Source organism: Amycolatopsis sp. NPDC059021, assembly GCF_042739895.1.
Lineage (GTDB): Bacteria > Actinomycetota > Actinomycetes > Mycobacteriales > Pseudonocardiaceae > Amycolatopsis.
This window is the reverse complement of record NZ_JBHYIQ010000022.1, coordinates 74,830-117,211: the sequence shown is the minus strand read 5'-3', so window position 1 is coordinate 117,211 and position 42,382 is coordinate 74,830. Positions and strand designations below refer to the sequence as shown.

General features: G+C 71.8%; 37 protein-coding genes. 26 read left to right on the top strand and 11 right to left on the bottom strand.

The window, feature by feature from the left end; all coding sequences use genetic code 11:
• Window positions 1-173 precede the first annotated feature (173 nt).
• On the top strand, window positions 174-2,282 hold the full coding sequence (locus ACFWX1_RS16130) for a primosomal protein N' (RefSeq protein ID WP_378387902.1): 2,109 nt from the start codon (window positions 174-176) through the stop codon (window positions 2,280-2,282).
• 158 nt (window positions 2,283-2,440) lie between these two features.
• Here the strand turns inward: ACFWX1_RS16130 and ACFWX1_RS16125 are convergent, their stop codons facing one another.
• Window positions 2,441-3,730 (bottom strand): hypothetical protein, encoded by a 1,290-nt coding sequence (locus ACFWX1_RS16125; protein ID WP_378387900.1) that lies wholly within the window; start codon window positions 3,728-3,730, stop codon window positions 2,441-2,443.
• Window positions 3,731-3,852: 122 nt separating this feature from the next.
• On the opposite strand from ACFWX1_RS16125, the gene ggt reads away from it, so the two are divergent.
• The 7 genes from ggt to ACFWX1_RS16090 all read left to right on the top strand — a co-directional run bounded on the left by ggt (window position 3,853) and on the right by ACFWX1_RS16090 (window position 10,678).
• Entirely contained in the window at window positions 3,853-5,682 is a 1,830-nt protein-coding gene (ggt, locus tag ACFWX1_RS16120) for a gamma-glutamyltransferase (RefSeq protein WP_378387899.1), read from the top strand.
• Between the two features lie 90 nt (window positions 5,683-5,772).
• On the top strand, window positions 5,773-6,699 hold the full coding sequence (gene fmt, locus ACFWX1_RS16115) for a methionyl-tRNA formyltransferase (protein WP_378387897.1): 927 nt from the start codon (window positions 5,773-5,775) through the stop codon (window positions 6,697-6,699).
• Window positions 6,696-8,120, top strand: coding sequence for an RsmB/NOP family class I SAM-dependent RNA methyltransferase (locus ACFWX1_RS16110; RefSeq protein ID WP_378387895.1), 1,425 nt, complete (start codon window positions 6,696-6,698; stop codon window positions 8,118-8,120). The genes fmt and ACFWX1_RS16110 overlap by 4 nt, the downstream gene beginning before the upstream one ends.
• The gene (locus ACFWX1_RS16105) at window positions 8,117-8,620 is read left to right on the top strand and encodes a flavoprotein (protein ID WP_378387893.1); all 504 of its coding nucleotides are present in this window, start codon (window positions 8,117-8,119) and stop codon (window positions 8,618-8,620) included. The genes ACFWX1_RS16110 and ACFWX1_RS16105 overlap by 4 nt, the downstream gene beginning before the upstream one ends.
• 56 nt (window positions 8,621-8,676) lie before the next feature.
• A complete protein-coding gene (locus ACFWX1_RS16100; protein WP_378387891.1) occupies window positions 8,677-9,543 on the top strand; it encodes an SDR family oxidoreductase in 867 nt (288 codons plus the stop codon).
• The gene (locus ACFWX1_RS16095) at window positions 9,540-10,082 is read left to right on the top strand and encodes a carboxymuconolactone decarboxylase family protein (RefSeq protein ID WP_378387890.1); all 543 of its coding nucleotides are present in this window, start codon (window positions 9,540-9,542) and stop codon (window positions 10,080-10,082) included. Before ACFWX1_RS16100 ends, ACFWX1_RS16095 begins: the two co-directional genes overlap by 4 nt.
• A complete protein-coding gene (locus ACFWX1_RS16090) occupies window positions 10,079-10,678 on the top strand; it encodes a TetR/AcrR family transcriptional regulator (RefSeq protein WP_378387888.1) in 600 nt (199 codons plus the stop codon). The genes ACFWX1_RS16095 and ACFWX1_RS16090 overlap by 4 nt, the downstream gene beginning before the upstream one ends.
• Window positions 10,679-10,682: 4 nt before the next feature.
• Here the strand turns inward: ACFWX1_RS16090 and ACFWX1_RS16085 are convergent, their stop codons facing one another.
• Window positions 10,683-11,432 (bottom strand): hypothetical protein, encoded by a 750-nt coding sequence (locus tag ACFWX1_RS16085; protein WP_378387886.1) that lies wholly within the window; start codon window positions 11,430-11,432, stop codon window positions 10,683-10,685.
• A gap of 204 nt (window positions 11,433-11,636) precedes the next feature.
• Here ACFWX1_RS16085 and ACFWX1_RS16080 point away from each other — a divergent pair, with 204 nt between their 5' ends.
• On the top strand, window positions 11,637-12,212 hold the full coding sequence (locus ACFWX1_RS16080) for a helix-turn-helix domain-containing protein (RefSeq protein ID WP_378387884.1): 576 nt from the start codon (window positions 11,637-11,639) through the stop codon (window positions 12,210-12,212).
• Here the strand turns inward: ACFWX1_RS16080 and ACFWX1_RS16075 are convergent.
• Window positions 12,202-13,491, bottom strand: coding sequence for a DUF222 domain-containing protein (locus ACFWX1_RS16075; RefSeq protein WP_378387882.1), 1,290 nt, complete (start codon window positions 13,489-13,491; stop codon window positions 12,202-12,204). The genes ACFWX1_RS16080 and ACFWX1_RS16075 overlap by 11 nt on opposite strands.
• 173 nt (window positions 13,492-13,664) lie before the next feature.
• Between ACFWX1_RS16075 and ACFWX1_RS16070 the strand changes: the two genes are divergently transcribed.
• Window positions 13,665-14,234 (top strand): hypothetical protein, encoded by a 570-nt coding sequence (locus tag ACFWX1_RS16070; RefSeq protein WP_378387880.1) that lies wholly within the window; start codon window positions 13,665-13,667, stop codon window positions 14,232-14,234.
• Between the two features lie 114 nt (window positions 14,235-14,348).
• Here the strand turns inward: ACFWX1_RS16070 and phoA are convergent, their stop codons facing one another.
• The 3 genes from phoA to ACFWX1_RS16055 form a co-directional block, all read right to left on the bottom strand.
• Entirely contained in the window at window positions 14,349-15,734 is a 1,386-nt protein-coding gene (gene phoA, locus ACFWX1_RS16065; protein ID WP_378387878.1) for an alkaline phosphatase, read from the bottom strand.
• A gap of 149 nt (window positions 15,735-15,883) precedes the next feature.
• The gene (locus tag ACFWX1_RS16060) at window positions 15,884-16,537 is read right to left on the bottom strand and encodes a response regulator (protein ID WP_378387876.1); all 654 of its coding nucleotides are present in this window, start codon (window positions 16,535-16,537) and stop codon (window positions 15,884-15,886) included.
• A complete protein-coding gene (locus ACFWX1_RS16055; protein WP_378387874.1) occupies window positions 16,534-17,754 on the bottom strand; it encodes a sensor histidine kinase in 1,221 nt (406 codons plus the stop codon). Before ACFWX1_RS16055 ends, ACFWX1_RS16060 begins: the two co-directional genes overlap by 4 nt.
• A gap of 161 nt (window positions 17,755-17,915) precedes the next feature.
• On the opposite strand from ACFWX1_RS16055, the gene rpe reads away from it, so the two are divergent.
• The 5 genes from rpe to ACFWX1_RS16030 all read left to right on the top strand — a co-directional run bounded on the left by rpe (window position 17,916) and on the right by ACFWX1_RS16030 (window position 21,619).
• The gene (gene rpe / locus ACFWX1_RS16050; RefSeq protein WP_378387918.1) at window positions 17,916-18,587 is read left to right on the top strand and encodes a ribulose-phosphate 3-epimerase; all 672 of its coding nucleotides are present in this window, start codon (window positions 17,916-17,918) and stop codon (window positions 18,585-18,587) included.
• 98 nt (window positions 18,588-18,685) lie between these two features.
• Complete coding sequence (locus ACFWX1_RS16045) at window positions 18,686-19,306, top strand: riboflavin synthase (RefSeq protein ID WP_378387916.1); 621 nt, start codon at window positions 18,686-18,688, stop codon at window positions 19,304-19,306.
• A 74-nt stretch (window positions 19,307-19,380) separates the two neighbouring features.
• A complete protein-coding gene (locus tag ACFWX1_RS16040) occupies window positions 19,381-20,631 on the top strand; it encodes a bifunctional 3,4-dihydroxy-2-butanone-4-phosphate synthase/GTP cyclohydrolase II (RefSeq protein WP_378387914.1) in 1,251 nt (416 codons plus the stop codon).
• Window positions 20,632-20,648: 17 nt separating this feature from the next.
• Window positions 20,649-21,155, top strand: coding sequence for a 6,7-dimethyl-8-ribityllumazine synthase (ribH, locus tag ACFWX1_RS16035; RefSeq protein ID WP_378387872.1), 507 nt, complete (start codon window positions 20,649-20,651; stop codon window positions 21,153-21,155).
• Window positions 21,156-21,223: 68 nt separating this feature from the next.
• Window positions 21,224-21,619, top strand: a complete 396-nt coding sequence (locus tag ACFWX1_RS16030; protein ID WP_378387912.1) for a PH domain-containing protein — start codon at window positions 21,224-21,226, stop codon at window positions 21,617-21,619.
• A 74-nt stretch (window positions 21,620-21,693) separates the two neighbouring features.
• Here the strand turns inward: ACFWX1_RS16030 and ACFWX1_RS16025 are convergent, their stop codons facing one another.
• Complete coding sequence (locus ACFWX1_RS16025; RefSeq protein ID WP_378387870.1) at window positions 21,694-22,473, bottom strand: exodeoxyribonuclease III; 780 nt, start codon at window positions 22,471-22,473, stop codon at window positions 21,694-21,696.
• 91 nt (window positions 22,474-22,564) lie between these two features.
• The gene (locus tag ACFWX1_RS16020) at window positions 22,565-23,290 is read right to left on the bottom strand and encodes a S1 family peptidase (protein WP_378387868.1); all 726 of its coding nucleotides are present in this window, start codon (window positions 23,288-23,290) and stop codon (window positions 22,565-22,567) included.
• Between the two features lie 196 nt (window positions 23,291-23,486).
• Here ACFWX1_RS16020 and uvrC point away from each other — a divergent pair, with 196 nt between their 5' ends.
• Genes uvrC through whiA form a run of 4 tightly spaced genes read left to right on the top strand, consistent with a single transcriptional unit; the run spans window position 23,487 to window position 28,371 of the window.
• Complete coding sequence (gene uvrC / locus ACFWX1_RS16015; protein WP_378387866.1) at window positions 23,487-25,478, top strand: excinuclease ABC subunit UvrC; 1,992 nt, start codon at window positions 23,487-23,489, stop codon at window positions 25,476-25,478.
• 52 nt (window positions 25,479-25,530) lie between these two features.
• Complete coding sequence (gene rapZ, locus ACFWX1_RS16010) at window positions 25,531-26,388, top strand: RNase adapter RapZ (RefSeq protein ID WP_378387910.1); 858 nt, start codon at window positions 25,531-25,533, stop codon at window positions 26,386-26,388.
• Entirely contained in the window at window positions 26,375-27,391 is a 1,017-nt protein-coding gene (gene yvcK, locus ACFWX1_RS16005) for a uridine diphosphate-N-acetylglucosamine-binding protein YvcK (protein WP_378387864.1), read from the top strand. The genes rapZ and yvcK overlap by 14 nt, the downstream gene beginning before the upstream one ends.
• Window positions 27,382-28,371: a DNA-binding protein WhiA gene (gene whiA, locus ACFWX1_RS16000; RefSeq protein ID WP_378324782.1), complete on the top strand. Its 990-nt coding sequence runs from the start codon at window positions 27,382-27,384 to the stop codon at window positions 28,369-28,371. The genes yvcK and whiA overlap by 10 nt, the downstream gene beginning before the upstream one ends.
• 16 nt (window positions 28,372-28,387) lie before the next feature.
• Here the strand turns inward: whiA and ACFWX1_RS15995 are convergent, their stop codons facing one another.
• Together ACFWX1_RS15995 and ACFWX1_RS15990 are read right to left on the bottom strand one after the other, a co-directional pair.
• Window positions 28,388-29,020 (bottom strand): response regulator, encoded by a 633-nt coding sequence (locus ACFWX1_RS15995; protein ID WP_378387862.1) that lies wholly within the window; start codon window positions 29,018-29,020, stop codon window positions 28,388-28,390.
• Complete coding sequence (locus ACFWX1_RS15990) at window positions 29,017-30,219, bottom strand: sensor histidine kinase (RefSeq protein ID WP_378387860.1); 1,203 nt, start codon at window positions 30,217-30,219, stop codon at window positions 29,017-29,019. Before ACFWX1_RS15990 ends, ACFWX1_RS15995 begins: the two co-directional genes overlap by 4 nt.
• Before the next feature lie 184 nt (window positions 30,220-30,403).
• Between ACFWX1_RS15990 and ACFWX1_RS15985 the strand changes: the two genes are divergently transcribed.
• Both ACFWX1_RS15985 and ACFWX1_RS15980 read left to right on the top strand, forming a co-directional pair.
• A complete protein-coding gene (locus tag ACFWX1_RS15985) occupies window positions 30,404-31,471 on the top strand; it encodes an ABC transporter permease (protein WP_378387908.1) in 1,068 nt (355 codons plus the stop codon).
• A 29-nt stretch (window positions 31,472-31,500) separates the two neighbouring features.
• Complete coding sequence (locus ACFWX1_RS15980; RefSeq protein ID WP_378387858.1) at window positions 31,501-32,241, top strand: ABC transporter ATP-binding protein; 741 nt, start codon at window positions 31,501-31,503, stop codon at window positions 32,239-32,241.
• Here ACFWX1_RS15980 and ACFWX1_RS15975 read toward each other — a convergent pair.
• Complete coding sequence (locus ACFWX1_RS15975; RefSeq protein ID WP_378387856.1) at window positions 32,165-32,497, bottom strand: helix-turn-helix domain-containing protein; 333 nt, start codon at window positions 32,495-32,497, stop codon at window positions 32,165-32,167. The genes ACFWX1_RS15980 and ACFWX1_RS15975 overlap by 77 nt on opposite strands.
• A gap of 264 nt (window positions 32,498-32,761) precedes the next feature.
• On the opposite strand from ACFWX1_RS15975, the gene ACFWX1_RS15970 reads away from it, so the two are divergent.
• From ACFWX1_RS15970 to ACFWX1_RS15950, 5 genes are all read left to right on the top strand, one after another.
• A complete protein-coding gene (locus ACFWX1_RS15970; protein ID WP_378387906.1) occupies window positions 32,762-35,776 on the top strand; it encodes a BTAD domain-containing putative transcriptional regulator in 3,015 nt (1,004 codons plus the stop codon).
• A gap of 232 nt (window positions 35,777-36,008) precedes the next feature.
• A complete protein-coding gene (locus ACFWX1_RS15965) occupies window positions 36,009-37,985 on the top strand; it encodes a phosphatase PAP2 family protein (protein ID WP_378387855.1) in 1,977 nt (658 codons plus the stop codon).
• 166 nt (window positions 37,986-38,151) lie between these two features.
• A complete protein-coding gene (locus ACFWX1_RS15960) occupies window positions 38,152-39,189 on the top strand; it encodes a glucosyl-3-phosphoglycerate synthase (RefSeq protein ID WP_378387853.1) in 1,038 nt (345 codons plus the stop codon).
• Window positions 39,190-39,310: 121 nt separating this feature from the next.
• Window positions 39,311-40,945, top strand: a complete 1,635-nt coding sequence (locus ACFWX1_RS15955) for a flavin-containing monooxygenase (protein WP_378387851.1) — start codon at window positions 39,311-39,313, stop codon at window positions 40,943-40,945.
• The coding region (locus ACFWX1_RS15950; protein ID WP_378387849.1) for an MFS transporter at window positions 40,942-42,382 on the top strand (1,441 nt) is incomplete at its 3' end. The genes ACFWX1_RS15955 and ACFWX1_RS15950, both read left to right, overlap by 4 nt.

Genomic DNA, 42,382 nt, shown 5'->3' with positions numbered 1-42,382 from the left:
GGCACCCCCCCCCCGGGGCGGCGGCCACACGGGCCGCCGCGGGGGCCTTTGCGCTCCCTCCCTAGCCGTCACGCCCACTTAACCAGCAATGAGCGCTGTGAAGGAGGCCTTCACGGCACTCTGGGTGACCACGGGCGCAGAGGGTGTCGGGGCGGTCTGGTAGAGATCACGGGGTGAGCTCCGAATCCGCCCCGCTGTGGGACCTCCCGGAGCCTTCGCGACCCGTGCCGGCGCCGAAGGCGAAACCGGCGCGCGCGAAAACGGCCGCGTCCGCCAAGCCCGGTGCGCCGCGCAAGGGCCAGCAGCAGCCCGCGCCCGAACTCCCGGTCGCCCGCGTCGTCGTCGACATCCCGCTCGCGCACCTCGACCGCCCCTTCGACTACCAGGTCCCAGAGAAGCTGCACGAGGCCGCCGTCCCCGGCTGCCGCGTCCGCGTGCGCTTCGCCGGGCAGCTCGTCGACGGCTATCTCCTCGAACGTTCCGACACCACCGAGTACGAGCGCAAGCTCGCCTTCCTGGAGCGGGTGACCTCCAGCGAGCCCGTGCTGCCCCCGGCACTGCACGCGGTGTGCCGGTCGGTGGCGGACCGCTACGGCGGCACGCTCAGTGACGTCCTGCGGCTCGCGCTCCCGCCCCGGCACGCCAAGGCCGAGGCGGAACCCCCGCGCGAGCCCGCGCCGAGGCCGGCGCCGCCGGAGCGCGAGGCGTGGGCGAAATACCAAGCGGGGCATGCCTTTCTGGACGCGCTGGCCGAGGGCCGCCCCGCCAACGCCGTCTGGCAGGCACTGCCCGGCGAGGACTGGCCGCGCCGTCTCGCCGAAGCCGCCGCGACCGTCGCCGCCCAGGGCCGGGGCGCCGTGCTCGTCGTCCCGGATCATCGCGATCTGACCCGCGTCCACGAGGCGTGCGCCGAACTCGTCGGGGCCGACGCGGTCGTCGCGCTGATCGCCGGGCTGGGCCCGGCCGAGCGCTACCGCCGCTGGCTCGCGGTGCTGCGGGGCGCGGTGCGGGTCGTGGTCGGCACGCGCGCGGCGATGTTCGCCCCGATCGCCGATCCCGGTCTGTTCGTGGTCTGGGACGACGGCGACGACCTGCACCTCGACCCGCACGCGCCGTACCCGCACGTGCGGGACGTGCTGATGGACCGCGCGCACGCCACCCGCTCGTCCCTGCTCGTCGGCGGCTTCGCGCGTACCGCGGAGGCGCAGTTCCTGGTCGAGTCGGGCTGGGCCCAGCCCGTGCTCGCCGCGCGTCCCGAACTGCGGGCCGCCGCGCCCCGGGTCACCCCGGTCGGCGAGGACTTCGACGTCGCGCGGGACGAGGCCGCGCGGGCCGCCCGGCTCCCGGCGGTGGCCTTCGAGGCCGCGCGTCAGGCGCTCGGCGGGGGAGTGCCGGTGCTCGTGCAGGTCCCGCGGCGCGGGTACGTCCCGGGGCTCGCTTGTGGACAGTGCAGGACGTCCGCGCGTTGCCGTCGCTGCGCGGGCCCGCTGACGTTGCCGGGCGGTTCGGTCGACGGCGCGCCCAAGCCGCCCGCGTGCCGGTGGTGTGGCGTCCCGGAAACGGCGTTCCGCTGTCCGGCCTGCGGGTCGGTGCGGCTGCGCGCGGTGATCGTCGGCGCGAAGCGGACCGCCGAGGAGCTGGGCCGGGCGTTCCCCGGCGTCCCGGTGCGGACGTCCGGCGCGACGGAGGTCCTGGCGAGCGTGCCGGGAAAGCCCGCGCTCGTGGTGTGCACCCCGGGCGCGGAACCGGTGGCCGAAGGCGGATACGGCGCGGCGTTGCTGCTCGACGGCTGGGCGTTGCTCGGCAGGCAGGATCTGCGCGCGGGGGAGGAAACCCTGCGCCGGTGGATGGCGGCGGCCGCGCTCGTCCGGCCCGCCGCCTCCGGCGGCCGGGTCGTCGTCGGGGCCGAGGCCGGGCTGACCGTGGTGCAGGCCTTGGTCCGCTGGGACCCGTCCTGGCACGCCGGCCTGGAACTGGCCGAACGCCGCGAACTCGGCTTCCCGCCCGCGATGCGGATGGCCAGCGTCGAGGGCAGCCCGGACGCCGTCGCCGAACTGCTCGACGACCTTCCGCTGCCCGAAACCGGCGAGCTGCTGGGCCCGGTCCCGATCGGCGAGTTCGACGCCGAGGGCAACGCCGCGCGCGAACGCGTCCTGATCCGCGTCACCCGCGCCGACGGCAAGGCCCTCGCCGCCGCCCTGCACGACGCCAGCGCCCGCCGCGACGCCCGCAAAGCCCCCGACCCCATCCGCATCCAACTGGACCCCCTCGCCCTGATCTGACGCCCGGCGAGTCCCACGTTCAGGACGCCGAGTTCCACATTGGGGAGCCCGAGTTCCTCATTCGGTCTCTCGGTGAGGTTTCGCGAATGGGGAACTCGGGCGCGTGAATGTGGAACTCGGGGCCTTGAGTGTGGGACTCGGGCGCGTGGGTGGGGGACTCAGCCTGCGGCGGCGGTGGCGAGGGTGACGACCTGGTCGGCGATGGCGTGGCGGCGGGATTCGAAGTCCTGGTCGGTCAGGGCCGTCGGGGCCGTGGGCTGGCCCAGGACGGGGGTGTGCAGGTGGCCGCCGGGGAGGTCGGGCAGGCCGAGGCCGACGCGGACGCGGTTGCTGCGGAACATGGACTCGTTCGAAAGGTACGTGCCGCCCCCGCCGGAGGCCGCGATTTCGCCGGGGCGCGGGGAATCGGTGCGGCACACCGGCGTCCCGGCGCCGGGATGGGAGCTGTCCGGCCACACGCAGAACTGCTGGTTGAACTTCACCGGGTACGCCCCGGGCGGCGCGGCCTGCATCCGCGCGTAGGGCAGCGTGGTCTCGATGAACTGGACGTCCGGCTGCGGCCAGCCGGCGGCGGGCGGCACCGGGCCGGTCGAGGACGCGCGGTTGTTGTCCGGTGAACCACCGCGCCAGTTACCCGCCCAGCGCTCGATGTCGAACTGCCCCGGCCGTCCCTGGCTCACGGTCATGATCACGTCGGGCCGCCGCGCGCGATCCCGCAGCGCCGAGCCGAAAGCGCTTTCGACGATGCCCTTGTCGAAGTAGCTCCAGACCACCGGGAATGTCACGGTGTGGACGAGCGCGGGACCGTCCGGCGTCTGCAGCACCTTTCCGTCCAGCTGCAACGCGGACGCGCCCGCCGGGTTCGAGATCCGCACCCCGGCGCCGTCGAGCTGGAACGGGTCGAAGCCGCTCACCAGCACCCGGCGGGTGAGCTTCCCGAGCGGGAACCGGACGTCGTCGAGCCCGCGCGAACCCTGGTCGAACGCGGTGAGCAGGCGTTCCCGGACGTCGGGGGCCAGCGGGAACCGAGGCGTCCACTGCCGCAGCGCCGCGCTCATCCGCAGCCGCGCCCAGTACAACGGCCGGTCGTCGTAGCGGTCGAGAGTCCCCAGCTCGGGGCGGCGGCCCTGCGCGCGATCGACGGCCGTGCGCCACAGCTGCCGCCCGGCGTCGGCCACGGTGCGTTCCGCGCGACGCGGTGACGTGCTGCCGCAGAGTTTCCTGGTGAAATCACCGGTGAGCGCGTCGAAACCGGCGAGGCGGATCAGCTCGGGTCCCACGGCGGGCCCTCCGCCCGGCAGTGTCGCGGTCAGCCGTTGCTCTTCGACGGTGAGCGGGACGCTCTTGTCGAAGCAGTCCGTCCCGGTCTCGGCGGTCGCGAGTCCGGGCAGCGCGAGCATCGGGGCGGCGACGAGTACGGGCAGCAAGGCACGCCAGGATCTGGGCACGAGTCCTCCAGTAGTGACCATTTCCCGTGACAGTCCCAGTTCGTGGACGCCGGCAGTAGCGACGTTGGTATTGCCGTTCCGGAGGCTTGTCCACCTCGCGCCGACGGGGCAGACTCGCGCGCATGCCCGCGCACAGAACCCGGACGCCGCGGCGCGTTTTCGCGCTCGCCGCCGTCACCGCACTGCTCACCACCACCGGTGCCGGAGTCGCCTCGGCGGCTCCCGAGGCACAGCCGACACCGAAGTCCCCGGTCGCGATGGGCTACGGCGGCGCCGTGTCCAGCATCGACGCGGACGCGACCGCGATCGGCACGAAGGTGCTGCGCGAGGGCGGCAACGCCGTCGACGCCGCGGTCGCCGTCGCCGCCGCACTCGGGGTCACCGACCCGTTCTCGGCCGGGATCGGCGGTGGCGGGTTCTTCGTGTACTACGACGCGAAGACCCACCGCGTGCACACCCTCGACGGCCGCGAGACGGCGCCGTCGGCAGCGGACGCCGATCTGTTCGTCGAGAACGGCAAGGCGATCCCGTTCGCCGACGCGGTCACCAGCGGGCTGAGCGTCGGTGTCCCCGGTACGCCCGCGACGTGGCAGCAGGCCCTGCGCAAGTGGGGGACCCGTTCGTTCGCGCAGTCGGTCAAGCCCGCGGAACAGTTGGCGCGCAAGGGTTTCTACGTCGACAAGACGTTCCACGACCAGGTCGCGAACAACGCCACCCGGTTCGCCGCCTTCCCGTCGACCCGCTCGCTGTACCTGCCCGGCGGCGCCCCGCCGGTGGTCGGCACGACGTTCCGGAACCCCGACCTCGCCGACACCTACGCGCAGCTGGCGAAGCAGGGCACGGACGCGCTGTATCACGGCCCGATCGGGGCCGACGTCGCCAAGACCGTCCAGCAGCCGCCCGTCGATCCGGCCTCGAAGCTGAACGTGCGTCCCGGCAAGCTCGGTACCGCGGATCTCGCCGCGTACCAGGCGATCGAGCGCGACCCGACGCACACGAAGTACGAGGGCCTCGACGTCTACGGCATGCCCGCGCCGTCCTCGGGCGGGCTGACCGTCGGCGAGGCGCTGAACATCCTGGAGAACTTCGACCTCAAGAAGGCGAGCAAGACCGATTACCTCCAGTACTTCCTGGAGTCGACGCGGTTCGCCTTCGCCGACCGCAACCGCTGGATCGGCGACCCCGCGACCATCGATGTCCCGGCGCGCGAGCTGCTGAGCCAGCGCTTCGCCGACTCGCGGGCCTGCCTGATCTCGAAGGACAAGGCCGCGACGAGCCCGGTCGCCCCGGCGGACCCGCGTCAGCCGGCGAAGTGCGCGTCAGGCACCACCGGCGCGCCCACGCCGTACGAGGGCGAGAACACCACGCATCTGACGGTCGCCGACCGGTGGGGCAACGTCGTCGCCTACACGCTGACCATCGAGCAAGAGGGCGGCAGCGGCATCGTCGTCCCCGGCCGCGGGTTCCTGCTCAACAACGAGCTGACCGACTTCTCGTTCACGCCGGTCACTCCCGGCGTCCCCGACCCGAACCTGCCCGGTGCGGGCAAGCGGCCGCGCTCCTCGATGGCGCCGACGATCGTGCTGCGGGACGGCAAGCCGTTCTTCGCGGCCGGTTCGCCGGGCGGTGCGTCGATCATCACCACGGTGCTGCAGGTGATCCTCGGCAGGCTCGACCGCGGGCTGTCGCTGGAGGACGCCATCGCCGCGCCGAGGGCGTCGCAGCGGAACTCGGCACAGGCACAGGTGGAGCAGGAGTTCCTCAACCAGCCCGAGACCGCGGAACTGAAGGCGCGAGGGCAGGGCTTCTCCGGCGCGCCCGCGGAGATCGGCGCCTCGACCGGTGTCGAACGGCTGCGGGACGGACGCTGGATCGCCGCGGCCGAACCGGTCCGGCGCGGCAGCGGCGCGGCCCAGGTCGTCTTCCCCTGGCGGTGGCCCGGCGAGCACTGAGCCTCGCTTGGGGCCACACAGCGCGCCGGGGGCGAGGGGGCCTTCTAGACTGTCCCCGATGGTCCAGATCGAATACCCGGTGGGGGTCTGATGCGCCTCGTCTTCGCCGGGACCCCCGAACCCGCCGTTCCGTCCCTGCGCGCGCTGATCAAGTCGGAACGGCACGAAGTCGTCGCCGTGGTGACCCGCCCGGACGCCCATGCCGGGCGCGGTCGCCGCGTCGTGCGCTCGCCGATCGGCGCGCTCGCCGACGAGCACGGCATCGAGGTGCTGACGCCGGAGCGCGCCGGCGATCCCGCGTTCCTGGCGCGCCTGGCCGAGCTGGCGCCGGACGCGTGCCCGGTGGTCGCCTACGGCGCGCTGCTGCCGCGGTCCGCGCTCGACATCCCGGCGCACGGCTGGGTCAACCTGCACTTCTCGCTGCTGCCCGCGTGGCGTGGCGCGGCGCCGGTGCAGGCCGCGATCCGCGCGGGCGACGAGATCACCGGCGCGTCCACCTTCCGGATAGTCAAGGAACTGGACGCCGGGCCGGTGTACGGGGTGGTCACCGAGCCGATCGGCGCCCACGACACCGCGGGCGAGCTGCTGGGCAGGCTCGCCGAGTCCGGCGCCCAGCTGCTGGTGTCCACTATGGACGGACTGGAGGACGGCACGGTGCGTGCCGTCGAGCAGCAGGGCGACGGCGTGAGCTACGCCCCGAAGGTCACCGTCGAGGACGCCCGCGTGTCGTTCGCCGACCCCGCTTCGGCGGTCGACCGGCAGGTGCGCGCGGTGACGCCGGAACCGGGAGCGTGGGCCGAGTTCCGGGGCGAGCGGCTCAAGCTCGGCCCGGTCACCGTCGCCGACGAGCCGGGGCCGCCGCCGGGTGAGCTGGTGGTGCAGCGGCGCCGGGTGCTCGTCGGCACGGCGACGAAACCCCTGCAACTCGGCGAGGTGCAGGCGCCGGGCAAGAAACGGATGGCCGCCACCGACTGGGCGCGCGGGACACGGATCGAAGAAGGAGAGCGCCTGCGGTGAGCGAGTACAGGCAACGGCGGCCGTCGCGGCCGCAGCGGGACCGTCCGGCTCCGCGCAAGGAAGGCCCGCGCCGCCCGCCGGAGGTGGATCCGGCCCGGCAGGTCGCCTTCGACGTGCTGCGCGCCGTCCGGGAGCGCGACGCCTACGCCAACCTCGTGCTGCCGGATCTGCTCCGGGAGCGGCGGATCACCGGCCGGGACGCGGCACTGGCCACCGAGCTGACCTACGGCGCCTCGCGGGCGCAGGGCCTGCTCGACGCCATCCTGGAAGCCTGCGCCGACCGCCCACTGTCCAAAGCGGACCCGCTGGTGGTGGACGCGCTGCGGCTGGGCACCTACCAGCTGCTGCGCACCCGCATCCCCGAGCACGCGGCCGTCGGATCCACTGTGGACCTCGCGCGCGCCGAAGTGGGTTCCTACGTCTCGGGTTTCGTGAACGCCGTGCTGCGCAAGGTGTCCGAAAAGGACGAAGCGGCCTGGCTGGACGAGCTGGCTCCCGACGAGGCCGCCGATCCGATCGGCGCCTACGCGATGCGGACCGCGCATCCGCGCTGGGTCGCGCGCTCGTTCGCCGAAGCCTTGGGGGACAAGGGCGCCGAGCTGAAGGCGGCGCTGGAGGCCGACGACGCGCGGCCCGAGGTCCACCTGGTCGCGCGACCGGGCGAGATCAGCGCGGACGAACTCGCCGCCGTCACCGGTGGCGACCCCGCGCCATACTCGCCCTACGGTGTGCGGCTGCCCGCCGGCGCCGGTGACCCGGCCGACGCGGAGCCGGTGCGGGAACGGCTGGCCGCGGTGCAGGACGAGGGCAGTCAGCTGTGTGCCGTCGCCGTGACGAAGGTACCGCTGACCGGATCGGACGAGCGCTGGCTCGACCTGTGTGCCGGGCCCGGCGGGAAGGCGGCCCTGCTGGGCGCGCTGGCGGGATTGAGCGGCGCGCGCGTCGACGCGGTCGAGAAGGCGCCACACCGCGCGCGGCTGATCGAGAAGACCACCGAAGGCTTGCCGGTCACGGTACACGTCGCCGATGGCAGGGAAAGCGGGCTCGAACCGGGCTACGACCGGGTACTCGTCGACGCTCCGTGCAGCGGGCTCGGTGCGCTGCGGCGGCGTCCCGAAGCACGCTGGCGGCGTCAGCCTGGCGACGTCGCGGATCTGACGAAGCTGCAGGGCGAACTCCTTGTCGCGGCACTGGACCTCGTGCGGCCCGGCGGGATCGTCACCTACGTCGTCTGCTCGCCGCACCTGGCCGAGACCGAGGGCGTCGTCGGCGAGATCGCGCGGCGCACCAAGAGCGAAGTGGTCGACGCGCGCGAGTTCTTCCCCGAAGTGCCGCAGCTCGGCAACGGGCCGTATGTGCAGTTGTGGCCGCACCGCCACGGCACGGACGCGATGTTCTGCGCCGTACTGCGCAAGCCGTGACGAACCTCGGGCTGATCGCGAGCTCGTGTGGCGGGCTGGACACCCGGCTCGCCACCGAGCTGGCGAAACCCGCCGCCGCGCGGGGCTGGCGGCTCGCGATCACCCTGACACCGACGGCCGCCCGCTGGCTCGACCACACCGGCGGCCTCGCGGATCTCGAGTCGTGCACCGATCTGCCGGTCCGCAGCGTCTCGCGGCTGCCCGGCGAGGCACGCCCGCATCCGGATCCCGAGGTCTTCCTCTTCGCGCCCGCCTCGGCGAATTCGGTGGCGAAACTGGCGCTGGGCATCGCGGACAACCAGGCGCTGACCGTGCTCGGCGACGTGCTGGGCACGCCCGGCATCACGATCGTGGTGGCCTACCAGATCCAGGACACCCGCGTGCACCATCCGGCGTGGCGGCGTCATCTGGACACCCTCGCCGAAGCGGGCGTCGTCCTGCATCGCCTCGATCCCCGGCGGCCGTGGACCGAGACCCTGGACCTGCTCCCGGCCCGCTGATTCCGGAGAACCCGTTACCGGAGGTTACGTTTACCTATTGACGAACACTGATGTTCGTGAAAAAGTTCCGCGTCGTGGACATCGCGGGCAAGCGGGTACTGATCACGGGCGCGGCGAGCGGCATCGGCCGGGCGATCGCGCGGCGCGCGGCGGCCGAGGGCGCGCGGCTCTACCTCACCGACCTCGACGCGGGGCTGTTGGCGGAGACGGCGCGGGAGATCCGCGCGGAGGGCGGAGTGGTCGCCTACGCCGGGGCCGCCGATGTCAGTGACCTGGCCGAGGTCCACAGGATCGGGCACGAGATCCACACGGACTGTGGGAGTCTCGACGTGGTCATGAACGTCGCGGGCATTTCCGCGTGGGGCACGGTGGAGCGGCTCGAACACCGGCACTGGCGCTCGATGGTCGACGTCAACCTGATGGGGCCGATCCACGTGATCGAGACGTTCCTGCCTCCGATGATCGCCGCCGGGCGGGGCGGGCACCTGGTCAACGTGTCCTCGGCCGCGGGGCTGATCGGGTTGCCGTGGCACGCGGCCTACAGCGCGAGCAAGTTCGGGCTGCGCGGGGTGTCGGAGGTGCTGCGGTTCGATCTGCGCGCGCACGGCATCGGGGTCAGCCTGGTCTGTCCCGGCGGGGTGCGCACTCCGCTGGCCGACACGCTGGAGGTCGCGGGCGTCGACACGACGGACGCGGCGTTCGCGCGGCTGCGGGACGGGTTCCGCAGGCACGCGGTCACGCCCGAGCGGGTGGCCGCGGTGACGGTGCGGGCGGTGCGGCGCGGCCGGTACCTGGTCTACACCTCGCGCGACATCCAGGTGATCCACCTGATTCAGCGCGTGTGCCCGCCGGTGTACGTTCTCCTGATGCGGCTGGCCAATCTCGTCATGCGGCGGATGCTGCGGCAGGCGGCCGCGTCGTGACCGCGCCGCGGATCGCGCCCGGCGGCCCGGCCGAGGTCGGGCGGTTCGCCTGGGGCCTCGCCTGGCTCAGCGGGCGCGTCGCCGGGACGACACCGCCGAACCTGTTCCTCACGATGGCGCGGCATCGGCGGCTGTTCCGGGGCTGGCTGCGGTTCGCCGCCCGGCTCATGCCCGGCGGCACCCTCCCGCGGCGGGAGACCGAATTGGTCATCCTGCGGGTCGCGCACGTGCGGGAGTGCCGCTACGAATTCGAGCACCACGTCCGGCTCGGCAGGCGTGCCGGGGTCACCGCCGAAGACGTCCGGCGGATCGGGGCGGGACCCGGCGAGCCGGGCTGGTCGCCCCGCGAGAAGGCGCTGCTGACCGCGGTGGACGTCCTGCTGGAACGGCGCGATCTGGACGAGGACACCTGGTCGGCGCTGCGCGGATATCTGGACGAGAAATCCGTGATCGAATTCGTGCTTCTGACCGGGCATTACGACATGCTGGCCACGTTCCTCACCACGCTGCGCGTCCGGCCGGACGGGGCGCGGCGATGACGGGACGGCTGCCGAGCGGGCGGCACCAGCTCACCAGGGACGAGGTCGTCGGCGCGCAGCGGGCCCGGATGCTGCGCGCCGCCGCGGAGGCGATGGCCGAGCGCGGTTACGCAGGCACCACGGTCGCCGACGTCATCAAGCGCGCCGGTGTTTCGCGGGAGACGTTCTACCAGCAGTTCACCAACAAGCAGGCGTGTTTCATCGCCGCGCTCGAAGCGGCGATCGGGCAGCTGGCCGCGTTCGGGGGCCCGCTGCCGTCCGGCACGCCGCTGGAGCGCTTCGACGGCTTCATCGGGACGTACCTCGGCACGCTGGCGGCCGAGCCCGCGCTCGCCCGGCTGTTCCTCATCGAAACCTATGCCGCCGGCCCCGAAGCGATGCGTCGCAGGCTGGAGTTGCAGCAGCATTTCGTCGACCTGATCGCGCTGACCTTCGACGCGCGATCGGCCGAGGAACGCTTTGCCTGCCAGGCACTCGTCGGGTCGATCGTCTCGCTGGTGACGGCCCGCTTCGTCGAAGACGACGTCGACGGACTCCACGCGCTGCGGGAGCCCATCGTCGCCCTTGCCCGGAGGCTACTCGAAGGTCCACAGTAGACGGTCAGTTGTCAACGTACTTGCCGAGGACGGCCCGGTAGTCGGCGGAGTCCGGCTCGGTGTGGATACTGGTGGTGCCGCGCTTGGTGAGGGTCATGGACGGGCAGCTGGGTTTCTCGCTGCCCCGCATCTTCTCGGTGCCGATCTTCTTGCCGGTCTTGGCTTCGTACAGCGTGACGTCGTACATGCCCTGGTAGAGCTTGAGGGAGTCGGAGGTGAACTGGCAGTCCTTGAGATACGGGCCGTCGTCGGGCTTGTCGAGGCAGGCGATGACCTGGACCTGGCGCGGGTTCAGCCGGATGTCGTCCCACTGCGGGGGCACGTCGGCGCCCATCGACGCGATGTTGGCGTAACCGGCGTCGTCGGTGACGAACACGCCGACGGGGTGCGGGCCGGTGCCGGTGTAGGCGTCGTTCTGCGGGAAGTACTTGCTCGAACAGCCCGTCTTGAGTTCCGAGACGCGGGCGGGGGTGTCGGCGGCCTTCGGGGCGAACAGGACCCAGTAGCCGCCGTAGCCGATCGCGGCCACCACGGCCACGGCGATCAGCCGCACGGCCAGCGTCCGGCCCTTGCTTTCCGTCGCTTGTCCTTGCCGTGCCCCGCGTTTGCCGCGCACCGCGGCGAAGACGAGGAACGCGATGGGGGAGGCCGCCACCAAGGCGAACAGGATGCCGATGGGCACATTGCCGTTCTGGAACGCGATCACGGAGAACAGCACGGCGAGCCCGACCAGGAGCACGAACAACTGAGCCATGCCCCGAAGCTAAGGCCGCAGTGATGACATCCCGATGACACGGACGTCCTGAGGCCACAGTGGACTCAGCTTCCGCCGCCAGCCACGGTACCTCGCCGGGGAAGAACAGGTGGTTGCCGGCGGGATGGACGCGGATGGTGACCTCCTGCCGGTCGGCGAGGCCGCCCGCCACCGGGCGAGATCGTCTTCCACGAACGTCCGGTGGTGGACACCTTGGAACTGCTGGCCCATCCGGTCCGGCTGCGGATCGTGCACGCCTTGCGGGGCGGCCGGATCCTCACCACGGCGCAACTGCGCGCCCTGCTGCCCGGCGTGTCCAAGGCGATGGTCTACCGGCATGGCGATCTGCTCGCCTCCGGCGGGATCCTGGAGGTGGCCGAGGAACGGCGGGTGCGGGGTGCGGTGGAACGCGGCTACCGGCTGCGGCAGCATCGCGCGGTCATCGGCGCCGACACGGTCAGGTCGTTGTCGGCCGTCGACCACCCGCGCGGGTTCGCCACCGCGATGGCCGCGCCGGTCGCCGAGTTCACCGCCTACCTGGATCGCGAACGCGCCGACCCGGCGGGCGATCTCGTCGGCTACCGGCAGCACGCCGTCTGGCTCAGCCGCACGGAACTCGAGGCGATGATCGGCGCACTGCGGGCCGTGATCGCGCCCCGGCCGGCGTACGAACCCGTTCCCGGTACGTGCTCAGCCCGATCCCCTTCCCGAACGAAGAACCGGCTGCAGACCCCGGCTCGGAAGACCGTTAGGCGGCCTTCCCGGCGGGTCAGGTTCTGAGGTGGATGGTGTTGCGTCGTGGTGTGCGGGTCGCGTCCAGCCAGGCGGGCGGGACGAATTCGGGTAGTCCGTCGGTGGTGATGCGGACTTCCCATTCGGAGTGGTGGATGAGCTTGTGGTGGACGGAACATAAGAGCACGAGATTGTCCACTTTGGTCTCACCATGGTGTGCCCAATACACCACATGGTGCGCCGTACAACGGTAGGCAGGCGCATCGCATCCCGGGAAGGCACAGCCTCCGTCGCGTCGGATCAGCGCCCGGCGGATGGCTGGGGTGGCGAGTCGCTGCGCGCGTCCCACGTCGAGGGGTTCGCTGTGTGAGCCCAGGACCATGGGGATGATTTTGGCGTCGCAGGCCAGGCGTCGTGCTTCGGCTGCGGTGATCTCCCCGAGTAGATCGAGGGTGGCCTGTCCGATTCCGGATCGCAGCTCTTCCAAGCTGACGGTCACGACGATGTGCGTGGCTTCTCCGGCTTGGGTGGGCAGGTCGGGATGTTCGGCCCACATCCGCACCAGCTCCGAGAACGCGCAACCACGCCGCTCCCACTGAGTCCGAGTGTCGCGCCCCTCTTCCTCAGTGGCGGGCCGTGGCTTCGCCAGCGGATCCAGCATCGCTTGCAGGCGCGCGGAAGTCTCATCGTCCACCCGGGCCTTGATCTGATGCCCGCCATCACGGTGCGGTGCGATCGAGAACTCCGGCTGGAACGGCTTGGGGTCGCGGGTTTTCGGCTCTTTCCCATCAGGGTCGAGTTGGGCGAGCAGGCGTCGTCCGGCGGCCCGGATTTCTCGGGGTCCGGCGGCGCGGGCCAGTTCGGCCAGGATCTTCTCCGCCTGCTCCCGGTCCTGCACCGACACGGTCTGGGGAAGCTTGTCCAGCACCCGCAGGATTTCGTCGGTCTGCGCGGCGCCGACCGCGCCCTCGGCAGCGGCCTGCGCGGTCGCGGGCGCAGCAGGCGGCTGCTCACCGGAAGTCAGGTCGCGGGTGCCGTTCAACGCCAGAGCCCGCGCCGCGCGAGCTTTCGCCTCGGCGTACGGGATGTTCAACGTCTCCTGCAACAGTCGCACAAGACTCCCGTATCCGGTGGTATCGCGGATTCCGCGGCGTTCCAACTCGGCCATGACCTCGCCCTGGACTGCGGCTTCACGCCGCTGCACCCACTCGGACTCCAGAAGCCTGTCCAGCAGGCAGCTGACATCCTCGCGCCACCACTCGGTGCGCGATGCCTGGGTGCTGCTGTCGACTGACATACCTCCACGATACGCCGCCTGATCGAACATGTGTGCTATCGATCGGGTGAACCTGAAAAACGCACTTTTCCTTGCGGTGTAAGGACTTCCTCCAACTTCGAGGCCGCGCCGGCCGCGTGCTCGGCAGTTTCGGTGCCCGCCCCGGTACGGTGATGCCTCGACCAATCGGCACGGGGAGAACGGTCAGGAAACGAGAGGCCAGGATGACGCGCAGACTTGTCTTGAGACGGCCCAGCGGGGCCGGTCGCCGCAGCCGGTTCGCGCTGGGACTGGGGGTTCTGGGGTCGATCGCGGTCATCTGCGGAACACGCTGGTGGCTGGGGACGAACGACTGGGCGGGCCTTGGCCAATGGGTCGGGGGCATGGGGGCGCTGGTTGCTGCTGGAACCGCCTTGTATATCGCGAACCGTGATGTGAAGCGGGAACTGGCCCGAGAAGCCGAGCGCGTGCGGGTGCACGCCTACTACGTCGAAGCCAGAATTCTCTTTCCTCAACAGTCGATGCAGGTCCCGCAGGTCGCGGTCGTGAACGCGGGAACCGAGCCCGTGCTGAACGTCCGGTTGATGACGTTGCATCGGGCCAGTCCGTCGGCGCCGTCGGCCGAGATCGGCGGAGGGGCCGAATGTCCTGTGCTTCTGCCTGATGAGCCGTGGACGATCCCGCTCACCGTATTCCCGGAGGAAGGGGACACGGTCGAGATCGTCTATGACGACTTGGCGGGCACACGGTGGCGCCGCAACGGAAAGCAAGCGCCGCTGCCCTCCGCAAACTAGCGCACCAAGCCCCACCCGGACGGAAAGACCGTTAAGGCCACCTTACGGGCGTCCGACGCCCGTAAGGTGGCCTTAACGGCATGGGACCGTCGCGAGTGGACGGTCGGACGGAGCTCAGTGCAGGCGCAGGGCCCGCTTCAGGGTGCCGAACAGATCCGTCTGGTTGGTCAGTCCGACGACGTTCGCCGCCTGCGGGCCGTAGCCCGCGATCCGCACCTGGGTGCCGGTGTGCTCCTGCGAGGAACCGGGCATCGCGGTGGCGTAGTTGAGGGTCATGTTCGCACCCTCGTTGGTGATCAGCGTGGCGGTCTGGCCGGGGCTGACGGTGCCGTTCTCGACGATCTGGCTGGTGTGGCCGTGGTCGGCGGTGACGATCACCAGGGTGTCCGGGTTACTGCGCGCGAAGGCGAGACCGGCCGCGACGGCGGCGTCGAAGTCGATCGTCTCACCGATCTGGCCGCACGGGTCGGCGGCGTGGTCCTGCTTGTCGATGCTCGCACCCTCGACCTGGAGGAAGAAACCCTTGCCACCGCGGCGGTCGTCGAGCAGCTGCAGTGCCTTGCGGGTCTGGTCGGCCAGCTTCGGCTGGGTCTTGGGCAGGGCCGGGTTCGGCGCGCAGCGGGTCGGCGGGGTGCCGCCCTGGCGGGCGACCGGGCCGGTCCAGTTGGTGGGCATGTTGCCCTCGGCGAACAGGCCGAGCACCGGCTTGCCCGCCTTGGCCGCGCCGAGGCCCTCGGCGCTGTCGACGACCTGGTAGCCCGCCGCCTTGGCCTGGTCCAGCACGGTCTTGCCCTGGAACGGGCCCGCCTTCACCTGCTGCTTGAAGTATTTCGCGCCGCCGCCGAGCAGGACGTCGGGGCGGGTCTGCACCAGCTGCTCGGCGATCGAACCGGCGCCGCCGTTCTCCTTGGCGTTGGCCGCACACTTCGCGGACGTCTCGTTCGGGCCCTTGCAGTCGCGGTTGACGACGTGCGAGCCGAGGACGGCCGGGGTGGCGTCCTGCACCTCGGCGGTTGTGACGTCGCCGGTGCGCAGTCCTGCCCGCTTGGCCAGCTCCAGGATCGTCGGCACCGGATTTCCGTACGCGTCGACGGAAATCGCGCCGTTGTAGGTCTTGGTGCCGGTGGCCCAGCCGGTGCCGGACGCGGCCGAGTCGGTGACGTAGTCGGGCTTCGAGGGGTTGTTCTTCTCGACGGCGTAGGTGGTGTAGTCGCCGGTGAGCGGGAACTCGTCCATCGCGAGCCGTCCGGCGGCACCGCGCTCGTAGTTGCGCGCCGAGGTGATCTCGGACTGGCCCATACCGTCGCCGATGAACAGGATGACGTTCTTCGCGAACCCGCCGCGGACGGCGGAACGGACATCCTGGGTGCGGTCGCCGGAACCCGCGGAACGGACTTCGGCGTCGGTGCCGGCGAAGGCGACCGGCGCGGCCGCGATCGTCACCGCGGCGAGTGCGCCCGCCGCCAGCCACTTCCGGCGGCCTGCGAACAGCGAAGGCATCGGTTCTCCTTGTGGGGACTCGTGGTTTTCGCCCGCTTGGTCGGGCATGGGTCATTAGTCCCCGTGCATGTGTGCGCTGTGCTGCCCCCAGACGAGCGGCGGGTGACCGCCGGGTGAACAGGTGGCTTCGGCCGGGTGACCCGCGACACCTACCGCGCAGCGCCCGGCGTCACGAGCCCGGATTCGTAGGCGACGACGACGGCCTGTGCCCGGTTGGCCGCGCCGAGTTTGGTGAAGATGTTGCCCACGTGGGTCTTCACCGTTTCGAGACTGATCACCAGTTTCGCTGCGATGTCCAGATTGGACAGACCGGCGGCGATCAGGCGCAGCACCTCGGCCTCGCGGCGGGTCAGCGACGAGGTGGCCCGCGTCGCTGGGGCGGGCGGCCGCGCGGTGAGCAGCCGCCGGATCGCGTCGGGGAACAGCAGCGATTCCCCGGCCGCGACGGTGCGGATGGCGTGCGCGATCTCCTCCTTGCGCGCCCTTTTCAGCAGGAACCCGTTCGCACCGGCGAGCAGCGCTTCGTGCACGTAGTCGTCGTTGTCGAACGTCGTGATCACCAGGATCTTCGGCGGCGCGGCCAGTGCGGCCAGCACCTCGCGGGTCGCGGTGATGCCGTCCGTGCCGGGCATCCGGACGTCCATCAGCACGACGTCGGGCTGAGTGGCCACCACCTGGTCCAGCACCTCCGAGCCATCGGCCGCCTCGCCGACCACCGTGATGTCCGGCTGCAGCTCCAGCAGCGCGCGCAGTCCGGCCCGCACCAGCGGCTCGTCGTCGACGACGAGTACGGAAAGCGTCATGAGCCGGGCCGGAGCGGGATATCCGCGGTCAGGCGCCACAGCTCGCCCTGCGGGCCCGCGTGGAGTTCGCCGCGCAGCGCCTCGACGCGCTCGGTGAGCCCGGTCAGCCCGCGGCGCCCGGACCGGGGCCCGGTGCCCGGCAGCGGGTTGACGACCTCGATCCGCAGCGCGGCCGGTCCGGCCGCGACCACCACGACGACCTGGCCGGAACCGCCGTGCCGCAACGCGTTCGTCAGTCCTTCTTGGACGATCCGGTACCCCTCGCGCGAAACGGTCGCGGGCAGCTCGCCGATCGGGCCGCTGATCGCGAGGTCGACATCGGTGCCCGCGTCGCGGGCCCGCGACGCCAGTACGTCGATCTCGGTGAGCGTCCGTTGCGGTGCCTTCGCCGACGGCTCCTCCCGCAACAGGCCCAGTACGTGGTCGAGATCCTCCAGCGCGGACCGCGACGACTCCTCGATGGTGCCGAGCGCGCGCCGGACCAGCTGCGGATCCGCCTCGACCAGCTCCGCGGCCGCGGCGGCCTGGATCGTCGACGTCGTCAGCGTGTGGCCGATGGAGTCGTGCAGCTCCCGCGCCAGCCGGTTGCGCTGCGCGAGCACGGCGGCGCGGCGTTCGGCCTCCGCCGCGCGTTCCTCGGCGGACGGGCTGAGCAGCACCAGCGCGAGCACGCGGAACAGCACCGTCGCGCCGAAGCAGAGCATCGCCAGCAGGACCGCCGTCACCAGCCCGACCAGGAGCGTCCACGCACCGGCCCAGCCGCCTTCGATGCTCACCTTCCAGCCGTAGAACGCGATCGCGTCCGCCTCGCCGCCGTTGAACCAGAGCAGCGGTGCGGCCATGCCCGTCAGGGCGATCAGCCCGCCGACGCCGAACAGGATCCAGGAGAGCGCGCCGTACACCACCAGCGACAGCGCCGACCGCAGCCGGTCCGGCCACCCGGGCCGGGCGGGGCCCGGCGGGGTGATCCGGGTGCCGAGCAGTTCGTTGGCCAGCCACACGCCGAGCCGCCGCATCGGTGCGAGCAGGCCCATCAGCCCCACGATGATCCCGAGGGTGACCAGGAAGCCGAGCGCTTTCAGCTCCGTCGGCCCCTGCATCGAAACGCCCGCGACCAGGGCGAACGGGGTCGCGGGAACGGTGATCACGGTTCCCGCCAGTGCGTACGGGAGGCCGCGGTACGTGCCGGGGCGCAGCAGGGATCTCAGAACGGGCATACCGGAAAGGCTATCGAGGGCGGGGCGGCCAGGACTCCCTCCGCGGAGCCAGATTCCCCTGGCCGATCGGCCGAGGGACACCGTGCCGGAGATGCGCTCGTCACACGCGGTTAGCGGCCGTTAGCAACGGCTCCTACACTCGGCACGTGGCAGACCGACCTTTGATCGCACCCAGCATCCTCTCCGCGGACTTCGCCCGGCTCGGCGAGGAGATCGCCGCGCTCGACGGCGAGGGCGAAAGCCGTGCCGACTGGGTGCACGTGGACGTCATGGACGCCCATTTCGTCCCGAACCTCACGCTGGGCCTCCCGGTGGTGCAATCCCTGCTCAAGGCCACCGACCTGCCGCTGGACTGCCACCTGATGATCGAGGACCCCGACCGGTGGGCGATCGGGTACGCCGAGGCGGGCGCGTACAACGTCACGGTGCACGCCGAGGCGGCCAAGGACCCGGTGGCCCTGGCGAAGAACCTGCGTGCCGCGGGCGCGAAGGCGGGGTTGTCGATCAAGCCGGGTACCCGGCTGGAGGATCACCTCGACACGCTCAAGCACTACGACACGTTGCTGGTCATGTCGGTCGAGCCGGGCTTCGGCGGGCAGTCGTTCATCCCGGACGTGCTGGAGAAGGTGCGCACCGCGCGGCGCCTGGTCGACACCGGCCATCTGCGCCTGGTCGTCGAGATCGACGGCGGGATCAACGAGGACACCATCGAGCAGGCCGCCGAGGCGGGTGTCGACTGCTTCGTCGCCGGTTCCGCCGTCTATGGAGCGGGCGATCCGGGCAAGGCGGTGGCCGCGCTGCGTGAGCAGGCGGCTCGCCACCGTACCGGCTGACGCCCGCGAGCGCGGCGGGTACGAACCGGGGGAATCCTCACCGCGCGAACGGGTGTTGGATGGAGACAGCATCGGGGCACGGCGAGGAGGCAGCAGGGGTGTTCACCGGCATAGTCGAGGAGATCGGCGAGGTCACCGCGGTCGAGCAGGGGACGAATTCGGCACGGCTGACGGTCCGTGGCCCGGTCGTCACCACCGACGCGCGGCACGGTGACTCGATCGCCGTCAGCGGGGTGTGCCTCACCGTCGTCGACGTCTCCGGCGGGGCGTTCACCGTCGACGTCGTCAACGAGTCGCTCCAGCGGTCGAGCCTGGCGAAGGTGGCCGTGGGCGACGCGGTCAACCTGGAACGCGCGACCGCGGCGGGCGGACGGCTCGGCGGGCACATCATGCAGGGCCACGTCGACGGCACCGGCGTATTCCTCTCCCGCGACGAAGACGGCCTGACGACCTTCGCGCTGCCGCCCACGCTCGGGCGCTACGTGGTCGAGAAGGGATCGATCGCCGTCGACGGCGTCTCGCTGACCGTCGCCGCGATCACCGGCGACCGGTTCTCGGTCGCGCTGATCCCGACCACGCTCCAGCTGACGACGCTCGGCAGGCGCGAGGCCGGTGACCTGGTCAACCTCGAAGTGGACGTGGTCGCGAAGTACGTCGAGAAACTGGCCACGCCGCATCTGCGCGGGGCACAGGACCGCGGGACGGAGGAACGGTCGTGAGCGAAACGAGTACCGGGACGGGTACGACGGAGTGGTCGGCCTGCGGCAGCGGTGCCGGGTTCGACGCGGGCGGGATCGAAGCGGCCATCGCCGACATCGCGGCGGGCCGCGCGGTGATCGTGGTGGACGACGAGGACCGCGAGAACGAGGGCGACCTCATCTTCGCCGCCGAGAAGGCCACGCCGGAACTGCTGGCGTTCATGGTCCGCTACACCTCGGGCTACGTGTGCGTGTCGCTGACCGAGGCCGAGGCCGACAGGCTCGACCTGCCCCCGATGTACCACACCAACCAGGACCAGCGCGGCACCGCGTACACCGTCACGGTCGACGCCGCCGAGGGCATCACCACCGGCATCTCGGCCTCGGACCGCGCGCACACCATCCGGCTGCTGGCCGACCGGAACGCCAAGGCCAGTGACTTCCGCCGTCCCGGGCACGTGGTTCCCTTGCGTGCCAAGGAAGGCGGCGTGCTGCGCCGGGCGGGGCACACCGAGGCCGGCGTCGACCTCGCCCGGCTCGCCGGGCTGCACCCGGCCGGGGTGCTCTGCGAGATCGTGTCGCAGAAGGACGACGGCCACATGGCCCGGCGCGACGAGCTGGAGGTGTTCGCCGCCGACCACGACCTGCGGCTGATCACCATCGCCGACCTGATCGCCTACCGCAAGCGGCACGAGAAGCAGGTCGAGCGTGTCGCCGAGGCACGCGTCCCGGTCGCGGCGGGCACGTTCCGCGCGGTCGGCTACGACAGCCTGCTCGACGGCATCGAGCACATCGCGTTCGTCTACGGCGAGATCGGCGACGGCGAGGACGTGCTGGTCCGCGTCCACTCCGAATGCCTCACCGGCGACATTTTCGGCTCGCTGCGCTGTGACTGCGGTCCGCAGCTGCAGTCCGCGCTCCAGGCGGTGGCCGACGAGGGGCGCGGTGTCGTGCTCTACATCCGGGGTCACGAGGGCCGCGGAATAGGGCTGCTGCACAAGATGCAGGCGTACCAGCTGCAGGACCAGGGCGCGGACACCGTCGACGCGAACCTCGCCCTCGGCGTGCCGGCGGACGCCCGCGACTACGGCACCGGCGCGCAGATCCTGTGCGACCTCGGCGTGCACTCGATGCGGCTGCTGACCAACAACCCGTCGAAGCGGGTCGCGCTGGAGGGCTACGGGCTGCGCGTGACCGGCCGCGTGCCGCTGCCGATCTCGCCGAACCCGGAGAACCTGCGGTACCTGCGGACCAAACGGGACCGGATGGGGCACGACCTGCCGCATCTGGAAAACTACGACCAGGTCGGCGCCGGGATCGAAAACCCGGAGAAGCCGGGCGAATAGCTGAGGAGGCGCGTTCCGTGAGCGGCGAGGGTCGTCCCGAGGTCGAACTCGATCTGAGTGACTGCAAGGCATTGCGGCTGGGCATCGTGGTCACCCGGTGGCACCCCAGGATCACCGACGCGCTGCTGGAGCGCGCTTTGGCCGCCGCGAAGGCCGCTCGGCTGGACGAGGAACCCACTGTGGTGCGCTGCGCGGGCGCGGTCGAGCTGCCGGTGGTGGCGCAGGCGCTGGCGGGCAACCACGACGCCGTCGTCGCGCTCGGCGTGGTGATCCGCGGCGGCACCCCGCACTTCGAGTACGTGTGCGACGCGGTGACCGCGGGCCTCACCCGGGTCGCGCTCGACGAGAGCACCCCGGTCGGCAACGGCGTCCTCACCTGCGACACCGAGGAACAGGCGATCGCGCGCTCGGGTCTGCCGGGTTCCGCGGAGGACAAGGGTTACGAGGCGACGGTCGCGGCGCTGGACACCGCGCACACGCTGCGCAGCCTGAAGCAGCCGTGGACCGAAAAGGGCTTCGTGTGAGCGTGAGTGGGGCCGCGGTGAAGCAGAAGCAGGGCGTGCTGGTCATCCGGCCGCGGCGGGCGGTGTGGATGTGCAGCGTGCTGGCCGTCGCGCTGCTCGCGGTGTTCGTCGTGGTGGCGGTGCTGCTGCGTGGTTCCAACACCGGGGCGATCTTCGGGGCCTCGGACCAGGCGGCGATGGTCGGCATCGGCATCCTCCTGGCGGCGGGCACGATGCTGTTCGCGAACGCGCGGGTGCGGGCCGACGCCGAGGGCATCGAGATCCGCAACGTGCTGGCCGCCAAGCGGTTCGCGTGGTCCGAGGTGCTGTCGGTGAGCTTCCCCGACGGCGCTTCCTGGGCACGGCTGGAGCTGCCCGAAGACGAGTACTACTCGGTGCTGGCCGTGCAGGCCGTCGACCGTGAACGCGCCGTCGAGGCCGTACGCGCGCTGCGCCGCCTGCACCGCGAAGCCACTGGCGGCTGAAGGGGACTTTCGTCTCACGGGATGAGCTGAAGGGGACTTTCGTCGCATCTCATGCGAGGAAAGTCCCCTTCAGCTCAGAGCGCCAGGTCGACGACGACGGGGGCGTGGTCCGAGGGGCCCTTGCCCTTGCGGGCGTTACGGTCCACATAGGAATCCGTGACCGCGCCGGTGAAGGCCGCGTTGCCGTAGACCAGGTCGATCCGCATGCCCTTGTTGTTCGGGAAGTTCCCGGCCCGGTAGTCCCAGTACGTGAACGGGTGGTCGTACTTGAGCGGACGCGGGAAGACGTCGGAAAGACCTGCCTCGCGGAGCAACTCCAGCGCCTTGCGCTCCGCCGGGGTCACGTGGGTCGACTCGGCGAAGGCCGCGATGTCCCAGACGTCCGCGTCGGTGGGCGCGACGTTGAAGTCGCCCAGCACGGCGAAGGGCCGGTCGGCGGCGAGTTCGGCGGCGACGGTCGTGCGCAGCGCGGCCAGCCACTCCAGTTTGTAGGCGTAGTGCGGGTTTTCCGGCTCGCGGCCGTTCGGGACGTACACCGACCAGACGCGCACGCCGCCGCAGGTGGCGCCGATCGCGCGAGCCTCGGCGGCGCCGTCGAACCGCGGTTCGCCGGTGAGGCCGCGGGTGACGTCCTCCAGCCCGGCCTTGGAGATGATCGCGACGCCGTTCCAGCGGCCGAGGCCGTACGCCGCGACGTCGTAGCCCAAAGCGCGGACGGGGTCGACCGGGAAGGCTTCCGTGGTGTTCTTGAGCTCCTGCACGCACAGCACGTCCGGGCCGGTCTGCTCGAGCCACTCCAGCACCCGGGGCAACCGCGGCAGGATGGAGTTGACGTTCCAGGTGGCGATCCGCATGCCGCCGAGGATTCCACACACCCCCGACGTGCCGTGAAGGCCTCCTTCACAGCGTTGAGCGCTGTGAAGGAGGCCTTCACGGACAGGCGGATCAGACCCCCGCGGTGCTCTTGATCCACGAGCGGCTGGCCGCGACGCTCGCGTAGTTGTTGGTGCCCCTGGTGTTCGAGCCGTCCTGGTTCTGCACGGTCGAGGCGACGCCGACCTGCTTGCCGTCGGAGACCTCGGGGCCGCCGGAGTCGCCCTTCCACGCCGAGCCGTTGATCCCGACGCTCTGGATCGCGCGGCCGCCGTATGCGTCCGTCGATGAGCCGGTGACCTGCACGTTCGCCGTCTTCAGCGCGGAGGCGGGCGGGCCGGTCGGGGTCTCGCGGCCCCAGCCGTAGAGCTGGTTGGTGGTGCCGCGGGACGGGTCGGCGCTGCCGAGGGCGATCGGCTTCGCGGTGGTCGTCTGTGCGAGGTGCAGCAGCGCGATGTCGCCGTTGGGCGACTTCACCTTCTTGTCCACCTCGATCTTCGTGCCGCCGCCGAGCTCGTTGCTGCCGACCCGGACGAACATGCCGCTGCCGTCGGAGTCGAGGCAGTGCACGGCGGTCATGACCCAGCTCGCGGCGACGACCGAGCCGGAGCAGTTGAAGCCGTTGAACGGACGGCCGGCGGTCTTGACGTAGACCTGGGCGCCCCAGCTGACGGCCGGTGCGGTGGTCCCGCCGACGATGTTCGGCTGGGCTCCCGAGGCGGCGGCGAGCGCGCCACCGGAGAGGGTCAGTGCGACGGCGGCGGCGGAGGCCGCGCCGATGGTGCGGATACGGCTCACGAGCGGTTCCTTTCACGGTGGGGACCGAGATGTCGCCGATCACTCGGCTGGTCGGAAAGTAACCGCCGGACCACGCGCCGAGTACCCACGAACGTCGGGAGCGTTCCGATACCCGACTTCCGTCGGTAGACCTGGGGAAACCCCGAGCACCGGGGGCCCGCGAGAACTGTCGGGGGTGCGCCATAGGCTGGTGGACGTGGCTGACCCGTCCACCTACCGTCCCTCGCCGGGGAGCATCCCGGACGCACCCGGCGTGTACAAGTTCCGTGACGACACGCGCCGGGTCATCTACGTCGGCAAGGCGAAAAGCCTGCGCAGCAGGCTGAACTCGTACTTCGCCGATCTCGCCGGGCTGCACCCGCGCACGCGCCAGATGGTGACCACCGCGGCGAGCGTCGAGTGGACCGTGGTGTCCACCGAGGTCGAGGCGCTGCAGCTGGAGTACAACTGGATCAAGGAGTTCGATCCCCGGTTCAACGTCCGCTACCGCGACGACAAGAGCTACCCGGTGCTCGCGGTGACGCTGAACGAGGAATTCCCGCGCCTGCACGTCTACCGCGGCGCGCGGAAGAAGGGGGTCCGCTACTTCGGGCCGTACTCGCACGCGTGGGCCATCCGCGAGACGCTCGACCTGCTGCTGCGGGTCTTCCCGGCCCGCACCTGCTCGGCCGGGGTGTTCCGGCGGCACGGGCAGATCGGCAGGCCGTGCCTGCTCGGCTACATCGAGAAGTGCTCGGCGCCGTGCGTCGGCCGGGTGTCGGCCGACGAGCACCGCGCGATCGTCGAGGACTTCTGCGACTTCCTCGCCGGGCGCACCGAAGGCATGATCCGCAGGCTCGAACGGGAGATGGCGACAGCCAGCGAGGAGCTGGAGTTCGAGCGCGCCGCCCGGCTGCGGGACGATCTGGGCGCGCTGCGCCGCGCGATGGAGAAACAGGCCGTGGTGCTCGGTGACGGTACCGACGCCGACGTCGTGGCCTTCGCGCACGACGAGCTGGAGGCCGCGGTCCAGGTCTTCCACGTGCGCGGCGGCCGGGTGCGCGGGCAGCGTGGCTGGGTCATCGACAAGGCCGAGGAGATGGACGTCCCGGCGCTGGTCGACCACTTCCTCACCCAGTTCTACGGGGAAGAGGCCGATCTCGCGGCGCGCGACGAGGTCGACACGGGTTCGGCCGTGCCGCGTGAGGTGCTGGTGCCGGAGCTGCCCGCGGACGCCGACGCGGTCACCGAATGGCTTTCCGGCCTGCGCGGGTCCAAGGTGCGGCTGCGGGTCGCGCAGCGCGGGGAGAAGCGCGCGCTGGCCGAAACCGTGGAGCGCAACGCCGCGGAGGCGTTCACCCAGCACAAGCTGCGCCGGGCAGGCGACCTCACCGCGCGCTCGGCGGCGCTGTCCGAACTGCAGGATTATCTCGCGCTCGAAACGGCGCCGCTGCGCATCGAATGCGTGGACATCAGCCATATCCAGGGCAGTGACGTGGTGGCGTCGCTGGTGGTGTTCGAGGACGGCGTCGCCCGCAAGTCCGAGTACCGCCGCTTCGCGTTGCGCGAGGCTGCGGACGAGGGCGACGTCGCGTCGATCGCGGAGGTCGTGCGGCGGCGTTTTTCCCGCTACCTCAAGGAAAACACAGCAACGGCCGCAGAAGGCGAAGCAACGGCCGAGGCCGATCCCTCGAAGCCGGGGATCGACCCGGAGACCGGCAAACCACGCAAGTTCGCGTATCCGCCCAACCTGCTGGTCGTCGACGGCGCGGGCCCGCAGGCCACCGCGGCCGCGGACGTACTGGCCGAACTCGGGGTGAACGACGTCGCCGTGGTGGGGCTGGCGAAACGGCTCGAAGAGGTCTGGCTGCCGGGTGACCCGGATCCGGTTATCCTGCCCCGGACCTCGGACGCGTTGTTCCTGATGCAGCGCGTCCGCGACGAGGCACACCGCTTCGCCATCCGGTACCACCGGGAGAAGCGGTCCAAGCGGATGCAAACGTCCGAATTGGACAGTGTGCCGGGCCTGGGGCAGGCTCGCCGTACCGCGCTGATCAAGCACTTCGGCTCGGTGAAGAAGCTCAAGCAGGCCAGGGTCGAGGAGATCGAGGCGGTGCCCGGCTTCGGCAGGCGCACCGCGGAGGCGGTGGTGGCCGCGTTGGCCGGGGAGTCCGGCGCGGCGGCACCGGGAGGGGAGCCGGGAACATGATCGGGGAAGGTAACGCGAAGTGAGTGCGAACGAGGAGAACCGCGGGTCCGGGATGGAGGTCGCGGTCGTGTCCGGGCTGTCCGGGGCGGGCCGCAGCACGGCGGCCAAATGCCTGGAGGACCTGGGCTGGTTCGTCGTGGACAACCTGCCGCCGGAGCTGATCGCCACCATGGTCGAGCTCGGCGCGCAGGCCCGTGGCGCGATCACCAAGGTCGCGGTGGTGATGGACGTGCGCTCGCGGGCGTTCACCGACGACCTCGCCTCGGTGATCAAGGACCTGGACGCGCGGGGCTACAAGCCGCGGGTGCTGTTCCTGGAGGCCACCGACGCGGTGCTGGTGCGCCGGTTCGAGGCGGTCCGCCGCGGGCACCCGATGCAGGGTGACGGGCGGCTGCACGACGGGATCACCGCCGAGCGCGCGCTGCTGGAGCCGCTGCGCGAGGAGGCCGACCTCGTCCTGGACACCTCGTCGCTGTCGGTGCACGACCTGCGGGCCAAGATCGAAGACGCCTTCGGCACCGAAGCGGGGACGACGACCCGGGTGACCGTGCTGTCCTTCGGGTACAAGTACGGTCTGCCGATGGACGCCGATCTCGTGATGGACGTGCGGTTCCTGCCGAACCCGTTCTGGATCCCGGAACTGCGCGAGCACACCGGTCTCGAGAACGAGGTGCGCAACTACGTGCTCAGCCAGGAGGGCGCCGAGGAGTTCCTCGACCGCTATCACCAGCTGCTGCGGCTCATCGGCGCCGGCTACAAGCGGGAGGGCAAGCGGTACCTGACCCTGGCGGTGGGCTGCACCGGCGGGAAGCACCGCAGCGTCGCGATCTCCGAGGAACTCGCCCAGCGTCTGTCCAATGAGGACGGTATGGCCGTGAAGGTGGTGCACCGCGACCTTGGCCGCGAGTAACGTACGCGCGGTCGCGCTCGGGGGCGGGCACGGGCTGCACGCGACACTCACCGCGCTGCGGCGGGTGACGCGCGAGGTCACCGCGGTGGTCACCGTCGCCGACGACGGCGGGTCGTCCGGGCGGCTGCGCCGGGAGCTCGGCCTGTTGCCGCCCGGCGATCTGCGTCAGGCCTTCGCCGCGTTCGCCGCCGAGGACGGCGGCACGCTGTGGGCCGAGGTGTTCCAGCACCGGTTCGGCGGGGACGGCGCGCTTGCCGGGCACGCCGTCGGCAACCTGCTGCTGGCCGGGCTGTTCGAGGTGCTCGGCGATCCGGTCGCCGCGCTCGACGAGGCGAGCAGGCTCATCGGGGTGTCCGGCCGCGTCCTGCCGATGTCCCCGGAACCGCTGGAGATCGAGGCCGAGGTCAGCGGCCTGGACAGCGAGGACGCCACCGCGCTGCGTCGCATCCGCGGCCAGGTCGCGGTGGCGACGACGCCGGGGCAGGTGCGGCGCATCAGCCTGCATCCGAGCGGGCAGGCCGAGCGCCCGCCCCAGGGCTGCGGCGAAGCGATCGACGCGGTGCTCGGCGCCGACGTCGTCTTCCTCGGCCCCGGTTCGTGGTTCACCAGCGTGCTGCCGCACCTGCTGGTGCCGGATCTGCACGACGCGCTGGTCCGGACCACGGCGACCAAGGTGGTCGTCCTGAATCTTGTCCCCCAGCCGGGTGAAACCGCCGGATTCTCCCCGGAACGGCATCTGGATGTGCTGTTCGACCACGCGCCCCGGCTGCGGGTCGACGCGGTGATCGCGGACCGCGATTCCGTCCCCGACCCGCCCAGACTCCGCAAGGCGGCGGAACGGCTGGGCGGGGTGGCGCTTCTGGGGGCCGTGGCAGACCGGGAAGTGCCGGGACGGCATGATCCGGATGCGCTCGCGCACTGCATGCGGGAGGCTCTCGGTCTCGAAACGGGCCGGAGCGGCGGGGGCGGAGTGGCAGACAGGGAGGGGCAGCAATGGCGATGACCGCCGCGGTGAAGGACGAATTGAGCCGGCTGGAGATCACGAAGATCGGGCCACGCCGGGCCGAGGTCGCGTCGTTGCTGCGTTTCGCGGGCGGGCTGCACATCGTGGCGGGCCGGGTCGTGGTGGAGGCCGAGCTGGACACCGGCTCGGTCGCGCGCCGGCTGCGCAAGGAGATCCACGAGCTCTACGGGCACCATTCGGACGTGCACGTCATCACCGCGAGCGGCGGGCTGCGCAAGGGGACGCGGTACGTCGTGCGTGTGGTGAAGGACGGCGAGGGACTGGCCAGGCAGACCGGCCTGATCGACCAGCGCGGGCGCCCGGTGCGCGGGCTGCCCGCCGCGGTGGTGTCCGGGGGAGTGGCCGACGCGGAAGCGGCGTGGCGGGGTGCCTTCCTCGCCCACGGCTCGCTGACCGAACCCGGCCGCTCGTCGTCGCTGGAGGTCACCTGCCCCGGCCCGGAGGCCGCGCTGGCGCTCGTCGGCGCCGCGCGCCGGATGGGCATCCAGGCGAAATCCCGCGAGGTCCGCGGCGCGGACCGGGTCGTGGTCCGCGACGGGGACGCGATCGGCGCGCTGCTGACCCGCCTCGGCGCGCACACCAGCGTGCTGCAGTGGGAGGAACGCCGGATGCGCCGCGAGGTGCGGGCCACGGCCAACCGCCTCGCCAACTTCGACGACGCGAACCTGCGGCGTTCGGCGCGGGCCGCGGTCGCCGCGGCCGCCAGGGTGGAGCGCGCGCTGGAGATCCTCGGCGACACCGCGCCCGATCACCTGCTCGCCGCGGGCAAGCTCCGGCTGTCCAACCGGCAGGCCTCGCTGGAGGAGCTCGGCCAGCTGTCGGACCCGCAGATGACGAAGGACGCGGTGGCGGGCCGGATCCGGCGGCTGCTCGCGATGGCCGACAAGCGCGCCAAGGACCTCGGCATCCCGGACACCGAGTCCGCGGTGACCCCGGAGATGCTCGAAGAAGAGGCGTAACCGGCGCCGGCGCGGGTCACCGGCGGATGAGGCCCCGGCGGCGGGCGACGGCGACCGCGGCGGTGCGCGAGTCGACGTCGAGTTTGGCGTAGATGTGCACGAGGTGGGACTTCACCGTGGCCTGGGTGAGGAACAGCTTGGCGGCGATCTCGGCGTTGGACAGTCCGTCGGCCACCAGGCGCAGGACTTCGCTTTCGCGGCGGGACAGCGCGGTGCCCGGGGCGCGCATCCGGTCCATGAGGCGGTGGGCCACCTCGGGGGCGAGCGCGGTGCGGCCGGCGGCCGCGGCCCGCACGGCGGCGGCCAGTTCCTCGGGCGGCGCGTCCTTGAGCAGGTATCCGGTGGCTCCCGCCTCGATCGCGGCGAGGATGTCGGCGTCCGTGTCGTAGGTGGTCAGCACCAGCACCCGCGGCGGGTCCGGCCGGGCGGTGATCGCCGCGGTGGCGTCCGCCCCGCGCATTTCCGCGCCGAACCGCAGGTCCATCAGCACCACGTCGACGTCCAGCGTGGCGGCCAGTTCCACCGCGCGCTCCGCGGTACCGGCCTCGGCGACCACGGTGAAGCCCGGTTCGGTGTCCAGCACCGCGCGCAGCCCGGCGCGGACGACGGGGTGATCGTCGGCCAGCAGCAACCTGATCGTCTCGCTCACGGGTCCTCCGACGGCCGGTCGTGGTGGGCGAAGCTGACCGCGAGCGCGGTGCCCGCTCCCGGCGCCGACTCCACGGTGAGCGTGCCACCGAGGGCGTCGGCCCGCGCCCGCATCGCGGCCAGCCCGAAACCGCCCTCGTCGTCGCCGGTGGCGGGCAGTGTCTCCGGGGTGAACCCGACGCCGTCGTCGACGGCGTCCAGCGCCACCCCGGTGTCCATATAGGACAGGGTGACCTCGGCCCGCCGCGCCCGCGCGTGACGGACGGTGTTGGCCAGCGCGGACTGCGCGATCCGCAGCAGCGCCACCTCGTACGGGGTGGGGATCGGGACGGGCTCGCCGTCGAGGTGGAAGTGCACCGCGAGCCCGGAGTGCTCCGCGGTGGTGGCGCACAGCCGTTCCAGCGCGGCGGACAGGGAGCCGTTCTCGAGGTCCGGCGGGGTGAGCGCGTGCACGAACCGGCGGGTTTCGGCGAGGTTGTGCTGTGCCTCGGTCCTGGCCCGGCGCACGTGCTGTCCGGCGTCGCCCGGCCGCTCGGGCAGCGCCCGCTCGGCGGCCCGCAGCAGCAGCTGGATGCTCGACAGGCCCTGGGCGATCGTGTCGTGGATCTCCCGCGCCAGCCGCTCCCGTTCGGCGAGTACCCCGGCCGAGCGCTCGGCGGCGGCGAGGTCGCCGCGGAGCACGCTCAGCTCCTCGATCAACCTGCGCCGCTGCTCACTCTCCCGGTACAGCGCCTGGTAGCCCAGGACGGTGGCCACCGCCACCGCGGCACCCAGCGCCGGCCCGATCACCGCGGCGACGGTGAACGCGCCCTGATGCCAGGCGAACCCGGCGATCGCGAGCACGGTCGTGACGACCACGGCCGACGGTCCCCACCGCCCTGGCAGCAGGTGCAACTGCAGGAAGAACAGCGGGAACGCCAGCCACACCCCGTCCGGGGTCAGCCACAGCAGTCCCAGCCACACCACCGCGAGCGCGGCCAGCCACACCGCGGCGGCCGGGCCGGAGCGGCTCACCCGGGGCAGCAGCGGCCCGGCCGCGTACACGCCTGCCATCGCCACCGCCGCCACGACGATCCACGGGGCGCGGGGCAGGCCGGCCGCCACCGCGCGTACCGCGGTCAGCACCAGCAGCCCGGCCATCAGCAGGTGCAGGCAGACACGCAGCACCCGCAGCGGCCGGGTCAGCGTGTGCGGTTCCATGACCTGCCCAGACTACGGCCCGTGGCGGTGGGGGCATCGATCGAAAGGTTGATTCCGGCCTCCGCGATTCGATACCGCCGAAGCGTTCCCCGGTGCGATGACCGGCGGCCGGTCCAGGAGAACAGTCGGTCATGTGCCGGGAGAAGTCCCCGGCCGGATGCACCGGAAGGAGCCGACGTTCGCCGTGTTCGTCGCCTGGAGAGACCTGCGGTTCGCCAAGGGGCGCTTCGCCCTCATGGGGACCGTCGTCGTGCTGATGACCCTGCTGGTCGGCCTGCTGTCCGGCCTCACCGCCGGACTGGGGAAGGCGAGTACCTCGGCCGTCACCGGCCTGCCCGCCGACCATCTGGCGTTCGGCGCGTCCTCGCACGGGCAGCCGCCGTCGTTCACCGAGTCCACTGTGGACCGGGCCCAGCAGGAAGGCTGGGCGAGGGTCCCCGGGGTCACCGCGGCCGAGGCGCTCGGCATCACCACCACCAAGGCCACGACATCCGCGGGCGGTACCGCGGTGGTGTCGGCCTTCGGGGTGGAGCTCGGCTCGGGTCTCGTCCCCGAAGGCGGGCGGGTCGGGCCGGGGGAGGTGGTGCTGTCCACCGGTGCCGCGGCCGCACTGTCCACAAAGGCCGGTCAGACCGTGCTGCTCGCAGGTGTCCCGGTACGCGTCGCGGCGGTCGCCGGGGACGCCTCCTACAGTCACACGCCGGTGGCCTGGACCAGCCTGGCCGACTGGCAGCGGCTCGCACCGGGCGGGTACGCCACGGTGATCGCCTTGCGCACCACCGGAACCGCCGACCTGGCCACCGCCGACGCCCGGCTGCGCACCAGCACCGTCGCCCGCGACGACGCGCGCTCGGCCATCGGCTCCTACACCTCGGAAAACGGTTCGCTGCAGTTGATGCGCGGCTTCCTGTTCGCGATCTCGGCGCTGGTCGTCGGCGCGTTCTTCACCGTCTGGACGATCCAGCGGGCCGCGGACATCGCCGTGCTCAAGGCGCTGGGCGCCACCACCGGCTACCTGCTGCGTGACGCGCTGGGGCAGGCCGTGGTGCTGCTCGTGACCGGTACAGCGGCCGGCACCGGCGCGGCCGCCGGGATCGGGGCGGCCGCGGCGGGCACGGTTCCGTTCGTGCTCGACGTGAGCACGACGCTGGTGCCGGCACTGGTGATGATCGCGCTCGGCGTGCTGGGGGCGGCGCTGTCCGTCCGCCGCATCGTCTCGGTCGATCCGCTGACCGCACTGTCCACGCACTGAATCCGCCCGGACGCCAGGGAGAAGTATCGATGAGCCTGCAGCTGAACGACGTCGTCCTGACCTACCGCGACGGTGACCACCGGCTGACCGCGGTCGACCACGCCGACCTGACCGTGCCGGCGGGCACCGCGACCGCGCTGGTGGGGCCGTCCGGCTCGGGGAAGTCCAGCCTGCTCGCGGTGGCCGCCGCGCTGGTCACCCCCGACTCCGGCGAGGTCGTCGTCGACGGCGTCGTCGTCACCGGCCTGAGCCGCGCGGCGAAAACCACGCTGCGCCGCGAAAAGATCGGCATCGTCTTCCAGCAGCCCAATCTGCTCGGCGCATTGACCGCCGTCGAGCAGCTGGAAGTGATGGCTCATCTCGACGGCAGGTCGCCGCGTACCGCTCGCCGCCGTGCGCGCGAACTGCTCGACGCGGTCGGGCTCGCCGGCCAGGGCGCTCGCCGTCCGCACCAGCTCTCCGGCGGCCAGCGGCAGCGGGTCGCGATCGCCAGGGCACTGATGAACGACCCCGCGGTACTCCTGGTGGACGAGCCGACCAGCGCGCTGGATCACGAACGTGGCGCGGCGATCATCGATCTGGTGCTCGGTTTCACGCGCCGCCAGGGCGTCGCCACCGTGCTGGTCACCCACGACACCGCGCATCTGGACGGCGTGGACCGGATCGCCGAGATCCGCGACGGCAGGCTCGCCCTCACCGCTCGGGCCCGCAGCCCGCTGACCGGCCGCCCCCCAGCCGGCCGGTCAGCAGGTGCGCGCCCAGCGCGGTGATCTCGTGCCGTACCGCGGTGCCGGTGCGGCGGGTTTCGATGAGGCCCGCCGCGCGCAGGATCGAGGCGTGGTAGCTCGCCGAGGCCGCCGAGACACCCACCCGCCTGCTCAGCTCCGTGGTGGTGCAGCCCGTTTCCGTGGCCTCCAGTACCCGTGCCCGGGTCACGCCGAGGAGCGCGCCGAGCGAGCCGAGGTCCCTGCCCGCTGCCCGGTTCGTGGCCAGGATGGCTGTCCTCCTCGCGGCTGAAATGATCACCGGAACCACGGTAGCCCGGTGGTGCCGACGTATTCCTGTACTCGAACCGGACCGGTTCCGCGTCGACGTCGAAGGCTTTGACCAGCGCGAACGTCGCGAATCGCCGGGCATGACGCGCGCGGACCGGCAGAATCGGCAAAACCCGCGCGGCACCGGGAACGGGCGGGCGGCTTTCCGCCGCCGGGTGGCTCGGGCAGGATGGAAAACGGACTCGCCTGACCACGATGGGTGACGTGTCGGGGACCGCGGAGGGGATGGGTGATCATGCGCCAGGCGGCGGAGCCGTTCGGGGAACGGCTGCGTACCGCACGGGTGCGGGCCGGGCTGAGCCAGCGGGAACTCGCCGCGCGGGCGGGCGTGAGCGAACGCACCGTGCGCGGTGTCGAGCGCGGCACGGGTGGCAGGCCACGCGGGGAGTCCACCCGGCGGCTGGCCGAGGCGGTGGGGCTGGAACCACCGGAGCACGTCCGCGTGGCCGGGGCCCGCCGCGGGCCGCTGATCTCGGTGCTGGGCCCGCTCGGCTTGTGGCACAACGGGAATCCGGTCGAGATCGGCGCGCTCAAACAACGCACGCTGCTCGCTTTGCTGGCGGTGCAGCCCGATCGGGCGGTCGGCACCGACGAAATCGCCGAGGTGCTGTGGGGCGAGGATCCGCCGAAGTCCACCCCGAATCTGCTGCACACCTACGTCGCCCGGTTGCGGCGGATTCTCGAACCGGACAGGAGCAAGGCGCAGCTCATCGTGGCGGTCAGGGGCGGTTACCGGGTGCGGGTGACCGGGCGGCAGCTGGATCTGCTGCGCTTCGACGAGCTGATCGGCGAGGCGGGCCGATGCCGTGCCGAAGGGGAACTCCGGCAGGCACTCGCGGCGTACTCGGCCGCCCTCGAACTGTGGCGCGGCCCCTTTCTGTCCAATGTGGACAGCCGGATCCTGGCGCATCCGGTCGCGGTCGCGGTGCTGCGGCGCCGGACCGAGGCCACGCTCGGCTACGCGGACACCGCGCGGGAACTGGGGGAGCCGGGGCACGCGGTCTCCCGGCTGCGGGCACTCGCGGACGAGGAACCCCTGCACGAAGGACTCGCCGCCCGGCTGATGCTCGCGCTGGCCGGTGCCGGGCAGCAGGCCGAGGCGTTGCGGCGGTTCGACGACACCCGTGCCCGGCTGGCCGGCGAACTCGGCGTCGACCCGGGTGCCGAACTCCGCGAGGCACACCGCCGGGTGCTCGCCCAGGACCTGCCCGAGCGGGAGACGCCGCCTGCCGACCGGCCGGTGCCCCGGCAACTGCCCGCCCCGCCGCGGCTGTTCACCGGCCGGGCGCGGGAGCTGGCGCGGCTGGGCGAGGCGCTCGACGCCGGTGCGGATCTCCGCAGCACCATGGTGATCTCGGCGCTCGGCGGCATCGGCGGGATCGGCAAGACGTGGCTGGCGCTGCACTGGGCACACCGGAACGCGCACCGGTTCCCCGACGGCCAGTTGTACGTCAACCTGCGCGGGTTCGATCCCACGGCCGAGCCGGTGCCCCCGGCGGTGGCTGTGCGCGGTTTCCTGGACGCCCTGCGGGTCGCGCCGGGCGCGATCCCGGCGGACGAGCAGGCCCGGTTCGCCTTGTACCGCAGCCTCGTCGCCGGCCGCCGCATGCTGGTCGTGCTCGACAACGCCCGCGACGCCGCCCAGGTCGCCGCGCTGCTGCCGGGCAGCCCGGACTGCACCGTGGTGGTGACCAGCCGCCACCGGCTCGGCGGGCTGGTGGCCACGCACGGCGCGTTGCTGCTCACCCTCGACGTGTGGACCGGGCACGAGGCCAGGGAACTGCTGACCCGGCATCTCGGCGCCGGGCGGGTCGCCGCCGAACCGGATGCGGTCACCGATCTGCTCGCGCTGTGCGGTGGCCTGCCGCTCGCGGTGGGGATCGTCGCGGCCAGGGTGGCGACCCAGCCAGGGCTGCCGCTGCGGGTGTTGGCCGACGAACTCCGCGACACCGCGGGCCGGCTCGACGCGCTGGACGCGGGCGAGGTGTCCGCGAACCTGCGGGCGGTGTTCACTTCGTCTTACCGCGCGCTGGACAGCGACGCGGCGACCCTCTTCGGGCTGCTCGGCCTGGCGCCGGGGCCGGACATCGGCCTGACGGCCGCGGCCGCGCTGGTCGGGTTGCCGGTCGCCAGGGTGCGAACGCTGCTGCGCGAGCTGGAGGCGGCGCATCTGGTGGCCCAGCCGGTGCCGCACCGCTTCCGGATGCACGATCTCGTGCGGCTCTACGCCGCCGAAGAAGCCCGCCGGAGTCTCGGCGAATCCGTGCGTGCCGGTGCGTTGCGCCGCCTGGTCGATTTCTTCCTGCACACCGCCTACGCGGGCGAGCGGCTGCTCGAACCGCATCGGCCGCCGATCGAGCCCGGGGCACTGGCCGGGGACGTCCGGCCGCGGCCGCTCGCGGACGAGGCCGAGGCGCTCGCCTGGTTCGACGCCGAGCACCACTGCTTGCTCGCCGCGCACCGGTTCGCCGCGGCGGCGGGCTGGGACGAGCAGGCGTGGCGCCTGGCGTGGGCGCTGGACACCTTCCACTACCGGCGTGGCCACCTGGCCGACAATCTCCGCGTCTGGCTCGACGGACTCGGTGCCGCGCAACGGCTCGGCACGCCCACCGCGTTGTCCTGGGCGCATCGGCGGCTCGGGCACGCGCATGCCCGGCTGGGCAGCCGCGCGGACGGCATCGAGCATCTGCGGCAGGCCGTCGCCGCCACCGAGCTGACCGGCGACGTCGCGAATCTCGGGAACACGCATCGGTTTCTCGCGCTGGCACTGACGCAGAACGGTGCGGACGAGCTCGCGCTCACGCACGCGGCGGAATCGCTGCGGTTGTTCGGCACGCTCGACGATCCGGTCGGCGCGGCCAACGCACACAACCTCGTCGGCCGCTGTCATGTCCGGCTGGGCAACCACGCCGAGGCCGGTTTCCACTGCGAGCGCGCGCTCGCGCTGCACCGCGAACACGCCGACCGGCAGGGCGAGGCGAACGCGCTGGACAGTCTCGGCTACCTCGCCCAGCACGCGGGCCGCTACGCCGACGCCATCGCCCGTTATCGGGAAGCCCTTGCCGTGCAACAGGAAATCGACAACACCTACGACAGGGCGAGCACACTGGACCAGCTCGGCACCGTCCTCGACGCGGCGGGCAAGCCTGCCGCCGCGCGTGCGGCGTGGCGGCAGGCCGTGGATCTGTACCGGGCACAGCACCGCGTCGAGGAAGCCGACGCACTGGCCGGGCGGCTGGCCGCGCCGTAGGAGGGCAGGTCGTTCGGCTGAACGGCGGAGCCGTTCCGGTCGTTTTCTTTGACAGAATCGTTTCCCGTCAGGGGTTTCTGGGGGACGGCCGGGTAATGCTCCGGGTGCTTGTCGTCGCCCTTTTTCCGCGAACCGAACGGGACGCGGTATTCGTCATGGAGGTGGACCGGTGGTTTTCGCACGAAGATCTCGTTCGAGACGGGCGGGTAACGCTGTTTGCGTCGCGGTGGCGATGAGCCTGAGTGTTCCGTCGGCCGCGCTCGCCGACGACGCGATCCCGCGTGATGTCGCGGTGTCGGAAACCGACCATGTGCTGTACTGGAATCAGGTTCTTCTCGACGTCTTCCGGAATCTGCGCGGGGAAAACGCGTCGCCGACACGGCTGGCGAGAACCGCCGCCATGATGCACGGCGCCGTCTACGACGGAGCCAATTCGGCGCGATGCGCGACCGCGAGCGGCTGCCTCGGCCAGCCGTATCTGACCAGGGTCCCGGTAGCGGCGGGCACCGCGCCGGACCCGAGCAGCGCCATCGACCAGGCCGCCTATCGCGTGCTGACCGCGCTCTACCCGGGCGGTTCGTTCCCCCAGTTCGATTTCGCCGCGAAACTGCGCGAGGCCCAGCAGACCATTCCGGGCAGCGTCACCCAGGAGCAGCGGGACCAGGGCGCCGCCATCGGCGTCAAGACCGCGCAGGTCATGGCCGTCACACGGGCGAACGACCGGGCGAACGACACCGTGACCTACACGCCGGGCACCCGGCCCGGGGACTGGCGGCCGACCGGATCCGGCGACGCGCTCACCCCGCAGTGGGGCCTGGTCCGGCCGTTCACCATGGACACTCCGAACCATTTCCGCCCCTCGCATCCGATGGGGGTCGACGACATCGGCGAGCTTCTCGCGTCGCCGACCTACCAGGCGCACGTGGCGGAGGTACGGGAGGTCGGGCGGCTGAACTCGGCGACCCGTGGTGCCGACAAGACCCAGGCCGCGCATTTCTGGGCCAACGATCTCGACGGCACCTACAAACCGCCGGGGCAGCTGCTTGAACACACCGCGATCATCGCGCGGCAGCTGCCGGGGCAGGACCAGTTCGCCAACGCCAAGCTGTTCGCGCTCGTGTCGCTCGCGCTCGGCGACGCCGCGATCGCGGCCTGGGACGTGAAGTACCGGACGGACATCGACCTGTGGCGCCCGGAAACCGCGATCAAGCTGCACCCGTCGGACCCCGATCCGAACTGGCAGCCCGAGTCGCGCCGCACCGACGGGACGACCTTCTCCCCGCCGTTCCCCGCGTTCATCTCGGGGCATGGGACCTTCGCCGGCGCGTGGGCCGGGGTCATGAAGCGCTACCTCGGCACCGACACCTTCGCCTGGACGGCGACCACGGACGATCCCTTCGCCAGGAACGTCACCCGGTCGTTCACCACGTTCAGCGACGCGGCCAGGGAGAACGCGCTCAGCCGGGTCTGGCTCGGGGTGCACTACCGGTTCGACGGTGAGTACTCGGTCGCCACGGGGGACAAGGTCGCCGCGTGGGTGACCGCGAACTTCCTCGGCACGAACGCGACACTCGGCCTGGACTCGTTCGCGCGGTCGGTCGACACCGGGTTCGGCACGGCCGAGGCGGGCGGCGACTGGTGGGTCGGCGGCGCGGCCACCGACTACGCGGTGCGCGGGGGAGCGGGCCGGATCACCCTGCAACCGGGCGCGGGCCGCAGCGCCTACCTGAACCGGATCCGCTCGACCGACACCGACTTCACGGTCAAGCTCGGCACCGACAAGATCGCCACCGGGAACGGGATCTACGCCTCGGTGGTGGGACGGAAGCTCGACGACGCCGGAACCTACCGGGCGACGCTCACCCTGCGGCCCGACGGCGGTGTCCGGCTCCAGCTCCGGCGCACTGACCCGGCCGGCGTGGAGACGGCGCTCGCCCCGGACCAGCAGATCGCCGGCCTCACCTACCAGCCGGGCGCCCTGCTCCGGGCCAGGATCCAGGTCACCGGCACCGCGCCGACCACCGTGCGGGCCAAGGTGTGGGCGGACGGGGCGGCCGAACCCGGCTGGCAGACGACCGCGACGGATCAGACCGCCGCGCTGCAGGGGGCCGGGAACGCCGGGGTGCTGGCCGGCTTGTCCGGCTCGGCCACCAACGCGCCGGTGACGGTCGCCGTGGACGACGTCGCGATCTTCCGCACGGCCGGGTAGGCCGCCGTATCGGGTGCGCTTCATGACGCTTTCGGGGAAGTGTGACCGGACCCGTTAACGTCACGGCCGACTCGTAACGCAGCGGTTTCATGCCAGGGTGCGCGGCGGAAACCTGGCGCCCCGAACCTCGATCACAGGCGGACAGCCGAGGAGGGAAGGGGAAACCATGCGCACGAGCAGGCATGACGGGGAGCGGGGGCGGCCGCGGGTTTCGGCGGAGGTCGGCACCTGGCTCGCCCGGCGCAGCGCGACGGCGGCCGACTGGAGCGCCGGAGAGCTGGTGGCGGCCAAACGGGGCACCACGGTGTCGGTGGTCATCCCGGCGCGCGACGAGGAGGCCACGGTCGGCGCGATCGTGACGGCCATCCGCGAGGATCTCGTCGAACGGCATCCGCTGGTCGACGAGATCCTCGTGGTGGACAGCCGGTCCACCGACGCGACCGCGCGGGTGGCCTCGGCGGCGGGCGCCGACGTCGTCGCACAGGACGCCGTGCTGCCCGCACTGTCCGGTTTGGACGGTAAGGGCGAGGCGCTGTGGAAGGGGGTCGCGGCCACCACTGGTGATCTCGTCGTCTTCGTCGACGGCGATCTCCGCGAGTTCACCACCGCCTACGTCACCGGGCTGCTCGGCCCGCTGCTGACCGACCCGTCGGTGGCCTACGTCAAGGGCTTCTACCACCGGCCGCTGATCGGCGCGGCGGGCACCGACGCCGACGGTGGCGGCCGGGTGACCGAGCTGGTCGCGCGGCCGCTGCTCAACATGTTCTGGCCCGAGCTGGCCGGGTTCGTGCAGCCGCTCGCCGGTGAATACGCCGGACGCCGCGAGGTGCTGGAGAGCATCCCGTTCGTCGCCGACTACGGCGTCGAGATCGGGCACCTGATCGATCTGCTGGAGCTGCGCGGGCTCGACGCGCTCGCTCAGGTCGACCTCGGCCACCGGGTGCACCGCCACCAGAACCTCCAGGCGCTGGGCCGGATGGCCGCGCAGATCATGCACACGCTGATGGACCGGCTCGAGCGCTACGACCGGCTGGTCGCGGCGTGCCCGCCGGCGACGGTGCTCGCCCAGTTCCAGCGCGGTTCCTCGGCCGACGGCGTCGAGCGCGAGCTGGTGCTCACCGACCTCGCCTGCGCGCAGCGGCCCCCGCTGGCGAGCCTTCCGGCGTCGATCCGTCAGGAGAACGCGGTGCGGGCCACCGCGTGAGCCTTGCGGGGCACCGTGACTGATCTGTACTTAAAGTCCGTTTTGCCGGTAGGGTGATCTTGCGAGAGCGAGGAGACACGCGGCGTGCCCCGGCGGTGACGCCCGGAGGAGAGGGATCCCCTTGGGCGAGGGCTGGGACGCGCGGATCGGCTACGACGTCCTCGTGATCGGGGCCGGGTTCGCGGGCCTGCACCTGCTCGCGGAGCTGAGGAAGAGCGGATTCGCCTGCCACGCCTTCGAAACCGGCGGCGGGGTGGGCGGAACCTGGTACTGGAACCGGTATCCCGGCGCGCGGTGCGACATCGAGAGCCTCGACTACTGCTATCTCCACGACCGCGACCTGCACCGGGAGTGGACGTGGTCCGAGCGGTTCGCCGGTCAGCCGGAGATCCTGCGCTACGCCGAATACTTCGCCGGGCGCGCGGGGTTGTTCCCGTTCATCACCTTCGGCACGCGGGTCGTCGCGGCCACCTTCGACGAGCCGTCCTCGACCTGGCTGGTGCGCACCGAACATGGCGGCGAGGTGCGGTGCCGGTTCCTCGTCACCGCTGTCGGCTGCCTGTCCGCCGCGCAGATCCCGGACATCCCCGGAATACAACGGTTCCGCGGCGAACGCTTCCACACCGGGCAATGGCCGCACGAGCCCGTGAGCTTCGCGGGCAAGCGCGTCGGCGTGCTCGGCACCGGGTCCTCGGGCATCCAGGTCATCCCGCGGATCGCCGAGGAGGCCGCCGAAGTCGTGGTGTTCCAGCGGACCGCGAACTTCAGCGTGCCCGCGCGGAACCGTCCGCTCACCGAGGCCGAGCTGGCAGGCGAGCCGGAGAAGTACGACGAACGTGTCGCGCTCGCGAGCACGACACGGTTCGGGCACGTGGTGGCGGGCACCGGACAGTCCATTCTGGACAGCGAACCTGTCGAGCGGCGGGCCGCGCTGGAACGCCGATGGGCCGACGGCGGGACGGGGATCGTCGCGACGTTCACCGACACCGGCCGCGATCTCGCGGCGAACGCACTGCTGGCGGACTTCTTCCGGGACAAGATCAGGCAGACCGTCGCCGACGCCGGGACCGCGGAGCTCCTCGCTCCCCGCGGCCACCCGATCGGCACGAAACGGCTCTGCGTCGACGACGGCTACTTCGAGACGTTCAACCGGGACCACGTCCGGCTGGTGGATCTGCGCGCGGAACCGATCGAGGAGATCACCGAGGACGGCGTCCGCACCACGCGGGAGAACTACCCGCTGGACGTGCTCGTCTTCGCCACCGGCTACGACGCGTTCACCGGAGCGCTGACGCGGATGGACATCACCGGCCGGGACGGCGTCCGGCTGGCGGACCGGTGGGTGGACGGGCCGGGGACGTACCTCGGGCTCGCCGTGTCCGGGTTCCCGAACCTGTTCACGATCACCGGGCCCGGCAGCACCATGAACTTGTCGAACATGCTCCGGGCGATCGAGCATCACGTCGCCTGGATCCGGGATCTGCTGGTGCGGCTGCGCTCGGCGGGCGTGCGCACGGCGGAAGCCGAACAAGCCGCGCAGGACGATTGGGTGGCGCAGGTCGCCGACGCCGCGAGCCGGACGTTGTACCACCACGCCGATTCGTACTACCTCGGCGCGAACATCGAGGGCAAGGCGCGGGTGTTCATGCCCTACGCGGGCGGCCTCGACCGGTACCGGCGCATCTGCGACTCCGTGGCACTGGACGGCTATCGGGGCTTCCGGCTGTCGCATGTGGACGAACCGGTGGCGCCGTGAGCCGCCCGCTGTCCGGCTTCGGCCTCGGTGTGGTGCTGCTGGCCACGCTCCTGCCGATGATGGACTCGTTCATCGTCAACGTCGCGCTGCCCACGATCGCCGGGGACCTGGGCGCGGGGAACGCCGACCTTGAACTCGTCGTCGCCGGATACGGCATCGCCTTCACCCTGCTGCTGGTGCTGGGCGGCAGGCTCGGGGACGCGTATGGCCGACGCCGGGTACTGGTGGTAGGCCTGCTCGGCTTCGTCCTCGCCTCCCTGCTGTGCGCACTCGCGACCAGCGCGGAATGGCTGGTGGCCGCCCGAATCGTCCAGGGCGCGACGGCCGCGCTCATCCCGCCGCAGGTCCTCGGCACCATCCAGGCCGCCGTCGCCCCGGAACGGCGTGCGAAGGCGATGAGCCGGTACGCGGCGGTCAGCGGCCTGGCCGCGATCCTGGGCCTGGTCCTCGGCGGCGTCCTGTTGAAGGCCGATCTGTGGGGCACCTCCTGGCGGCTGCTGTTCCTCGTCAACCTGCCGCTCGGCCTGATCGCCGCCGTGCTGGCCGTGTTCGTGGTGCCCGACAGCAGGTCGGAGCATCCGGCGGGCGTCGACCTTCGGGGCACCGCGCTGCTCGGCGCGCTGGTGCTGGTGGTGCTCGTGCCGCTCAACCGGGGCCCGTTGCTGGGCTGGCCGTGGTGGACGCTCGCGTTGCCGTTCCTCGCCCCGGTGGTGGCGATCGCGTTGTGGCGTACGGAAAAACGGGTCGTCGACTCCGGCGCGGTGCCGCTGCTGCCGCCGTCGGTGCTCACCGAACCGAAGGTGCGCGGGGGACTGCTGCTGCTCGCGCCGTTCCTGGCGGCCTGGGCCGGATTCCTCTTCGCGCTGCCGTTGACGCTGCAACACGGAATCGGCCTGGACCCGTTGGCCGCCGGGCTCGCCGTGGCCCCGATGTCGCTGGCGTTCCTGCTCGGCTCGTTCGCGATACCGGCGTTGCGTACCCGGTGGGGCGCGCGGGTGACGCCGTACGGCGCGCTGGTGCAGGGGCTCGGCGTGGTCTGGCTGCTGGCCGCGCTGCCGCTGGGCTGGTTCGGCGGCGCAGTGTGGAGCGCGCTGCCGGGGCTGGTGCTGATCGGCCTCGGTCAGGCGCTGGTGGTGGGTGCCGCGAACATCGAGGTGCTCGGCGCGGTCCCCACGGCCTACGCGAGCGTCGGCGGCGGCGTGCTCGTGACCACGCAACAGGGTGCGATGGCGATCGGTGTCGCTTCGCTCGGGACGCTGTTCGGGTCCATCCAAAGTGGACAGAGTTACGCGGCGGCGTTCGGCGTGGTGCTGGCGGTCCAGCTCGCCGTCGGGCTCGGGGGGGGGGGGGGGGGGGGCGCCGGCCGCCCCCCGCCCCCCCCGCCCCCGCCCCCCCCCGCACGCGGCGGTGCGGGGGACCCCACGGCACAGCCCCACG

Bases quoted from the DNA above. Each gene is read 5' to 3' on its own strand.
- ACFWX1_RS16075 (WP_378387882.1), bottom strand. From the start codon at position 13,491: ATGTTCGATCAGGCGGCGTATCGTGGAGGTATGTCAGTCGACAGCAGC.
- fmt (WP_378387897.1), top strand. From the start codon at position 5,773: ATGCGCCTCGTCTTCGCCGGGACCCCCGAACCCGCCGTTCCGTCCCTG.
- ACFWX1_RS16090 (WP_378387888.1), top strand. From the start codon at position 10,079: ATGACGGGACGGCTGCCGAGCGGGCGGCACCAGCTCACCAGGGACGAG.
- rapZ (WP_378387910.1), top strand. From the start codon at position 25,531: ATGGAGGTCGCGGTCGTGTCCGGGCTGTCCGGGGCGGGCCGCAGCACG.
- whiA (WP_378324782.1), top strand. From the start codon at position 27,382: ATGGCGATGACCGCCGCGGTGAAGGACGAATTGAGCCGGCTGGAGATC.
- ACFWX1_RS15965 (WP_378387855.1), top strand. From the start codon at position 36,009: ATGAGCCTGAGTGTTCCGTCGGCCGCGCTCGCCGACGACGCGATCCCG.
- ACFWX1_RS15990 (WP_378387860.1), bottom strand. From the start codon at position 30,219: ATGGAACCGCACACGCTGACCCGGCCGCTGCGGGTGCTGCGTGTCTGC.
- ACFWX1_RS16030 (WP_378387912.1), top strand. From the start codon at position 21,224: ATGTGCAGCGTGCTGGCCGTCGCGCTGCTCGCGGTGTTCGTCGTGGTG.
- ACFWX1_RS16060 (WP_378387876.1), bottom strand. From the start codon at position 16,537: ATGACGCTTTCCGTACTCGTCGTCGACGACGAGCCGCTGGTGCGGGCC.
- ACFWX1_RS15970 (WP_378387906.1), top strand. From the start codon at position 32,762: ATGCGCCAGGCGGCGGAGCCGTTCGGGGAACGGCTGCGTACCGCACGG.
- ACFWX1_RS16070 (WP_378387880.1), top strand. From the start codon at position 13,665: ATGACGCGCAGACTTGTCTTGAGACGGCCCAGCGGGGCCGGTCGCCGC.
- ACFWX1_RS16055 (WP_378387874.1), bottom strand. From the start codon at position 17,754: ATGCCCGTTCTGAGATCCCTGCTGCGCCCCGGCACGTACCGCGGCCTC.
- ACFWX1_RS16025 (WP_378387870.1), bottom strand. From the start codon at position 22,473: ATGCGGATCGCCACCTGGAACGTCAACTCCATCCTGCCGCGGTTGCCC.
- phoA (WP_378387878.1), bottom strand. From the start codon at position 15,734: ATGCCTTCGCTGTTCGCAGGCCGCCGGAAGTGGCTGGCGGCGGGCGCA.
- ACFWX1_RS15960 (WP_378387853.1), top strand. From the start codon at position 38,152: ATGCGCACGAGCAGGCATGACGGGGAGCGGGGGCGGCCGCGGGTTTCG.
- ACFWX1_RS16085 (WP_378387886.1), bottom strand. From the start codon at position 11,432: ATGGCTCAGTTGTTCGTGCTCCTGGTCGGGCTCGCCGTGCTGTTCTCC.
- ggt (WP_378387899.1), top strand. From the start codon at position 3,853: ATGCCCGCGCACAGAACCCGGACGCCGCGGCGCGTTTTCGCGCTCGCC.
- ACFWX1_RS15980 (WP_378387858.1), top strand. From the start codon at position 31,501: ATGAGCCTGCAGCTGAACGACGTCGTCCTGACCTACCGCGACGGTGAC.